A 48,539-nucleotide genomic window follows, 5' to 3' on the forward strand; every position below is an offset into this window, starting at 1 on the left:
TCGGCGGCGCGTCCAGGATCGCCATCCGGTTGCCGTGCTGCTCGCAGTGCGAGATGAGCGCGGTCTGCACCGAGCGCCACAGGTTCATGTCGGTGCTGCCGTCGGGCTTGGTGGCGGCGGTGATCAGGTCGGGCACGATCACCATGGTCACGTCGTCGGCGACGGCCAGTCCGTTGATGCCGTTGCGGGCGGACTCGGAGCCGGCGAACTGCCGGCCGGTCACCGGCACCGGCTTCGGGGCGTCCTGCTTGAGCGGGTAGTGGCCAGGCTTGAGGATGTCGAGCTGGCCGGTCAGGTCCGCCTTGGCGTCCAGGTTGACGGTGACCTTGATCTTGGTCGAGGTCTTGTTCACCACGGTGGCGACGTTGCTGTCGCCGGCGCCGAAGGTCAGGTTCGGGAAGCTCTCCACCACCTTGCCGCCCTCCAGCACGGACAGCGTGAACGGCGACGGGTCGTCCGGCTTCGCGCCATCGGCCGGCTCCTCGCTGTCGATCTGGACGCTGAGCAGCGCGTCCGGGGTGACGCTCTCGATGCTGAGCGGCTGGCCGAGGGTGCGGTCGGCGGCGTCCAGCGCCAGCTTGGACGGCTGGCCGGCCGGCGCGGCGTTCGGCACCCGGCAGATGTAGGCGATGCTGCCGCCGTTGGCGAAGTACCCGTAGACCGACAGCGGCAGCATGCAGCCCTCGCTGAAGCTGCCGTAGAGCTTCTCGAACTGCGACCAGCTGGTCACCAGCCGGGGCGCGGCGCCGGTCGGGTCGTTGGGGTCGTCGTCGGGAGCACGCTGGGTGAAGCCGACGAAGGCCGCGATGGCGGTCGGCGCGGCGGACAACACCTTCTGGGACGAGGGGACTTCTTCGACGTAGACGCCGGGGGCGGTGTACGTAGGCACGGGAGGCAGCTCCAAGAGAAGTGATGCGGGTGTCGGCCCCCGTGACCAGGCGAATCCACGGCAGGTTAGGTCACGGTGTACAGCCTCTGTGAGTATTAGCGCGGAAGAAACGCCATTGGTGTAGTTACGGAATGGTTAAGCACTGTCGGTCCGGGCGTGTCGCCCGAGCCGGGTCAGCCGGCGGTGGTGCGCAGCGCTCCCGGCAGGCTGATCGTGACGACCCCGCCGAACGAGCAGACGCAGGTGGAACCGGACACCAGCGCGGGCTTGCCGCCGATCGTGGTGCGCGGGGCGGTCGGAATCCAGGTGCCGGCGATGGCCGGTACGCACGGCATCGGGGTGAGCACGCCGAGCGCGGCCGCGGTGGCCGCCGCGACTGTCGGGTTGGCGATGGAGGAGCACATCCCGAACGGCGGGATGTTGACCATCGGCACCATGTCGGCGATCGCCGCGGCCGGCCGGCCCTCGATGGTCACCCGGCTCATCGGCAGGATGTTGAGGGTGGTCGGCGCCATGCCGAACGAGCACTGCAACATGGCGCCCGTGGTCACCGAGAGGCTGCCCATCCGCCGGCCCTCCTAGCGCTTGGAGTTCTTGACCGACGCGGTGAGCTGCTGCCCGGTGGTGGTCACGAAGCACAGCACGTTGCGGTCCTTCTGCTGCTCCCAACCGCGCGCCGAGGGCAGCAGGTAGGTGAAGAAGTAGGACGAGTCCAGGTAGTCCCTGCCGACGTAGCCGGTGTACTGCTGCGCGCAGGCCCCGTCGGCGAACACCTTCAGCGCGGCGTCGCCGGGATAGGCCGAGACCTCGCTGCCGTCCTTGCTGGTGTACCGGACGCTGGCGTAGGACTCCTGGGTGTGCGGCTGGTCGCAGGGCACCGACTTCAGCTTGCTCAGCTCGGACTTCACCGTGCCCGGCGGGTCGAAGCACTGGCCGGGCTTGACGTCGAAGACCGACACCGAGGTGGCACCGGACTTCGAACCGCCGAACATCCCGCATCCCGCGAGCAGTAGCGCGACCCCGGCCAGCGCCGCCGCGCGGGAAACCTGTCGGGCGCGACCGGACGGCACCGGGCCGGCCGGCGGTGGCGCTGGGGTTACGGGCACTGCGGTGTCACCGCCCAAACTTTTCGTCCTGACCATCCGGTCGCAGCGGGAGGTTACACGCGGGCGCCTCCCGGGTGGCTCATCACACACCGCTCACCGGCGATCCGTCCCGGACCCGGTCGTACTGTGAAAGGACCCCGGTGTCGCGTCGGGAAGGCGCCGGAGCCGGTCGAAGATCTTCCATTCCAGGTCAGGAGCGACACCATGGTGCAGACCACGCCGGCGCTGGGCAGCCGCCCGCAGCGCGGACCGTTCGCGTGGGTCGGGGCGTTCACCGGCTTCTACCCCGCCGAGGCGTCGGAGTTCAGCGACCTGGACCCGGTGACCCGCTTCCTCTACGCCTCCCGCAGCGTGATCCTGGTGATCTCGGCGCAGTCGGCGGTGATCGCCGGGCTGCTGGCGCTGACCGACCGCAGGCTGCACGCCATGCCGTTCATCCTGGTGCTGCTGGGCTACGTGGTGCTGCACGCGGTCAGCAACCTGTCCAACGACTACTTCGGCTACCGGCGTGGCCACGACACCGCCGACTCGCCGCGGCGGCGCTACACCCTGCACCCGATCGCCAGCGGTGCGGTCACACCCCGGCTGCTGGCCGGAGGGCTGGCGGTGCTCGGCGTGCTGGCGCTGGCGATCGCCGGCTACTTCATCGCCCTGCGCGGCTGGCCGGCGCTGCTGCTGACGGTGGCCGGCGCAGTCCTGCTCTACGCCTACGACGCGGCACCGCGGGCGCTGAAGGAGTTGGGCCTCGGCGAGGTGGCCGCCTTCGCGGTCTGGGGACCGTTGATGATCGGCGGCGGTTACTACGTGATCACCGGGCGGGCCTCCGCCGACGCCGTCCTCGCCTCCGTCCCGGTCGGGCTCGGGGTGGCCTCCATCCTGGTCGGCAAGCACATCGACCAGCGGATGTTCGACACCTCCCAGCAGCAGCGGACCCTGCCGGTGCTGCTGGGCGAGCGAGCCGCCCGTGCCCTCAACCGGGCGGTGCTCGGCGCGATGTACCTCGTCACCGCGGCAGCCGTCCTGGCCGGTGCCGTGAGCCCGTTCGCGCTGGTCGTGGTGCTCGCGCTGCCTCGGGCGCTGCGCGCGGTGCGGGTGATGGCGCGGCCGGCGCCCGCCGCGCCGCCGGCCGGCTATGTCGGCTGGCCGCTGTGGTACCACCGGGTCTGCCTGGTGCACAACCGGCTGTTCGGCTGGCTGTTCATCGCCGGCCTGGCCGTCGGGGCCGCCGTTCCGGACTGGCGACTGGGCTGAGCCACCGGTGCGACGGGCGCTGAGGTTGTGCAGCGTTGGTGGCCCTGGCGACCCTGCCGTAGCGTGGACGACAGGTTGAGCAGCAGCCATACGACAGAAGGATTCCTCGGATGGCTGACTACCTCGCCGACGCCGATATCGCGGCACCCGCTGACGAACTCTTCGACTACCTGTCCGAGGTGGGCAACCTGCCGGACTACTTCGACCGGATGACCTCGGCGACCGACAACGGCGACGGCACCATCGCGGTCGCGGCCGACCTCGGCGACCAGGTGGTCGAAGGTGAGGCCTGGCTGAAGATCGACCGGGACTCAAAGACCCTGACCTGGGGCTCGGAAGGGCCGAACAACTACTCCGGTCAGCTGCAGGTCAGCGGCGACGGGGACCGTTCGCGAGTCGAGATCACCCTGCGCACCGAGCGCGCTGCCGGCGAGGAGATCCAGCAGGGCTTGGAACGGACGGTGTCCACTATCAAGGCGATCGTGGAAGGCCGCTGATGCCGGTTCGGCCTACCGGCACTGCCTCGTCGGCTTCCGACCCGTCCGAGGAGACATCCGCCGATGCCCGCTAGCGCCACCGCCGCCAAGCAGCTCACGGTCGCCGAGATCAACGAGTTGCACGCCGACGCCGAGAAGTGCGCCGAGGTGGCCGGGCTGGTGTACGTGGCGGCGGACCAGCCGGGCATGCGCCGGATCCGGCGCGGCAAGGGGTTCAGCTACCTCGACTCCCGGCAGCAGCCGCTGACCGACGCCGAGGTGAAGGCCCGGATCACCCAGCTGGCCATTCCGCCGGCCTGGACCAAGGTGTGGATCTGCCCCAACGGCGACGGCCACATCCTGGCCACCGGGCAGGACGACAAGGGCCGCAAGCAGTACATCTACCACCCGCGCTGGCGCGCGATCCGGGACATGCTCAACTTCTACCGGCTGATCCTGTTCTCCGCGCACCTGGCCGAGATCCGCGAGCACACCGCCCGCCAGCTGCGCCGGCGCACCTTCGACCGGGACCGGATGCTGGCGGCGATGATCCGCATCATCGACCTGACCAACATCCGGATCGGCAACGAGGTCTACGCCGAGGAGAACGACAGCTACGGGCTGACCACGCTCACCCGCAAGCACGTCCGGGTGCACAGCGACCAGGTCAGCTTCGCCTTCCCGGCCAAGTCCGGCAAGCCGTGGGACGTCACCGTCACCGACTCCGGGGTGGCCCGGGTGGTGGACAAGCTGCTGGCCCAGCGCAGCCGACGGCTGTTCAGCCTGGACGGCAAGGCGGTGAGCTCCGACGAGCTGAACCAGCTGCTGTTCTCCCTGACCGGCGAGCACATCACCGCGAAGAACTTCCGCACCTGGGGCGGCACGCTGGCGGCGTTCACCTACCTGAAGAACCGGCTGGACAGCGAGCGGGCCGCCGAGAAGGTGGTGATCGAGGCGGTGGACGAGGCCGCCGAGGCGCTGGGCAACACCCGCACCGTGGCGCGGGCCCACTACGTGCACCCGCACGTGCTGGAGACCTACACCGAGAACACCTTCGGCAGCTACCTCGAGCAGGCCAAGCCCCGCGCGATACCCGGCCTGCATCCGGACGAGCGGTTGCTGGCCGCGTTCCTGGCCGAGCTGTTCGACGCGGAGTTCTCGCTGCTGTCGACCGGTAGCTGACCGGCCGGGCAGCCCTGGACTGGGCCCGCTGCCGACAGGACCCGGTCGGAGCCGCGTGGTAGAACTCGCCGGTGACGAACTCCGGGTCCGGGTGGGCCGAGGCCGGCCCGCAGGACCTGGGCGGTGGCGTGCACCGCATCGCGCTGCCGCTGCCGAACGACGGGCTGCGCGCGGTGAACGTCTACGCGCTGGAAACCGGTGCCGGCCTGGTGCTCATCGACGGCGGTTGGGCGCTGGCCGAGAGCGAGCAGCGGCTGGTCGGCTCGTTGGACGAGATCGGGTACGGGCTGGGCGACATCACCGCCTTCCTGGTCACCCACCTGCACCGCGACCACTACACCCAGGCGGTGGCGGTGCGCCGCAAGGTCGGCTCCCGGGTCAGCCTGGGCATCGGCGAGCAGGCCAGCCTGCAGGTCACCAGGCAGCTGGCGCAGCGGGGCGGTCGGGCGCACCGGTTGCCGCACCTGCAGCGCACCGGGGCCACCGAGCTGCTGGCGACGCTGGCGGCGGCCGGTGGGGTGGTGCGGACCGGGCCGCCCGAGGACTGGGAGCTGCCCGACAGCTGGCTGCACGACGGCACCGAGGTGCCGGCGGGTGACCGGAGCCTGCGGGTGATCGCCACCCCGGGGCACACCCAGGGCCATGTGGTGTTCTCCGACCCGGACGCGGGGCTGCTGTTCGCCGGCGACCACGTGCTGCCGCAGATCACCCCGTCGGTCGGGCTGGAAGCCGCGCCCGCGCCGTTCCCGCTGCGCGACTACCTGGACTCGCTGCGGCTGATGTTCGCGCTGCCCGACGCGATGCTGCTGCCCGCGCACGGGCCGGTGGCGGGCAGCGTGCACCAGCGGGTGACCGAGCTGCTGGCCCACCACGACCACCGGTTGGCTGCCTCGGCCGGGGCGGTGGCCGCCGGGGCCGCCACCGCGTACCAGGTCGCGCTGGCGCTGCCGTGGACCCGGCGCAACAAGGCGTTCGGCGAGCTCGACCCGCCGAACCAGCTGCTGGCGGTGACCGAGACCGCGGCCCACCTGGACGTCTTGGTGTTGCAGGGCAGGCTGGCCGGCGGCGTCGAGGAGGACGGGATCGAGTACTACCGGCCGGTCTGAGCTCGGTCTCCGGAGCCTCGTGCTCAGACCAGTTCGATGACGTCCTGGATCGAGTCGAGCACCCGGCTGGGCCGGTACGGGTAGCGGTCGATGTGCTCCGGACGGGTGGAGCCGGTGAGCACCAGGATGGTCTCCAGCCCGGCCTCGATGCCGGCGACCACGTCGGTGTCCATCCGGTCGCCGACCATGGCGGTGTTCTCCGAGTGCGCCTCGATCCGGTTCAGCGCGCTGCGGAACATCATCGGGTTGGGCTTGCCGACGTAGTACGGCTGCTTGCCGGTGGCCCGGCTGATCAGCGCCGCCACCGAGCCGGTGGCCGGCAGCGGTCCCTCGGCGGACGGGCCGGTGACGTCGGGGTTGGTGGCGATGAACCGGGCGCCGCCGTCGATCAGCCGGATCGCCCGGGTGATCGCCTCGAAGGAGTAGGTGCGGGTCTCGCCGAGCACCACGAAGTCCGGGTCGGTATCGGTCAGGGTGTAGCCGACCTCGTACAGCGCGGTGGTCAGCCCGGCCTCGCCGATGACGTAGGCCGAGCCGTGCGGCAACTGGTCGCCCAGGAACGCCGCGGTGGCCAGCGCCGAGGTCCAGATCGACTCTTCCGGAACCTTGAGGCCGGCGCGGACCAGCCGGGCGGCCAGGTCGCGCGGGGTGTAGATCGAGTTGTTGGTCAGCACCAGGAACCGGCGCTGCCGCTCGATCAGGCGCTGCAGGAACTCCGCCGCACCGGGCAGCGCCTCGTTCTCGTGGACGAGGACGCCGTCCATGTCGGTCAGCCAGCATTCCACGGGGTGCCGGGTGCTCATGCCCGATCAGCCTACGGGGAGGTGGTGCGGGCCGGCGGCCTGACCGGGCTAGACGTCGACGACGCCCACCACGCCGCCGGCGGTGTGCACCCGCTCGGCGTCCGGGTCGTCGAACCACCGGCCGCCGGAACCGAGGTAGCGGAACTGCAGCCGCTGGCCGGCCGCCACCGGCACGGTGACGCTGCGGGTGCCGTTGGCGCGACGCACCAGCTTGTGCCGGCCCGGGGTCCAGTCGTTGAAGCTGCCCACCACCGACACCGGCCCGTCGTGGACGTCGTCGGGCAGCACCAGGCGGAGCTTGGGCTGGCGGGTCTTGGGGTCGGTGAGGATGGAGATTGCCACTTCGAGGTGCTCCTGAACGCTGTTGTGCTGGTGGGTCGGGTTGGGCTTGATGGTTCGGTCGGGCTGGTGCACCGGCTTCCCGGTGCTCCTGGACCGTATGCGAGGTCCGGCCGTGCGCCGCCCGCGACGCGCTGGGCCGGAGCGGGTGGGCCCAACGTCACATCTCGTCTCCGGCCGGTGCCGGGACAGTTGGGTGCGCAGCAGAGGTGTAGTAAGGAAGGACGGCTAGCGTGCGGGAGGTTCGACGATGCAGTACCGATTGCTCGGCCGGAGCGGAACGGTGGTGTCCAACCTGGCGTTGGGCACCATGACCTTCGGGACCGAGACCGACGCCGACGGCGCGCACGCGCAGCTGGGCCGGTTCCTCGATGCCGGCGGCAACCTGGTCGACACCGCCAACGTCTACAGCGGCGGGACGAGTGAGGAGATCATCGGGCGGTGGCTGGCGGCCAATCCGGGCTATCGCAGCCGGGTGGTGCTGGCCACCAAGGGCCGGTTCCCGATGGCGGACGGGGTCAACGACCTGGGCCTGTCCCGCCGGCACCTTCGGCTGGCGCTGGAGGCGTCGCTGCGGCGGCTGCAGACCGACTGGATCGACCTGTACCAGGTGCACGCCCATGACCCGCTGACGCCGATCGAGGAGACGCTGCGCTTCCTGGACGAGGCGGTCCGGGCCGGCAAGATCAACTACGTCGGGCTGTCGAACTTCACCGGCTGGCAGTTGCAGCAGGCGGTGGGTGTTGCCGAGCGGCTGGGCTTGAGCGTCCCGGTCACCTTGCAGCCGCAGTACAACCTGCTGGTGCGCGAGATCGAGTGGGAGATCGTGCCGGCCTGCCTGGCCAATGGCCTGGGCATGCTGCCCTGGTCGCCGCTGGGTGGCGGGTGGCTGACCGGCAAGTACACGCGAGAGGACCGGCCGACCGGCGCGACCCGGCTCGGCGAGAATCCCGACCGCGGGGTGGAGGCCTACGACCGCCGCTCCGGCCAGCAGCGCACCTGGGACGTGGTGGACGCGGTGCGGTCGGTGGCCGACGAGCTCGGGGTGTCGATGGCGCAGGTGGCGCTGGCCTGGCTGGCGGACCGGCCGGCGGTGACCTCGGTGATTCTGGGCGCCCGGACCATCGCCCAGCTCGAGGACAACCTGCAGGCGGCGGACCTGCACCTGAGCGCCGAGGACGTCAAGCGGCTGGACGTGGCCAGTGACCCGGAGCCGGCCGACTACCCGTACGGGGAGCCGGGCGTGGACCAGCGGGCCCGCAAGATCAGCGGCGGCCGCTGAGCCTGGGTCTTTCTGCGGCCGGCCACTGCCGCAGCGGTCAGCCTCGGCTGCGGCCAGCCGCTGCCGCAGTGGTCAGCCTCGGCTGCGGCCGGGCGCGCCCTTCGCTGCGCGGTTGGCCGTTGCCGCCGGGTCCATTGCGGCACAGTCAGCCGCTGCTCCTGTCGCCTTGCAGCGCGGCGAGCAGTGCGGCGCCGTCTGGTACGCCCAGGCCGGTGCACGGATCCCAGCCGGGTCCAGCGGAGTAGGCGCCGTTGCTGCCGTCTGTGACGTCCCGGAAGCCGGGCGGTACCTGGCCGGCTGGAATCGCTCCGTACAACGCTGGCTGGATCAAGCCGAGCTTGCGGCCGGTGGCCTGCACGATCCGGGCGACCAGCGCCGCCCACAGTGGTGACACCGCGCTGGTGCCGCCGATGACCATGCTGCGGCCGTCCACCAGCACCCGGTAGCCGGTCTGTGGGTCGGCCACGCCGGCGACGTCCGGTACGCCACGCCCGGGTCGACCGGCTGGCTGGGGCACGCCCGCGTCGGCCTGCCAGCTGGGCAGGCCGAAGGTCCTGCTGACGCCGCCGCCGGTGGCGCCGGCGCCCGTCCCGTTGTTCCAGACCGTCTCGGAGCTCACCGAGCCAGTGCGCGGGTCGGCCTGCAGCCGAGTGCCGCCGCAGGCCAGGGCGTGCGGGCTGGCGGCCGGGAAGTCGACGTGTGCCCGGCCGTCGGAGCCCCGGTCGGTGCTGCCGTCGTCGCCGGCGGCCACGGTGACCGTGACGCCCAGCGCGGCGGCGTCGACCAGCGCCTCGTCGAAGGCGGCCTTGGCCTGCTCGGTCCACTCGTCCTCGTTCAGGCCCCAGCTAATGCTGATCGCGGCCGGTGTCGGGTCTGCGTGCGCGGCCTGGCTGAGCGCGTCCACGAAGCCGGCGTCGGTGTTGGGCGCGAAGTAGACGACGATGTCCGCCCCCGGTGCCAGCGCTCCGGCCACCTCGATGTCGAGCAGCACCTCGCCGTCGGCGCCGTTGGGATCCTGGCCGGGGGCGTTGACGGCGCCGTCCACCCCGACGGCGGTGACCTTCGGTCCGGTGATGCCCAGGCCGGTGAAGTAGGTGTCGAGTTCGGCCTGGTCGAAGCCACCGCCGAGCTCCAGGATGGCGATGGCCTGGCCGCCCCCGTCGGTCCCTTCCGGGAAGTTGTAGATCCTGCCCAGCTCGATAGGGGTGTAGGCGACCGACACGGCGTTCGGGACTGCCCAGCGGTATTGCACGCGGGCCTGTGGGCGGTCGTCCAGGCCGAGCACGGCGGTGACCACGCCGGACAGGGCGGCGGGCACGCTCAAGCCGCCGCTGCGGTGCCGGTGCTCGATCCGGCCGCCGACCGGGGCGGTGCTGGACGCCTGCTCCAGGGAGGTGCCGAAGATCTGCCCGAGCAGTCTCGCGGTACCGGCGACCCGAATGCGCCGGCTGGCCGGGTCGGTGTCGACCACTTGGGCGCCGAGGGCGGTCAGGGTGGCGGTGACCAGGTCCAGGTCGGCCGGATCGGCGCCATAACGGGCCGCGAACTCCGCCGGTGGCAGCGGGGAGCTGAGCACCTCGTCCGGGACCTCGGCCCGGCGCCGTACCACCAGGGTGACGGTGAGCGGGCTGTTCGGGTCGAGCGCCGCGACAGGTGCCACGTCGGGTGCCGGTGGCCGCTCGCTGCCGGGCAGTGGGCGCAGGTCCAGATTGTGCGGGTCCGGGGTGGAATCGGTCATGCTTCAGGTCTACCCCAACGGGCTGACAGTTCGCCTGGTCAGGAGTGCCGGACCGCCGGAGCCGGCCACTGCTCAGCTCTGCCAGAATGGGCGGCGAGCGCCGGCCCTACCCGGCCTGCGCGCTCGGGAGGGTTCGCATAGCGGCCGAGTGCAAGCGCCTTGAAAGCGCTCGACAGGAAACTGTCCGTGGGTTCAAATCCCACACCCTCCGCAGAGTTCGACCTGTGTATCGGCTCGATATTCCGATTGCTGAGGTTCTATGCTGGCGAGCGAAGCCCCCGATCACCTGCTTTCAGCACAAAGCCATAACTGATTATGCGTGTGCAGACGAGACGTTCGATTCAACGACCGCACTTCTGAAACCTTGACCATCGCCGCGGTCGACTTGAAAGTCAACGGACCATGAACTCATCCCAGGACGGAGTTCTAAGACATTGAAGGATAGTGGGCTCCCACCAGCGCCGAGGCTGCTGCCACAACCAACGGTTGTGATATCGCGGTATCGTGCAGGCACATTCCCATCGGAGACAGAAGCATGCACGAGTCTCGGAATATGTTTGTGCCCGTGCAGAATCAGTCCAATATTACGGCCAGCGCACCATGATAAGAAGCGATCAGCATCGCGTAATGCAATAAATTTTTCTCGGCCAACCCAGCTGCGCACGTCAAAGATCGACGTCTCGCGATATTTCTTGAAGGGATAAGGATGATGGTGAATAAGTGCAACTCGTGTATAATCGTCAAATTGTCCTCGATCATTACGCACTTCCCAGGCTGTGCCGACTCGAAGTAGTTGGTCCGCTCCTACCTCTCCTCTTGCAAGATCTCCTGTGCGGGACGAATCAAAGCAGAAGTAGGCGATTCTCGCCCGCTCGTCTACTACAACCTCTTCCCATCGAAGATCTGCAACTTGTCGTAGGGAAACGCCCACCCCTTGCACCGCATTGCCAAAGATGCGCTGATCATGATTTCCAGGAACAATTATGGGGCGCTGGCCGTTGGAAATAAGCGTTAATTGCTGCTGAAAATTCCTAAACTGTTGTGCATGACGCTCTTGCGGTTGATCGAAAAGATCGCCAGTTATAACGATACCGTCAATATTCTCCCTTCGCCGCCGGATGGCAAGTTCTAAGAGCATCTGCGTCTCAGCAGCGCGGCCTGTCCCAAAGTGCAGATCACTTAGATGCAGTATCCTGCTCAAGGGCAAGTCGTGCGCAGACCTGGAAGGCAGCGCAAGCACATCGGCCGCTCGCTCAAAATCTCGGTTTTCAATTGCAGACGCGAGAATGCTGAGACGTTCGTACGCCTCGTCAAGCGGAAGAAATCGAGATTCACCAGTGCGCAGCAAGTAGATTGCGCCCGGCCATGTGTCACGCTGCTTTAGCGCATCGATCGTTGCTTGGTTAGGATCTAATACTTTGGTGTTCGCTGACGGTTCGTAATAGTCTGGTATGAGTACTAGGATGCCATAGCCCGGCATTCGGGCTGCTTCATTTGCGAAGCGGTCGAGCGTTCCTTCGTGCTCCCATGTACCAATCGGCATAATGTATAGATCGTAATTGCCCAGCACATCGCGGAGCGGAGCGAGAACGTCACGTAAAACCTCGTCTTCCAAAACTTCATCATCAGAGGATTCCCAGGCGACAGCATTGAGCCTTTTTAACGACGATCGCGCGATTCGTTGAATGTCAGCAGCCCACTGATAGCTAGTCGAGATGAATCGCGGCCGCATCGGGTCGTTATCATAGGCGATTCTTTCCAAGAAGGCTTGGACCGTCGACCGCGTCAATCGCGCTGCACTGTGCGCTGAATGCGATGTCAAGTAAGCAACGACGTTAGTAGTACCCAAGTCGAATCTGACGCCCATGAACGCCTCCTTGCTCAGTATGCTTTTCGACTCACCGGTAGCATAAATCCCTGTACCTTTAACGCCAAGCCCGGCAGCTACTATCAAGCACCCTCGGTTGAAGACACGAGTTACACCACCAGGAACCCGTCATACCGTGCTTAGCTTGCTCGTAGACGGCCTTCGGTTGCAGCCCGTTCAGCGGAAGATCGAGACGTGTCCCGGGTATCGCCAAGTTCGGGCATCAGGTAGAGGTAGGCTCGCGCAGGATGCAGCGACTTGCCGAGCGCTAGCTTCTAATGCAGAGAGTGAAGTTCGAATACTCGGCTTGCACAAGCTTGAGCGTGATGGTGTGCGGCGTCCTCGGGAGTCGACCCACCTGGGGATCGATTCCAAAGCCATTCATCCGCGCCTGCTGATAGGCCGCCCGGTAGAGATTTATGGGAGCTCGCCGCACGGAATCGTTTCCGACTCCACTGCTACTACATCGTGCATGTCCGAAGTGGTCATACGACAATGGCAGGTTCCATGCGACGGAACGAACGAGGACAGCATCGGCGGGAACGAGGAGGCTTAGGCACAGTCACGGGTAGCTTAGAGCACGATGAACATCGATCCGGTAGGTGCACTCATGTCCACGTTCTTTCCAAGAACGATCTGAGCCGTGATCACAACTAGTGCATCGTCAGGGCTAGTCGACTCGGTGTACCACTGACGACTATCGATCGTGAGTCGACTAACCAAATTGTCATCATCCATAAGGCAGTATGTTGGTCCCCCGCTCGGTGGCCCCTGAAACCCTTGCAGTTGTTGCTGGTTAGCTGGACGAGTTAGGCCGTCCAAGAGGGTCTTCAGCCGGTTGTCAGTGTCGCCAACTCGACGGGAACCTGCGGCTGAAAGCAACAAAACGTCGAGTTCGACAGCCGTTCGGAACCGTTCATGTGCTGGAGAAATGAAGGCTAGACCTGAGAGATGTGTCGTGACGTGCGGAGCGCTGGCACCTTCAAGCATGTGGCCGATCTGTGCTCTGATCTGGGGATGAAAGGTCCGGCGTAGCTCAGCTTTGGCTGGGCTAACGCCACGTTGGGTGGCAGGTAGTGATCCTTGGTAGGTCAAAGTGAGCTTCACCAACCTGTCATATCACCTCGCATGTTGACTCGGTTGCACGTCGCAGGATGACACTCCTCACCGGGGCCTTCACGCAGATTACTTAGCGTCCGAAAGGACAAATCCCGTTGATCTTTCACCAGAACGACTCAGCATCGGTGATGTGCCGCCCGTAGCATGAGCACTAACCCGTGCCTCAGCGAAGAACTGGCAACGCCTTGCGCTGGTAAGTCCACCGACAACCAAAATCTCAGCAGGACATCATTCGCGAAGCGACCGTCAAGGAGGTCGGATGGCAGCTGAGTCGACTCCCATGGAGCGTGCCGTCAGAGACGGCACCGTCGAGGCGCCGGAACCCTTCCGTGACGTCGAGCCGACCCTGACCTTGCCCCGCGGCACGCATACAGCGGACTTACTTGATCGCGAGGATCGCGGACCAACTTCTACGTAGACACAGTGCTGCTCAAACGTATCTTATCGAAGATCTTATCGAAGAGGAGTCCCCCAGGTCCGTGCGATCTTGCATATGAAGCCATTCCATAACTGCGCGAACTCATCCGCTAGCGCCGGCGATGAGGCGACGCCAACTCACCTGCAGCCACTCCCGGTATTGCTCCCCGGTCCAGCCCAACGTCTCGCGGGCCAGCAGGTACGTCTGCGCGTGGGCCAGCACGCCGGCGGTGTCGCAGAGCCAGTCCAGGTCCACGGTCTCGGGCAGCAGCCCGTCGTCGTGGAGCGCGGTGAAGAACTGGCGCAGCAGGTCACGGGTGGCCGCCCGCCCGGCCCGGGCCGCCTCGGCAAGCAAAGGTTCGACGTGCTCGGCCTGGAACGCGACCGCCAGGATGTCGCCGGCGCGAGAGAGTAGGGCCGCGTTGCCGGCCGCCATCAACACGATCCGTTCGCCCACAGTAGGGGCGGTCAAAGCAGCCTGGAACCAGTCCCGGTGCGGCACGTCGATGTCTTCGGTATCCCCGGCGATCGCTACGTCCACGACCCGCTTGAGCAACTCGGCCTTGGTGCCGAACCGCACGTACAGGGTGCGGTGCCCGACCCGGGCGGCGTCGGCGACGGCGACCAGCGTGGTGGCCGCGTAGCCGTCGCGGATGAACAGCTCCCGCGCCGCAGCAAGGATGCGCTCCTCGGTCTCGGCGACCCGGGCTGCACGCAAGCCGGCGGAAGAGGGCTTGACAGTGTCGGACATGAGATGCAGTCTAACTGCATCAATGCAGTACCACTGCATCAACATTCGAAAACGTGCGCATGAGGAGGACCCCATGACCACGACCGACGCCCCGCTGCTCGACGGTGTGCACCACCTCAAGCTGCCGGTCCGTGACCTCGCCCGTTCCCGGGCCTGGTACGAGTCGCGGCTCGGCTACCAGGTGACGACCGAGTTCGTCGAGCACGGCACGCTAACCGGCCTGGTCATGACCCATCCGAACGGCGGCCCGATGTTCGCCCTCCGCCGGGACCCCGAGCGCGCCGCCGCGGCGGCCGGGTTCGACTACTTCTCCATCGGCGTTCCCACCAAAGAAGCACTCGAAACCCTCGCCGCCCGGCTCACCTCCTTCGGCGAGACCCATGCCGGAGTGCACTTCGCGACCATCGGCTGGATCCTGCCGGCGACGCACGACCCGGACGGGCACGAGGTCCGCTTCTACACCACCGAGCACCACACCGACACGACCGATCCGGAGATCGCGCAGGTCGCCGATCCGGTGGCAACCGCGGCGCGCCGCGAGCAGGCCTACCAGCCGGCCGCTACCGGCACGCCCACCTGAACAACCGCGATCAGCCGGCCAGCCCGACCACCAGCATGTTGGCGTACGGCGGGTACGGCGGGGCGTAGAAGTTCGCCACGTTCGAACCGCGCAGGAACGCGTTGCGGGCATACAGCAGCGGCACCACCGGTGCGTCGGCCATGATCATCCGGTCGGCCTGCCCCCACAGCTCCTGGGCGGCGGCCTGGTCGGTCTCGGCGCTGGCCTGCGCGATCAGCCGGTCCACCGCCGGGTTGCTGTAGTGGCTGGAGTTGTAGTTGCCGTTGCCGATCTGGCTGGAGTCGAACAGCGGCTGGATGTTGCCGGTCGCGCTGGGGTAGTCCGGTAGCCAGCCGAGCATCACCAGGTCGTAGTCGCCCTTCTTGTCGCCGGCGTCGGCGTAGAAGGAGTCGCTGTCCTCGGGCTTGAGCCGGACGTTGATGCCGGCCGCGGTCAGCCCGGACTGCACCGCCTGCGCCTCGGCCAGGTGGATGCTGTCGTTCTGGGTCAGCAGGGTCAGCGAGATGCCGCTGGCGTGGCCGGCCTGGCTCAGCAACGCCTTTGCCTTGGCGATGTCACCGGTCGGGGCAGCTGGGTACTTGTCGTAGGACTGGTAGCCGGGGATGCCGGGAGTGATCAGGGTGCTGGCCAGCTCGCCGCCGATCTCGGCGCCACCGGCGGCCACCTGGACCGCCTTCTTGTTCACCGCGTACTCCAGCGCCTGGCGCACCTGCAGGTCGTTCAGCGGCGGACGGGTGACGTTGATCGCCAGGTAGCTGAGCGCGCCGCTGGGCGAGGTGGCCAGCCGCTGGGACACGCCCGGATTGCCCAGCACCTTCGGCAACAACGCCGCCGGCACGTTCGCCGAGGACACCGCGTTGCGGTCCTTGCCCTGGTCGGCGATCAGCCGCTGGTTGATCACCGTCGGGTCCAGGCCCATGGTGTAGACGATGGTGTCCGGCTGGGCGGTCCGGACCGGGTCGGTGGCCCGGTCCCAGTTCGGGTTGCGCTTGAGCACCAGCGTCGAGCCCTGCTTGAGCTCCGAGACCTGGTACGGACCGCTGGCCATCGGGTTGTCCCCGTAGTGCTGGATGTTCTCGGCCCGCTTCGGCACCGGCGCGAACGCCGGCATGCTGGCGATCCAAGGCCAGTCCCCGGAGGACGTGGTGAGCTGGAAGACGATGGTGCGGTCGTCGGGCGTGGAGATGGAGTCGAGCTCCTTGCCGTCGAACGGGCCCTGGTAGGAGTCCCCGCCCACCAGCAGTGTCTTGTGGTAGGCCAGCCCACCGGACAGCTGGGCCGCGAAGGAACGCTCCACCCCGTACTTGATGTCGGCGGCCACGATCGGCGAGCCGTCGGCATACTTCAGGCCGGGCTTGAGGGTGTAGGTCCAGCGCTTGCCGCCGTCGGAGACCCGGCCGGTGTCGGTGGCCAGGTCCGGCACCACCGTCGGCGCCTCGGTGGCCGACTCCTGCCAGGTGGTCAGGCTGCGCAGCACCAGGTGGATCGTGCTGGTGGCCAGGTTCTGGCTCTTGGCCGGATCCAGGTTGATCGTCGGAGCCGGGCTGAGCACATCCAGCTCACCACCGGCCTTGGCCTTGGTCGGGACCGGCCCGGCGGACTTGTTGTTGGCATGGCAGCCGGACGCGCCGACCGCGAGCAGCGCGGCCACCGCGCCGACGAGCACCGTACGTCGCATGAGTGTCAGATCCCTTCTCACAAGTGGTGCCACCGGCCTCAGCTGGTGACTCTCGGGTCGAGGTAGCCGTAGAGCAGGTCGACGACCAGGTTGGCCAGCACGATCAGCAGCCCGGCGAACACCGTGCAACCCACCACCACCGGCAGGTCGGAGCTGGCCACGGCGTCGATCAGCAGCGCGCCGAGGCCCTGCATGCCGAACACCTTCTCGGTGATCACCGCGCCGCCGAGCAGGCCGCCCAGGTCCAGCGCGAACAGCGTCAGCACCGGGGTGAGCCCCGGCCGCAGGGCGTGGTGGACGAACACCCGGCGCCGGCTGAGCCCCTTGGCCCGGGCCATCGCGATGTAGTCCTCGCCGAGCACTTCCAGCACCTGGGTACGGGTCAGCCGGGCATAGATCGCGGCGAAGACGAACGCCAGCGTGCACCACGGCAGGACCAGGTGGAACGCCCACTGCACCGGGTCGTCGGTGAGCGCGACGTAGCCGTTGACCGGCAGCACGTTGAACCGGAACCCGAAGACCAGGATGCCGACCAAGCCGACCAGGAAGGTCGGTGCCGACACGCCGCCCAGCGCGCCGACGGTCACCAGCCGGTCCAGCCAGCTGTCGTGGTAGAGCGCGCAGACCAGGCCGGCCAGCACACCGGCGACCAGCCACAGCAGCGCGGCACCCACCGCGATCGACAGGGTCACCGGGAACCGGTCCGCGATCAGCGCGGTGACCGGGCGGCCCTGCGGGAAGGAGTAGCCGAAGCAGGGCGCTGGGCAGTGCAGGCTGGCGGCTCCGCTGCCGTAGCTGCGGCCCAGCACGATCCCGTGCAGGTACTGCAGGTACTGCACCGGCACCGAGTGGTCGTACCCGAGCAGCGCGCGCACCTGGGCCAGCCGGTCCGGGGTGCACGGCTTGCCGCAGGACAGCCTCGCCGGGTCGGACGGCAGCAGGAAGAACACCAGGTAGGCGATGGCGGTCACCAGCAGCATCACCACCAGGACGCCGCCGATCCGGCGCAGCAGGTACCGGGTCATCGGGGCCTGCCCTGCCGTCCGGTCCAGGCCGTCCGGTGGGTACGCGGGTCCAGCGCGTCGCGCAGGCCGTCGCCGAGCAGGTTGAACCCCAGCACCGCGGCGAACAGCAGGCCGGCCGGGAACAGCAGGAACATCGGATCGCCCTGCACCCAGGCGATGGAGTCGCTTATCGAGCGGCCGAGATCGGGCTCCGGTGGCGGGATGCCGACCCCGAGGAAGGACAGTGCCGCCTCGGTGCCGACCGCGGCCGGTACCGAGAGGCTGGCGAACACGATCACGGTCGAGGCCAGGTTCGGCAGCAGCTCGCGAACCAGGATCCACCGCCAGCCGGCGCCGAGCGAGCGGGCGGCCAGCACGAACTCCCGGTTCATCAGCGACAGCGTCTGGCTGCGCACCACCCGGGCGATCGCGGTCCAGCCGAACACCGCGATCACCGCCACCACCACCAGCACCCGGGGCAGCGAGTCCGGCACCAGCGCGGTCAGCGCGATCATGAACACCAGGCTGGGAAAGGCGAACATCACGTCCATGAACCGGCTCAGCACCGAATCGGTGAACCCGCCGGCATAGCCGGCCAGCAGCCCGACCAGCAGGCCGATCAGCACCGCCGCGGCAGTGGCCACGACGCCGACCAGCAGCGAGGTGCGCAGCCCGTACAGCGCGATGGCGAACAGGTCGCGGCCGGTCAGCGGCTCCACCCCGAACCAGTGCGCCGCGCTGACCCCGCCGAACCGGCCGCGTGGGGCGTTGCCGCGGGCGTCGTCGAGCAGGTCCAGGTGGTAGGTGTAGGGATCCTGGCCTTCGAGCCGTACCAGCAGCGGTGCGCAGCTGCCGGCTCCGATGAGCCCGAGCACGGCCAGCCCGCCGACGAGGCCCCACCGCTGCGCGCGCAGCCGGGCCCAGCCGCGGGACCACTGACCACCGGACGCGCCGGCGGGCAGCGGCCGGCTGTCCCGCTCGGTCTCAGCGGCGCGTGCCGTGCCCAGCTCGACCATCGGCACCAGCCTTTCGCCGGGTCGACCGCGTCGAGACGGGCGATGCAGGTCGGCACTTCGGAAGTTGCGCTTTAAGACTTTTAGGGCATTCGCTAGATTAGCGAGCCTGATGTGCAATGGCTGTGATACGCCGGTCACAAGCAGGGCACGTTCCTGGTGGGCCGCGCACGCGCCCGGTTGCCGAATCTGCAGGTGCCGGCGGAGGTGCCGTTGCCAGTGATCTAGTTGCCGATCAGCTCGGGGTCGCCGAGCGGGTAGTGGCATTCGACGTCGAGGTACCAGGTCTGCCCGGCCGGCCGGTTCGTGCAGGTCATCGACTCCTGGTTCGGGGCGGTCTTGTCGAGGTTGCAGTCGAGGGGTATCTGGCCGCCGGCAGTGACCAGCCAGCCCATTAGGAGCCTGTCGCCTGCTGAATCTGACTAAAGTTACCTATCCATGCAGATGCTGGTTCGGTTGACCAGTACTCGTATCCGAACAGGTATTATTCAACACCCTACAGTCGTGTCGGGCGCAGAGTCGAAATGTCTCACCGATGGGATCAGCTCTTGAGTCCACGAAGAACCGTCGCCCTTATCTATGGCGGATCCTTGCTGGTTCTTGGACTCTTCGCCATCTATTATGTCGTCAATAGCAAGGACAAAGCCGCAGCTGCAACCGTCGAGGGCGGACTAGCGGCAGTCCTCCTCGGTATCGCTACAGGTGCGCCGCTGGTCGTCCGATTAATTAGAGATCAGCACAAACAGCCGGATGAAAGACAGCTTGTACTGGCAATGAAACAGTTAACTGTCCAACTTATTGATGAGTGGACGAAAGAAGCAGCCATCCGAAAGATTACCACCCCGGCCACTGTCAAGGTCTCATGGCAGTGGAATAGAGACAGAGACCATGCTGTACCGCCAAAGGCGTTGCATGATTTACCACATGGTGCTGGCCCTCGATCAATTGCTCCCAACACATCGCCGCTGCTTACCTCTGGCACAATCCTTCAACTACACGACCTATACGAGAACATCAAAACTGGTAAGTTGGTGATCGTGGGACCAGGGGGTACCGGAAAGACTGCCGCACTTATCTTATTGCTTCTTAAAGAGTTGACACAACCTATCGTTGAGGGCGACAAAGCTTTGCGCCCTATTCCATTCTTAATCTCGGTCTCTGACTGGAATCCCTTCAGGCTTTCGCTCGATGAATGGGCTGCATATGTTCTTTCCAGAGACCATAACTACCTCCGATCCGAAACGTTTGGGCGAGACGCCCCAACGGCGCTCATAAAGACTCGACGAGTTGCCTTATTTCTCGATGGTCTCGATGAGATGCCTGCTGAATATACAGCGGAAGCCATTGCGCAGATTGCGCAACAAACGACGCTTCGGGTAGTTTTGACATCGCGTCCAGAAGAGTATGACCAAGCTGTTGAGGAGCAAGCTTTCGTTCATGCAGCAGTCATTAGGCTGAGCCCTGTCGACGCCCCCACAGCTGCAGAGTACCTCTTACGCGGTCAGACGGTTAACAGAGATCAATGGAGAGAGGTCTCCTCAAAGTTAATGTCGGGCTATCGGCCAGATATCAATAAAGTGTTGTGTACGCCGCTCTACCTGAGCTTAATGCGGGAGCAGTACCGTAATCGTACACATGGTAACCCCAATGAAATCTTTGATAAGTCGCGGTTCCCTACATCGGCCGCTATCAGAGGTCATCTCCTCGGGGGAATTGTGGAACGTGCGGAGTCTAAGCCGGACCTGACGAACGTGCGCAGTTATATGGCTTGGCTTGCCAAGGAGATGAATATACGTGAGACGCGAAACCTGCCGTGGTGGCGTGTTCGGCAATGGCTGCCACCTGTACCGGTCGTACTCGCATGCCTGCTGTTTGCCTCTGCTGGCGGTATAACCAATTGGGTTCTGGCTGATCCCTATACAGGGATGATCTGGTATGTGGGCGTGCTTATGACATCTCTTCCTGTGACGCTTGTATTGATCAGGCCGATTCCGATTTCGCGAACGTATGCGCGCAACCTGGCACGACGTAGTCTGTTCGCCTTCTCTCTTGGATTGTCGGCATTCGGGATAGGCATTCTGCTACATGTTGCTGAGGGAGAATTCAGAGGGGCGGCAGCAGCACCGGTCGCTGTAATTTTTGGCATTATTGGGGGGCTTGGCATTAGGATGATGTGGTATAGGGATCGCCCGCTGCGGGTCTCTGCGGGATTTCCCCGCTTGACTGACTTCTGTTTAGGACTGGTGGCAGGCGGAGTTGGCGCAGTAATAACCGCACTGCTAGGCACTGCTGCAGTCGGATCGCGTCGTGCTATTGAATCTGCGATCGCAGTTCTTGCCATCGGAACAGTGGGATTGGCTCTAATTGCAAGGATCACGCGCCCCGACGACATGCCCCGTGATCGTCCTACCCCGATAGAGTCGTTTCGTAGTGACAGAATGGGCGGCGTGCTGTTTGCAACTATCGGCGGAACCTCTATTGCTCTAGCGGTGGCAGTTCCAATTGTACTGACTAGAGGATTTGTGGCGGGCGTCGAAACTGGGGCATCCGCAGGAATTCTTGTTGCCACAGCAGCAATGCTTATAGTATGTCAGTCCGTATCACTCTCGGCTAGTGCGTTCTTGGATCCACGAAAACGCTGTCCGAGGTCGCTGGTCCCGTACCTTGATAAATGTCGAGATGCACAGATACTTCGGCAGGTTGGTACCACGTACCAGTTCCGGCATGCAGACCTACAAGACTACTTGGCTGGCAATTGAGTGGTTGCTCGTGCTGACATATTATCTTGGCGGAATGGTAGGGCAAGACCCTTAATACCCTACTGGCCGTACGCGGCTGTGGTCATGACGACAGAGGGGCGTGGCTTCTCAACGCCACGGCCAGAACCGCGGTTGGCTGGTTGCGCTACAACCCTTAGCAGGAGGAGCTTCAAGGAAGCGCAGGCCTGACCGGGGACTAAAGCCGAGGCTCGCGGGACCGGCGCGACCCATCCCAACCGTCGCTGGAGGCGCTACCGTTCGGAAACACACCATCGTCGGGAGGGCGGATGCCGCAGGTCGTCGACTTCGAGACGGTGTCCACCGCGGGGCTGGAGTCGTCCCCGTTCCCTGAGGCGCTCGCCGGGCTGAGGGCCAACGAGGCGCGCTACTACAAGAACAAGTACGGCCATGACTTCGCGGTCGTCCCGGCGAGCGAGGCGACGGACACGATCGACTGGGTGAACCGCATCCTCGCGGACGAGCGCGACATCGTGATCTCGGGCCGCCCGATCGAGGCGACGTCCTTCGAAGTCGACGGGACGCGGATGGCCTACGTGTTCTACGAGTCCGGCCTGTCGATCAACGTGATGTACGGCCTGGCGGAGGGCACCAAGCGTGCGGTCGGGTTCAAGCTGTCGGAGGGCATGGAGGTTCCCGAGGAGCTCGCGTCCCGCTTCAAGTTCGCGCGGCAGAAGTCGAAGCTGGCCGGCACGATCCGGGGCTCCTTCTTCGTGATCAAGGGCGAGTACTGACAGCGCCCGGCCCGCTATGACCACACTGCTGCGGCCAGGGAAACTTCTGACCATCGCCGACTACGCAGCCCTACCCGAAGATGACCGGCGTCGATGGGAGTTCCAAGAGGGCAGCCTGCTCATGTCGCCGGGCCAACCGCCCCGCCACATGGTCGCCGTCGCCCAGCTGTACGGCGTCATCGAGGGTCAACTGCCTGTGGGTCTACGGGCAGTGCCGAATGTGGACCTCGATCTCCAACTCGCGCCGCCCGACCAGCCGGGGACCTCTCGCCGTCCGGATCTCATCGTCGTCAGCGAGGCTGAGTTCCACCGGGTCGAGAACGAAGGAGGCCTGCTCCGGGCGTCCGCCGCCCTGCTCGTGACGGAGATCCTCTCGCCAGGCTCGCGCCGGACCGACAACCTGGTCAAGCGAGGCGAGTACGCCGACGCCGGCATCCCGTACTACTGGATCATCGACGCCGAGGCCCCAGTCTCGCTGGTCGCGTGCCACTTTGCCGGCACCTTCGGTTACCAGGACTCCGGCGAAATCACCGGCGTCTTCGAGTCGGCCGAGCCCTTCGGAGTCCGCATCGACCTGGACGCACTCTGCTGACCCTGGTGGGCATACTGGGCGCGTGCGGCGTCTGATAGTCACCGAGAACATGTCCTTCGACGGGGTCGTGGCACCCATGGACGGCTGGTTCGACCCGGCCGCCCAGGACGCCGAGGTGGTCGCGGCCATCAACGAGCAGTGCCGCACCGTCGACGCCGTGGTCCTCGGCCGCACCACCTTCAAGGAGTTCGCCGGCTTCTGGCCACATCAGACCGACGACCCGACCGGCTTCACCGACTACCTGAACGCGGTGCAGAAGTACGTCGTGTCGACCTCGCTGGAAGGCACCGACTGGCAGAACACCACGATCCTGCGCGGCCCGGCGGCCGACGAGCTCGCCGCGCTGAAGGACGCGCCCGGCGGCGATATCGACATCACCGGCAGCGTCTCGTTGGTCCACTCCCTGTGGCCCACCGGCCTGATCGACCTGGTCCGGGCCTGGGTGTTCCCGGCAGTCCAGGGTTACGGGCGCCGGCTGCTGCCCGACGGCAGGTCGCAGCGGCTCGAGCTCGTCGGCAGCCGCGTCTTCGACTGCGGCGTGGTACTCATCGAGTACCGCCCGGTGTGACCGCAGGCCGCCAGCTGGAGAACGCCTTCAGAAGTCGTAGCGAACCACCGCGCGCCGCAGCGACGGCTCGTGCACGACCCGGAATCCGGCGGCAAGGGAAGTGCTGAGCTTGCCGACGTGCATCTCGCCCCAGGGCACCTCCTTGCCCGGAGCCGGCTTCATCGGACTCGCAGATCCGCGGCGACCATGCCACGGCGGCCGCCCACCGCGGCTAACCTCGTGCCATGCCCAGTGACCTCGTGTTCAAGACGATGAACGCCGCCCACCGCGTGCTGTTGAAGTTGACCGGCAACCGGGTGGGCGCCAGCTTCGGCGGGATGCCGTCGCTGGAGCTGACCACCATCGGGCGCAAGAGCGGCACGCCGCGTACGGTCATGCTCACCTCGCCGCTGCAGGAGGGCGAAGCCTACGTGATCGTCGCCTCCCGCGGCGGCGACGACACCCATCCCGCCTGGTATCTGAACCTGCTGGCGGATCCGGCGGTGCGGGTGCGGATCGTCGGCCAGCCCGAGCGGGCGATGCACGCCCGGGTGGCCACCGCCGAGGAGCGCGCCAGGATGTGGCCGCTGATCACCACCAGGTACCGCAACTACGCCGGCTACCAGAAGCGCACCACCCGGGAGATCCCGCTGGTGCTGCTGGAACCGCCCGCCCCGGCCTGACCGCGGCCAGTCACGGGTAGGCGACCACCGTGACCGGGACGTCCGGGTTGGCGATGGTCGACGGGCCGCCGGTGTCGTTGACGACGTTGAGGATGCCGCCCTTGCCGTTGGCCGGGTCCAGGAAGATCGTCAGCAGGTCGTGCAGCTCGACGCCCGAGGTGGGCACCTCGTAGGCGTGCGAGGCGAAGATGTCCACGCCCTGGTTGAAGAAGCTGTAGGTGCCCATGCCGTACCCGGTGAAGTGCTCGGCCGAGTCCGTCACCTTGAAGGCTGCGTAACCCAGCGTCGAGGGTGACGACATCCACGCGGCCTGGCTCGGCACGTCGTAGGGCAGCTCGCTCTGGAAGAAGACGTCCGTGCCGTACGCGCCGTTCCAGATCACCTGGAACTTCTGGTAGTGCTCGACGAACAGCCCGGTCGCCGTCACGTGGTCGCCGTTGACGATCACCCCGGTGTCGGCGGTGTTCTGGGTCCAGCCGACACCGCTGCCGTGGTCGGCCCGCCAGGCCCAGATGTCGTCGAGCACGACGTGGTCGCTGTTCACCTCGAGGCTGACGCTCGCCTTGCCGGGGTGTGGGCCGCCGATCCGGAAGAACACGTCCTGCAGGCCGGTCGGGTTCGCCGGGTCGCTCCACCCGTTGTGCTCCCTGGCGGCACCGCCCGCCGCGTGCCGGGTGCCGATCCGCAGCAGCGCCGGTGAGTTCACCGGGCCCGCGTCGATGAGCAGGCCCGCGATGTCGACGCCGGGCACGTCGGCCACGCTCATCGCCACCGCGCCGCCGGTCGCGGTCAGGGTGGCAAAGCCCAGGCCCAGCACGACAGTGCCGGCCCGCTTCACCGTGATCGTCCGGTCGATGTCGTACCCGCCGGGCGTCAGCAGCAGGTTCTTCCCGCGCGCCAGCTGGCTGTTGATCTCCTGCACCGAGTCCGAGGGCCGGGCCACGAAGAAGTCCGACAGTGGGATCGACCGTCCCGCCGGGGTACCGCCCGACCAGCTGGTGCCGGCCGAGTCGCGCCGGGCCGCCGGGACGAACACCTGGTACTGCCCGCTGCCGTCGACGTACAGGTACGGCTTCTCGCGGCTGACCGGGGTGGTGGCCAGCGTGGTGTACGGGCCGCCGCAGCTCGGCTGCGCCGGGAAGCACTGGGCCGGGGCGCCCGCCACCCCGGAGAAGACCTGGTTCCACACCCCGTTGGTCCAGCTGCCCACCGAGCTGTTGCGGACGTAGAACTGCTGTTGCGAGCCGTTGACCACGGTGCCGTCCAACCGCGAGTCGGCGATGAAGCCACCGCTGGCGAAGGACGGCCCGGTGCAGTAGTCCATCAGCGTGGTGAGCCCGTTGACGTGCACCCGGCGCATCGGCGCGGCCTGCGAGACCGCCCAGAACTCACCGGTGTAGCAACCGAAATCCGGATTGGTGACGTTGATGGTGAGGTTGGACAGCGACCGCCAGAAGTTGTTCAGGGCGATGCACCCGCTGTCGCCGCACTGGTTGCGGACGTAGACCGAGCCGTTGATCACCACGTCGTCCGGGGAGGCCCCGAGGCCGGCGACCTCGGTGTAGTAGCCCACCGCGAAGTTCAGCGGATGGTCGGCCGTTCCGTAGCTGCCCGGCTTGAACAGCAGGGCATAGCGCTGGCTGCCGAACTGGTTGGCGATCTGCTCCGCCGCGACCGCGTCGACCGCCTGCTGGATCTCGGCCAACGGCATCGACGGGTCGAACACGTACGCGTTCGGGCCGAGGTCCGGCTGGCCGGCCGCCGCTCCCGGAGGGGCGGACCCGGCCGGGCTGGCGGCACCCGCCTCGGCAGGTGCCACCAGGACCGAACAGGCGGTGATCAGTGCCAGGACGACGGCGGCCCGAGCGGCGCGGACGCGGCTGGCAAACGGCCGGGTTGGTAGATGCATCATGGCGGAAGCCCCCTCTATCGCAGATTAGGGCACGTTTCCGGCCACCGCCTCCCCGGGCTACAGCGCCGAGTTGTCGCTGACCAGGAAGCCCGCCGCGCTCGGCGCCCCGGCGTTGGTGAAGCAGTTGACGTCCCGCACCACCGTGTCGGCCCCGACGTGCGTCCAGGCGAAGTTCAGGCCGCAGAAGTCCGAGCCCGGCCCGGACCCGGTCACCTGGATGTCGTCGGGCAGCACCGCCAGCTTCGGGAACGTCACCAGCGACAGGGTGCCCGCGCTGAGGGTGTTCGCGCCGGCGCCGAGGACGCTGTTGTAGTTGGTGGCGACCGGGCCGCCGACCGGCTTGTTCCACAGGTAGCCGAAGTACTTGGGCGGTATCGCCCCGCCGTACAGCGAGCGCTGGTACTGGTAGGTCAGCGTGAACTGGGTGTCGGCCGGCGCGCCGCCGGCGTTGTAGCAGGTCACCTGGGCGAGCTGGCCGCTGGTGCCCGAGGACCAGCCCAGCACCTTGCAGCGGGCCGGCACCGTCGCCGGGCTGACCGCGGTGGCCTGCAGGCTGCCGTCCATCGGGCCGGGCGTGCCCAGGCCGGGGAACTTGACGGTCCACTGCCCGAGCCCGGTGTGCGACACCGCGTTGCCCAAGCCGGCCGAGTTGTACTGGCTGACCAGCGCCCCGCCGGCCGTGGAGTTCACGTACCCGAACGCGCCACCCGGCGAGGCCGGCCCGGAGCTGCTGCTGTAGATCGCGCTGAAGTCGGTGAAGTCCGGCGCGCCGCCGGGCCGGTAGCAGCTGATCGAGGCCACCTGGTTGGTGCCGGATGCCGCGAAGCCGTTCACCTGGCACCAGTGCGGCGCCGAGTTGATCGCCGTCACGTGCACCACGCCGCCCAGCGCCTCCGCGCCGGCGAAAGTGATCTTGTACTGGCCGGTGCCGACCACGGCAACCGTGGTGCCGGCCGGTGTGGTGCCCGAACCGACGACGGCACCGCCGCTGTAGAGCACGAAGGCGAACCGGTCCGGCACCGCCGCTCCGGCCGGGCCGGCCGTGCTGACCAGCGGAGCCGCCAGCGCGGCCAGCGACAGCCCGACGGCCAGCGGCCGCATACCGATTCTGGGTAGGTAAGGCATCCGGGCCTCCCGCAGATGTGTCCGAGGTGGGCGGGACACTATCCAGGACGAGAGCCTAAAAGCAAGCAAATCGTACAAATGGGTAAGCAACCGTGACCGCCGTTGAACCAAGCCGGCGCCGGCTGCGTCTGTTCAGGCAGGGCGGGTTCGACAAGGCCGCTACCCGGCCGGGCGAACGGCCGGACCTGCCGTCAGCGGAAGAGGTGGTTGGAATGACGAACCGCAGCCGAGGGACCATCATCGCCCTGACCGTCCTGGTGGTGGTGGGGTTGGCGGTGGACGCCTACGTGCACTTCGACCTGGCATCGGCCTTCAAGAACAACAAGACCTCCACGCTGAGCGAGGCCGACATGTTCCGGGCCGAAGCGACGGTGGCGATCATCGCGGCGCTGGCCCTGCTGCTGCGGCCGCGCCGGTACACGGCGGCCTTCGCGTTCCTGGTGGCCGCGGCTGGGCTGGTCGCGGTGCTGGTCACCCGCTACGTCGAGTTCGGCGCCATCGGGCCCATCCCGAAGCTGTACGACCCGTACTGGGAACCGACCGGGAAATGGCTGAGCGCGATCGCCGAGGGCGTGGCCGCGGTGGCGGCACTGGCGCTGACGGCCCTGCTGCCGGCCCGGGCGGCCCGGACCGACCTCGCGCGCCGGCCGGTGCTGGGCAGCCGCGGCTGAAGTCAGCCGGCGACCGGGCCGTCCGGCCGGTTGGTGACGACCCGCTCGACGCGACGGTCGGGCACCAGCCAGATCAGGGCCACCAGGACGTAGACCGCGACCCCCAGCCAGCGGTTGACGAAGGACAGCCCGATGCCCAGGCAGTACAGCACCGGCGACAGCTTGCCCTTGGCGTCCCGGCCGACGGCGGTGGCCAGCAGCGAGTCCGGGCCGCAGGCCCGCAGCAGGGTGGCCTGCAGCAGGTAGTAGGCCAGCGCCGCCGCGAGCAGCACGATGCCGTAGGCCGCGGTGGGCACCGGCGGAAAGTCGTTCTCGCTCATCCAGCCGGTCAGGAACGGCACCAGGGACAACCAGAACAGCAGGTGCAGGTTGGCCCACAGCACCCCGCCGGACACCCGGTCCACCACCGCCAGCATGTGGTGGTGGTTGTTCCAGTAGATGCCCAGGTAGACGAAGCTGAGGACGTAGGCCAGCAGCACCGGTAGCTCACCCCGCAGCGCCGCCCACGTCGTCTCCTCGGGCACGTGCAGTTCCAGCACCATGATGGTGATCAGGATGGCGATGACGCCGTCGCTGAAGGCTTCCAGGCGGTCGGTGGGCATGGCGCGAGGCTAGTGGCCGGGGCGCCGGAGTTACCGACGTTCCCGCAATATCTGCACGCCGGGACCGGTCAGGTCCTCCAGCACCGCCTTGCGGCCGGCGGTCGCCATCAGCAACGAGATGGCCGGGCCTTCGACCACCGGGCCGGAACCGAGCGAGTAGTCGGTGTCGCTCGCCTTCAGCGTGACCCCGGCGATCCGCCGCCGGGCGCCGAGCAGCGCGTTGAGCTTGGCGTAGTAGCTGATCACCCGGGTCACCTGCGGCAGCGGGTAGCTGTGCGCAATGCCGAGCGGCCGGCGGATGTCCTCGCCGTGCACGAACGCCTCGCCCAGCCAGGTGGTGGCCGGCGCCGGCGGCGAGGAGGTCCGCAGCCGGACCTCGCGGAAGGTGGCCAGCGTCGCCTCCGGGCCGTCGGCCCGCTCCCGGGCCACCAGCTTGTCCATGAACCGGTGGAAATCGAAGCCGGCGCCGGCCAGCCCGGGGAAGAACCGCAGCGGGGTCATCTTGGCGGCTGCCACCAGGTGGGCCAGCACGTCGTGCACGGTCCAGCGCTGGGACAGCGACGGGGTCTGCCACTGGCCGGGGCTGAGGCCGGTCAGGTCGTCGATCAGCGCCTGGCGCTCGGCATGGATGGTCGGCCAGATGGTCTCGGCCACGGATGGGACCCCCTCGATCAGAACCGCAGGCCGATGCCATCCCCCGCGACTGGTCAACGCACCTGTCGCATGTGGCAGCACCTTAGCAAGCCGGTTCTTGCCCGAGTTCGTCCTGTGCCGGCCGGGCGGCTACGCCCCGCCGACCTCCTGCAGGCAGCGCTGCCGGGACGCGATCGTGTCCGGATCCTCGGGGTCCAGCTCGATCGCCCGGTTCAGGTCGGCCAGCGCCTCCGGCCACCGGCCGGCGGCCATGAACGCCGCTGCCCGGTTGAACCGCAGCACCGCCGAGTCGCCGATCTCCAGGGCCCGTTGCAGATCTGACAGCGCGGCGTCCAGGTCACCCTGCTCGAAGGCCACCGAGGCCCGCCCGGCCCAGCCGGCCTGCAGCCCCGGGTCGGCGGCGACGGCGGCGCCGAACGCCTCGGCGGCGGCCGGCGCGTTCCCGGCCGCCGCTTCCAGCTGGCCCAGGATGCTGAGCAGGTACGGGTTCGCCGGCTCCAGCGCCAGCCCGGCCAGCACGTCCCGGCGGGCTGCCTCGTCCTCGCCCAGGTCGGCCAGGATGCCCGCCCGGTTGATGTAGGCGTTGAGGAAGGCCGGGTTCAACTCCAGCGCATAGCCGAAGTCCGCCAGCGCCCCGTCGAGGTCGCCCTGCTCGGCCCGGATGTCGCCCCGGTTGTAGTAAGCCTCCGGCAGCGGCGGAGACAGCCGCATCGCCTCCTCGAATTCCGCGATCGCCTCGGCGTCCCGGCCGAGGCGGTGCAGCACGCTGCCCCGGTCGAAGTGGTACGGCGCGTAGTTCGGGTCCTGCGCGATGGCCTGGGAGTAGTCGGCCACCGCCTCTTCCAGCTGGCCGGCCGCCGCCCGCACCTGCCCGCCGTTGTGGATCAGGACCGACCGGTGCAGCAGGTGCTCGTCCGGCGCCAGTTCGGCCGCCAACCGGGCCGAGCCCTCCTCCACCAGCCGCAGCGCCTCGGCGTAGTTGCCCAGGTGCGCCTCGACGAGGGCGAGGCCGTTCTGCATGAACACCGTGTGGAAGGCCCGCTCGGCCGGGTCGGCGAAGGTGGTCGCGAAGGCGATCGCCTGGTTGATCCACGCCTTGGCCGCAAGGTGGTCGATCCGGTCCGGCCGGTGGTGGCGGGTGTAGAGCATCGCGGTGCTGTACGCCGCCGTCATGTGCATCTCGGGCTCGGTGGTGTAGAGCCGGGCCTCGTGGTAGAGCGACTCGACGTCGTCCGGCTGCCCGACCATGATCAGGGCCAGCGCCAGCCGCGCGGTCGCCAGGTGGGCCAGCTTGCTGCGGCTCCAGTCGACCAGCGGACGCAGCCGCCGGGTCAGGTCGACGGTGGCGGCGTAGAAGCCCATCAGGCTGCAGTGGTCGATCGCGAACTTCAGCGCGTCGACTCCGGCGCCGTGCGGGTCGCTGCCCCGTTCCAGGTGGTAGGGAATCGCACCCAGGCGCAGCGACAGCTCCTGCCGTTCCAGTAGCTCGGCCGCCCGCCGGTCGTGCAGCCGGGCCCGCTCGGCCGGGTCCAGCGCCAGGTAGGCCGCCCGGCCGGCCGGGTCGTCGGCGAGGCACTCGGTACCGACGTAGCCGGTGGCCAGCCGCTCCCGGTCCGGGCCCGCCACCGGGGCCGTCACCGGATCCGGGGCCGGCCGCTCCGATTCGACGGTGGCCGGCACGTCGTGGCGCACCGCGTACCTGCCCAGCGCCGTGGCCAGCGGCTCGGCGACCTGCTCGGCACCGGTGCAGACCACCAGAGTCAGCAGGCCGGGGTCGATGCGGCGCAGCAGCACGGCGAGCAGCTCGGCATCGGTGGCGTCGGCGTGCTCGACGTTGTCCACGGTGATCGAGCACGGCCGGCCGTAGGAGGTGAGGTAGTTCCGCAGGAACTCGGTGATGCCGTGGGCGAGCTGGGTGATCCGGTCCGCCGGGTAGAAGCGGGTGCGTTCGCGCACCGTCGCCGCCGAGGTCAGGGTCTCGCGGCGCATCGGCATCCGGTCACTGAGCTCGGGCGCCATGGCCAGGATCTCGATGTCGTACCGGCCGGGCAGGTCGGGAGCCGCCGCCAGTGCGGCCGGCACCACCGCACGCAGCAACTCCCCTGCCGCGGTGTACGGCCCGCGCAGCCGGCGATGTGCGTCCAGGGGCTCGGTCAGTGCGGGCAGCGGCGTCAGCGTGGCGGCCAGCGCCGCCCGGCCCTCGCGCGAACCTGCCACGACCCAGTGGTGCTGCGGTCCAGTCATGTGTCTCTCCTAGTCGGGGAACTTCTCAGTCGAGAACGTGTGCGGTGCTCCGGGCGCGGCGTTCCCGGCGCTCGCGCAGCCCGAGGACGGCCACCAGCGCCAGCTGTGCCACGGTCAGGAGCAGGAAGGCCGCCGAGTCGGCGAGGGCGTCGGCACCCACCCCCGGGCCACCGGTCAGCCGGTCGCGCACGTCGCCGAACAGCCGGCCGAGCACCGGCAGCACCGCCAGGACGAAGGAGCCGATCGAGACCAGGTAGCCGCCGGCCAGCACCCAGCAGTACCAGCGGGCGGCGGCCCGGTCGCGCGGGTGCCACAGCGTCTCGTCGGACACCCGGTGCCGGCGGCCGAGCGCCCGGTGCAGCCGGTTGACGATCCACCGGGCGGTGGTCCGGTGCAGGTCCACGCAGCCGAGCACGGTGACCACCAGCTGGTAGAGGTCGGTCTGGAGGAAGAAGTAGAACTGCCAGACGATCCTGAGCACCGTCAGGAATGCCAGGGCCAGGCAGATCCGGCCGGCCAGCGGCATTCCACCGTCCGAGTGTCGTAGGGCCGCTGCGACCAGCGACAGGCCGGCCACCGCGACCAGGTCGGCGAGCATGCCAGCCAGGATCGGCAGGAAGCGGCGACGGCGCGGCACCACCACCAACCCGTCCAGCGTGGTCTCGGCGACCAGCAGGTACAACCTGCGGCCGAGCCGCAGCCGCGAGTGCAGCCCCAGCCGCCGGCCGGCCAGGGCGTGGAACGCCTCGTGCAGGAGCACCAGCGGCAGCTGCCCGAACACCGCCAGCGCCAGGACGCCGGTGGCGTAGCCGGTGAACAGCAGGTGCTCGGGCCGGGGCGCCAGGTCCGGGTGCCTGGCCATCGCCACGGCGGCCGCCAGGACCACCGCGAGGTAGACCAGCCAGGCGGGCCGGCTGAACGCCAGCATGCCCAGCCGCTGCCAGGGCACCGCTGTCACCGGCGGGGCGACCGGCCCGGAGCCGACGAGGAAGCCCAGCTCGTCCATCGCGGCGAGGAACTCGGCCATGTCCACCGGCTCCCCGTACGCTTGGCGGTACCAATCCCCGGCATCGCGCGGGGTCGCTCCCTGCTGCAGCCGGCGCAGCAGCGCCGCGCCGTCCGGCGGCAGGACGCAGTAGGAGTCGACGTCCAGGCGGCCGACGGTGACCTCGGCCTCCTCGTCGAGGAAGACCAGGGCATGCACCGCGACCGGACGGTCCGGATCTCTCCCGAGGTGGTCCTCGGTGTCAGCAGGCAGAGCAGTCACCACTCACTCCGATGTGTTTCGACCGCGCCAGGGCTGAGCGCGGGGCGGCCCGTCGTGGCCGGGCCGCCCCGCTCAGCTCTTCCTAGAGGCACGGCGGCCAGTAGGCGGGCGAGGTGGTGAGGCGGACGGATCCCGCCTTGCGAACCGTGATCTTCTTCATGGCAGACACCTCCTTTCGGGGGTCGGCTCCGTACAGGACGGGGGCAGCGTGCGAGGGCGAAAGGAGAAAAACCTGTCTGCGCACATGTCAGCGCATATGCCTAAGTAGTCCTAATAGCTAATTAGGCAGGATTGCTCCGTGATGACTGCAGATGTAACACTCGGTGCAGTCAGCAGCCCCGTCGCTCCATGACCCGCGGAGTCGAAGTGTCGATCCACATCCTTGGCCCCGTGCGAATACGGTCCGGAACCGAACTGTCGACGCCCTCTCCCAAGCTGGCCCGCACCCTGCTAGGAATTCTTGCCCTGCGCGCCAATACCACGGTGAGCGCCGGCTGGGTCCAGGACGCCTTGTGGGGTGATCGGGCGCCGAAGTCGGCCGCGTCGAACCTGCGCAGCTACCTGGCCGAGCTCCGGCGTGCCCTCGGCCGGGCGGAGGTGGCCGTCGACATCGACAGCGGGCCCGCCGGCTACCGCCTGCACGCCACCCCCGAGACCCTGGATTCGCTGCTCTTCGAGTCGCTGACCGCCCAGGGCAGGTCGATGCTGGCCGTGGGCCGGCCGGCGGCCGCGGCAGACCTCTTCGCCCGGGCCGGGCGACTGTGGCGGGGGCCGGTCCTGGACGCGACGATCGCCCCGCAGGCCGTGCGACCGGAGATCGAGGCGCTGCACGTCAAGCGCCTGAACGCGATCGAGGACGGCATCGAAGCGGGGCTGGCGCTGGGCCGGCACCGGGCGCTGGTGGGCGAGTTGACCGATCTGGTCACCAGGTGGCCGTTGCGGGAACGGCTGTGCGGGCAGTTGATGCTCGCGCTGTACCGCAGTGGCCAGCAGGTCGAGGCGCTGCGGGCCTACCAGGCGCTGCGCCACCGGATGGACGAGGAATTGGGCGTCGCACCGTTCGCCGAGATCCAGGCGTTGCACCGCCGGATACTGCAGGCCGACACCACGCTGGCTTTCCCGCTGGCCGTTACCGGCATCGGCCGGGCGGTCTGAGGACCCGCGCCATCACGCGCGGGTCGGGCGCTCGCCCGAAATGTACGGGGCCGGGTTAGGAAAGCAATCGACTAACCCGGCCCCCGGGGGGCCTTGTTACCCAACTCGAATACTCAGAGTTTAGTCAGCAAGGCACAGTGCCGGCGCGCTTCAGACCCATTCGTAGTTCCGCATCTTTGTCACCCCCTTTTAGGCGTGTGGCACATTCGCAAAGCGAACCGACCTAAAGTCCTATAGCCAGGTGCTAAGGCCGAGGCTAGCTGTAGTGCGGACTGCCCGCCTCTCAGGACTACCCTGCGAACCGTCTATATATTGCTTTATATCGCGGAGTTTCATAGGCGGTGTGGTAGAGAAGTCCGGACATTCCAGCGGTGGTCGGTACGAGTTGCCTGAACACAGCTCGCGCCATACCAATCGGCAGAAGTTGCCCCGCCGAGAGGCTTGAACCGCAATACTTCGTCCAGAGAAGCCCGCTTCTCGTAACGACTCGGGGCTACGAAATGCACCAACCGTTGCCACGTGACAGCATGAAGCGGGTTATGTACTGTCTGGCACCACGGCGCATCACGGATAGACCTTCATGGTCGGTCACCCCGGTGGTCGCACGGTAGCGGACGGTTCGGGCACTGGGGAGTTCTCATGAAGAGCGCGATATCCGCATGGTCGCTGTGGCGTGCACCGCGATGTGCGATCGTCGTCATCCTGATGGTCGATCTCGCGGCCGCCGGCACCGCCTTCTCCTTCCCCACCTCCATCCAAGTGTCTGATCTCGGAACGGCCGCCCTGCTCGGCTCGCTGAGCATCGTCTATTCCCGGTTTACCGTCGGTTGGGAACGAGCCAGGCGCGCGTTGCGCCAGGAGAAGCTGCCGACCCTCTATCCCAATCTGCTCGCCACCTGGGCTTTCGCGGCCGCCGCACTGCTGCCTTTGACACTCGCCGCCGCGGTGATCACGGTTGCGGCAATAGCGGAATGGCCCGCCCGCAATATCGCCGGCCAGGCTACGCCCTACCGCTACGTCTACAGCACCGCGGGTGCAATTCTTGCCGCCACCGCGGCCAACAGCTGCATGTCGCTTTCGCTGCCCTATCAATTGCCACTGGCGCTGGCCGCGCTCGGTTACATGCTGGTCGGCGTGGCAGCGGTGGCACTGGCAATGGTCTCGGCCGGTCAATACCAGGGTTTGAGCTTATTGCTCAAAGCCGAAACCCATAAGCTCGAAGTGCTCACCATTGCGCTGGCCGCCGCCCAGGTCCAGCTGATCACCCTGCACATTCCGCTGGCCTGGCTGTCGCTGCCGGCCGCGATCGTGATCCAGCGCTGGGCGGTGCAGTCGGACCTGCACGTCACCGACGCCGCGATCCGGCCGATGACCGAGGGGGCCTGGCTGACGGTGGCCCGCGAGGTGGTCGCCGCTTGCCCGGTCTCGGCGATCATGCGCATCCAGACCGCCGACCCCAACGCGGTCAGCCTGGTTGCCCGGATGCAGGTCGGCTGCGACGCCATCGGCGCGATCGGCAAGTCGGGCCTGGCCATCCTGCTGGCCGACTGCCCCGGCACCAACGCCGAGTCGCTGGCGATCCGGATGCGTGCCGCCCTCGCCCAGCAGAGCATCCCGGCGCTGGTGGCGGTGGCCGCCAAGCCGCGGGACGGCCAGTCCTCGGCCGACCTGCTGGCGGTCTCGGAGGCCGAGCTGATCGCCCGGGGGGCGGCGCAGCGGCCGTCGAAGACCCTCCGGCCGGAGGCCTGAACCAGGCTCAGGACGCGCCGCTGGTCCCGCCGCCGCGTCCGGTCCGGGCCTGCAGCCGGTCGATATGCTCGGAGGCCTGCGCCTTGGTCAGGTCCGCGGGCAGCTGCTCGCCCGCCTCGCGGGCCAGCGTGTCGAGGTAGCTGCGCTGGGCCCCGGTCATCGGCTCGTCACCGGTGACCCAGTCGCTCGGATCCTTCTCGGTGGTGCCGGCCGCGCCCGGGCTGCTGGCCCCGATGGTCTCCTCGGGGCTCCGGTCGCCGGCCGCGCTGGTGGTCTCGGGCTGCTCGCTCATGCCTTTACCCTAGCGATCCCGCGCGGCGAGCCTTGAGCATGACTTGAGGTTATCGGTGGCCAACATTGAGGCGGCAGCCATCTAACAGAGATCAAACATGCCGAAGGTGCTACTAACAACACCCGTCCGGTCTGACCCCCGACCGGCTCTACCAGGAGATTGCCATGTCGCTTTCGGCCACCACGGTCCGCAGCAAGGTTCTCGCTTCGGCCGCGCTGCTCGGCGCCGCGGCCGGCGCGGCCGGTCTGGGCACCTTCGGCTCGTTCACCTCCGCCACCTCCGCCTCGGCCTCGGTCAGCTCCGGCTCCGTATCGATCGCGCTGGGCACCCCCAACACCGCGGCCAACCGGTTCAGCGTCGCCGCCACCGGGCTGGTTCCCGGCGACACCGTGCAGCGCGCGGTCACCCTGAGCAACGCCGCCGGCAACCAGGCGCTGGCCAGCATCGCGCTGACCACCGCCGCCACCACCAGCTCCAAGCTGGACACCGACCCCACCCTCGGCCTGCAGCTCAAGATCGACTCCTGCTCCGTCGCGTGGACGGAGACCGGCACGGCGCCGGCCTACGCCTACAGCTGCTCGGGCACCACCAAGTCGGTGCTGGCCACCCGGGCCGTGATCGGCAGCAACCTGACGCTGAACAACCTGGCGGCGCTGGCCGCCAACAGCACCGACAACCTGGTGGTGACCATGACCTTCCCGGCCGCCGCGGACAACACCTTCCAGAACCAGTCGTCCGTCGTCAACTTCACCTTCACCGCCACCCAGCGGGCTGCCACCAACCAGTAGTCCGATGACCAGCACCCTGCGTCCGGCCCGCCTGCTGGTGGTCGATGACGACGACGACATCCGTGCGTTGTTCGGCGCCGTCCTGCACCGGGCCGGCTACCAGCCACGGCTGGCCAGTTCCGGCCGGCAGGCGCTCGACGAGGCCGACGAGCTGGTGCCGGACCTGGTGATCTCGGACGTGTCGATGCCGGGACTGTCCGGCCTGGAAGTGTGCCGGGCGCTCAAGGCCGGGCCGCGGACCGCGCAGGCCACCGTGCTGCTGGTCAGCGCGCTGTCCGGCGAGCAGGACCGGGAAGCGGGCCTGCTCGCCGGCGCCGCGGACTACCTGGTCAAGCCGGTCCGGCCGGCGGTGCTGGTAGAGCGGGTCCGCGCGCTGCTCGAGGCCCGGGCATGAGGATGCTGCGCCGGGCAACCCGGCTGCTCAGCACCCTGCTGCTCGGGCTCGCCGTGCTCTGCCTGCTGGCGGTCACCGTGGGCCCGCGGCTGCTGGACTACCGCACCGCGACCATGCTGACCGCCAGCATGGCGCCCGGCATCCGCCCCGGGGACGTCATCGTCGACACGCCGCTGGCGCTGTCCGATGTCCGGGTCGGCCAGGTCCTCACCTACCACATCCCGGTCGGCGACCACCAGGTCGTCAGCCACCGGGTGATCGAGGTCCAGCGGCCGGCGCCCGGCGTGGTCAACATCCGCACCCAGGGCGACGCCAACCCCGCCCCGGATCCCTGGACGGCCACCCTGACCGGCGGCACCGTCTGGCAGGTCCGGGCGGTGGTGCCGAAGGCCGGCGTGGTGATCCGGGCGCTGCGCACCCCCTGGGTGCACACCGCGCTCACCGGGGCGGTTCCGATCCTGGTGCTGGTCTGGCTGCTGATGGGCATCTGGTGGCCGGCCAAGCCGGCTGAGTCGGCTGAATCGGCTGAGACCACTGCACCAGCCGAATCCGTCGAGCCGGCGCCGGCCGATATCGAGCCGGCCGGGACCGGCCGCTAGCCCGTCGCCGCCGACGGCAACCGGACGCAGACCGTCGTGCCGCCACCGGCGGTGTCGGTGATCGAGACGGTGCCGCCGTGCGCGGCCACGATCCGCTCGCAGGTGGCCAGTCCCATCCCCACCCCGTCGGTCTCCGGGTCCAGCCGCACCAGGGGCCGCAGCACCGCCGGCCGCTGCTCGGCCGGGATTCCCGGGCCGTTGTCGGCCACCCGCAGCTCATGCCCCCAGCGGGTCGGGGCCACGGTCACCGCCACCTCGCAGCGGGTGTCCGGGCTGCGGTAGCGGATCGCGTTGTCGATCAGGTTGAACAGCAGCACCCGCAGCTGCACCGGATCGGCGATCACGCTGGCCTGCGCGCAGCGCACCTCGGCGCCGTCGGCCTCCGGGCCGAGTTCGGCCAGCACCTGCTCGACCAGGTGCGCCACCGGCACCAGTTCCCGGCGCGGCGTGCTGCCCATGCTGACGTAGCTGAGCAGCTGGTCGATGGCCGACATCATCCGCTGGTTGGCCGACACCGCACGGTTGGCGTAGTCCAGCGCCGTCGGGTCCTGGAACACCGCCGGATGGTCCTGCAACAGTTCCCCGAAGCCCAGCGACGCGGTCAACGGGGTCTTGAGGTTGTGGCTGAGCTGGGCGGAGAACGAGGCCAGCTGCCGGTGCGAGCGGGCCAGCTCCGTCACCGTCTGGCGGAGCTGGTCGGTGCGGCGGCGCAGTTCCAGCACGTCGATGACGCCGACCGCCAGGGTGTCCAGGGCGCTGCGCTGGCTGGCGTCCAGGCTCCGGGGTTCGGTGTCGAACACGCAGATGGTTCCCAGCAGGTGGCCACCGGGCGCCCGCAACGGGCTGGCGGCGTAGAACCGGACCCGGCCCAGCTCGCCGGTCACCCACGGGTTGGTGGCGAACCGCGGGTCCTGCCGGGTGTCTTCCACCACCACCTGCTCGCCGAGGTGTAGCGCCACCTCGCACATCGAGTCGGCCCGGTCGGTGATCCTCGGCCGGCAGCCGAACGCCGCGAGCGGGTACTGGCGCACCTCATCGATCATGTTCAGCACCGCGGTCGGCACGCCGCAGATGCCGGCCGCCAGTTCGGTGAAGCCGGCCAGCGTCGCCTCGTCGACGATCCCCAGCTGTTGCACCGGCAGCCCGTCGACGATGCCGTACTCGCGCAGTGCCGCGATCCGGTCCCGCTCACGGTCGGCGTCGGTGACGGGGGTCGGCCAGTTCATCCGGCTCCCAGCCGGTAGCCGACGCCGCGCACCGTCCGGATGTAGCGGCCGCTGCGCGGGTCGTCGCCCAGCTTGCGGCGCAGGTTGGCCATGTGTACCTCGACCAGGTGGCCGTCTGAGACCCAGTCGGTGCCCCACACCGTGCGCAGCAGCGTCTCGCGCGGCCAGACCCGGCGCGGGCCGGACAGCAGCGTGGCCAGCAGGTCGAACTCGGTACGGGTCAGGTCCAGCTCCTTGCCGTCCAGGATCGCCAGCCGGCCCTCGACGTCGACCTCCAGGCCACCGTGCCGCAGCGTCTCGGCGGGTGCTAAGAGGACGGAGACCGAGCCACCGGCGGTCCGGGGCCGGCGGAGCATCGCCGCGATCCGGGCCCGCAGCTCGCGCGGGCTGAACGGCTTGGTCAGGTAGTCGTCGGCGCCGATCTCCAGGCCCATCAGCCGGTCGATCTCGTCCGGGCGGGCGGTCAGCATCACCACGTAGGCGTCGGTGATCTCCCGGATCCGCCGGCACACCTCGATGCCGTCCAGGTCGGGCAGGTTCAGGTCCAGGGTCACCACGTCGGGTTGCCGGTCGCGTACCGCGGCGATCCCGTCCGCGCCGGTTGCTGCCTCGACGACCTCGAAACCCGACTGGCGCAGCAACTCAGCGATCAGCGCCCGGATGTCCTCGTCGTCGTCGACGATGACGGCAGACAACGTTCGCTCGTCCAGCACAGCGATCACGTTATGTGACTGGCTACCCGCAGCCCAGCAAAATGCCGAAACTTGGCACGCGGCGTCCGGCGCCAGGGTGGTCAGCAACTGCCGGCCACGGCCGGGGAGGCCGCGCTTGTCCAGTTCAGGTAGACCGTGACCATTGTCAGGGAATAGCTGGAGTTCTTGGACAGGGTGAGCTTCTGGCTGGTGGCGGTCTTGGGCGTGACCGACAGCAGCACGGTGCCGCCGTTGAGGATGGTGTACCCGCTGGCCTGGCCGTCCACGGTCGGGGTCCAGGACAGCGTGACCGAGCAGTTGCTGTTGCGAACGGCGCTGAGGTTCGTCGGCGGATGCAGCATGCCGCTGCTGGCGGATTGGGCCGAGGCAGCCTGCTTGTTGAAGCTGGCCTCGGCCACCGCCGGCACAGCCCATAGGGTTGTCGCGACCAGCACTGCGGCCACAAGTGCCCGCATCACGCCCTCCGCCCCTTCCCGTCCGGAATCCGCTCATACCGCCGGGCCAGGACGTGTCCGGGCCGGTTTCTACTATGCTGACTTCACATCAACCTCACCCGGCGTACACCCTCAAGGTTGGCTCAAGAACCGCTGTGCCCCCGCTTGGCCATACTGGAACGGTGATCTCGGTCGAAACCGCTCGCCTGCTCCGCGACGCCGGGCTCCGCTGGACTCCCGCGGCCGGGGACCGCTTCGTGGTCGTGGACCGAGGCATGGACGACGAGGTCTTCGTGCTCAGCGACATGACCGTGGAGGTGCACCAGCTCGAGCACGGCCAGGTCATCGGGTTCAACGGCACCACCGAGTGGGCGCTGGACTCGGTGGAGGACCGGGACGCGCTCTGGCTGCCCCGCGAGGGACAGCTGCGCGAGCTGCTCGCCGGGACGTTCCGCAGCCTGGACCGGGTCGAGAGCGACTGGCGGGTACGGCTGGAGATCAATTCGGCGCCGGTCCAGGTGCGGCACCGCGATCCCGAGCAGGCCTACGCGCTGGCGCTGCTGCAGCTGATCACCAGCTCGGCCTGAGTTTCCTTCCCGGTCAGTCCTTTCCCGGTCAGTCGCTTCCCGGTCAGTCGCTTCCCGGTCAGTCGCTTTCCGGTTGGTCCGGCATCGGTTGATCCGGCGGCACCAGCGTGCCGGGGATCTCCCGGCACCGGCCGCGCATCTCGGCCACCACCGTTCCGTCGGCGCGTCGCACCGTGACGTCGTACAGCCCGGCCCGGCCGCGCCGGAAGCGCTCCACCGCGACCGCCCGCAGCTCGTCGCCGGCCCGGACCGCCGCCACGAAGTCGATGTCGCCCCCGGTGGCCACAGTGTTGCGGTTGTAGCTGTTGCAGGCCACCGCGAAGGCGGTGTCGGCCAGCGTGAACACCACGCCGCCGTGGCCGATCTGGTGGCCGTTGAGCATTGCGGGGGTGACCGTCATCGCCAGCTCGGCCCGGCCGGGGCCGGCTCGCAGCGCCCGGATGCCCAGCGCCGCCGAGGCCGCGTCGGCGCCGAGCATGGCGCGCATGCAGCGCTCGGCCAGCTCGCCGGCGTCCGGCGCCGGTTCCTCGGTCATGCGGTGCTCCTGCCTGGTGGCGTCCGGTCGGCCTGCGGGTGGCGAGCAGGAGGCATGGTCCCACACCGGCGGGCGAGGTCCCCCGTGCCGTTGCGCTCCTACTGTCCTTTCCCGTTGCCTCTTTCTGTCGTCCCTTTCCCGTTGTCTTCTTCTGTCGTCCTTTCCGTTGTCCTTATCCGTTGCCCTCCGGGCGCGGGTGGCGGCGGCCCGTCGTAGGGTGGAGGCCTGCCAGCGGGCGGCGAGCCCTGTCGAGGAGGATGCGGCGGTGTCACACGAGGCCGAAAGACCGATCCTGCAGCAGATCCACGACCTGGTCGCCGAGGAGCACACGCTGCGCTCGGCGCACACCGGCATCGGGCTGAACTCCGACGAGCGCACCCGGCTGGAGGCCATCGAGCGCGAACTCGACCGGTGCTGGGACCTGCTGCGGCACCGGCGGGCCGAGGAGGAGTTCGGACAGGCCTGACCCGGCCACCGCTCACCGGTCGGGCAGGGTGCGCGGTGCTCCGAGCAGGTAGGTCAGCAGCACCACGGTGATGGTCTCGGCGCACAGCAGCCCGACCAGCACCACGATCTGGAACCGGGCCGCCTGGACGGCGCTGGCGCCGCCGAGCAACGCTCCGATGAACGCCCCGGGCAGGGTCACCAGCCCGACCGTGCGGGTCTGGTCCAGGGCCGGTACCAGCGCCTCCGAGGCCGCCCAGCGGGCCACCTCGCGTACCGCCTGGCGGGGCGTCGCCCCGATCGAGAGCCACGCTTCGACCTCGTCCCGGCGGCGGCGCAGCCCCTCGGCCAGGTGCCGGCCGGCCAGCGTCGCCGCGGTCATGGTGCCGCCCAGCACGATGCCGGACGCCGCCACGAAGGTGCGCACGTCCCGGTCCAGGGTGGGCAGCGCGACAACGATCGCGATCACCACCGCGGCGCCCGCACCACAGGAGAGCAGCACCGCGGGCAGCGCGCCCTCGACGCCCCGCAGCCGGCGGGCTGCCGTCCAGGTGGCGACCGCGAACATCACCGCCACCACCGCCACCGAGGTCCACGGTGCGGCGAACACCCCGCGCAGCGCGGCGGCCACGAACGCCAGTTGCAGCACCGCGCGCAGCGAGGCGGTCAGCAGGTCGCGCTGCCGGTCCAGCCGGCCGGCCCGGGAGACCGCGGCCGCGATCGCCAGCAACGCCACCAGGCCGACGACCAGGCGGACCCATTCGGTCACCCGAGGGACCGTACCGCCTGCGCCTGCCGGACCGGCCGCAAGGTGAAGAACGGGTCGGTACCGGCTACCGTCAAGTGGTTACCGGCGGGTAGTGCGCTTGCCTTGCCCGTCCTGTTCGTTCGTCCTGCTGTCTGCCTGTCCTGCCGAGGAGCACGCCGTGGACTTCGCCGAGACCCCCGAGCACCGGGCGCTGCGCTCGTCGGTCGCCGAACTGGGAACCGAGTTCGGCATCGACTACTGGCTGGCCAAGGCACGCAAGCACGAGGTGACCACCGAACTGTGGGAGAAGGCCGCCCGGCTCGGCTTCATCGGCGTCAACATCCCCGAGCAGTACGGCGGCGGTGGCGGTGGCATCAGCGAGCTCGCGATCGTGTGCGAGGAGCTGGCCGCGGCCGGGGCGCCGTTGCTGTTGCTGGTGGTCTCGCCGGCCATCTGCGCCACCATCATCGCCCAGAGCGGCACCGAGGAGCAGAAGCGGCGCTGGCTGCCGGGAATGGCCGATGGCTCGATCAAGATGGCGTTCGCGATCACCGAGCCGGACGCCGGGCTGAACTCGCACAACATCTCCACCAGCGCGGTGCAGCAGCCGGACGGCGACTACCTCGTCAACGGCCGCAAGTACTACATCTCCGCGGTCGACCAGGCCGACTACATCCTGGTGGTGGGGCAGTCGCCGGCCTCGCGCGAGGGTGGCCAGATCCGTCCGGCGCTGTTCGTGGTGCCGACCGACGCGCCGGGGCTGGAGTACCGGCCGATCGAGATGGAGCTGGTCTCGCCGGAACGGCAGTTCTTCTGCTACTTCGACGACGTGCGGGTGCCGGTGGACGACGTCATCGGCGGCTCGCTGGACGCCGCGCTGCCGGCGCTGTTCGCCGGCCTCAACCCGGAGCGGATCACCATCGCCGCGTTCTCGATCGGCACCGCCCGGTTCGCGCTGGCCAAGGCGGCGCGTTACGCCAACGAGCGGACCGTCTGGAAGCAGCCGATCGGGGCGCACCAGGCGATCGCGCATCCGCTGGCCAAGGCCTACATCGAGACCGAGCTGGCCAAGCTGATGGTCTACAAGGCCGCGGCCGCGCACGACTCGGGAGATGCGATGGCCGCTGGCGAGGCGTCCAACATGGCCAAGTACGCCGCCGGCGAGGCAGCCTGGAACGCTCTCGATGCGGCGATCCAGACCCACGGCGGCAACGGGCTGACCGCCGAGTACGGCCTCGGTGCGCTGCTCGGCGTGGTCCGCGCGATGCGGATTGCCCCGGTGAGCAAGGAGATGCTGCTCAACTTCGTGGCCCAGTACTCGCTGGGACTGCCCAAGTCCTACTGAGGTCTGGCGAGGGCTGGAAGCGCTCGGCGTTCTGAGCGCTGCCGGCCGGGTGCGCTTATTTCTCTATCCTCATTCTCTCTCCTCATTGATGTTCGGCATGGTTTTCCACAGCTCACCTACCCTGATCGTGCTTTATCCACAAGGCTCTCGTGGATCTGAAAACAGTCAGGAGGCTGGGCTAGCGTCGAAGCATGATCACAGCCGGGGTCGAGGCCAGCGAGTGGGATCTCCTGCCACCGCTGGACGAGGCATCGTCACCACCATCGATTCTCTTTGCCGATCCGGCTGATTCCTCGATGAATCCTGCCGATGCGTTGCGGCAGGGGTTGGCGTGGCGGCAGCCGGGGCTCACCGAGTCCGCCAGGCTCGCCGCGCTGGACTTCTCCGCCTTGACCGCTGCCGAGCGCATCGCTGCCCTGGCCGACCAGCAACGTCAGCTGGCCTGGTGGTCGGCGCGGCAGCTGTCGTTGCTGAGCCTGATCGCGGCTGAGGATTCCTCGTCGAAGCACTGGTGTGTCGAAGAGATCGGTTGCGCGCTCGGGCTGCCCGGCCCGGCCGCCCAGAACCTGCTCAAGAATGCCGAACGGATCTGCGGCCAGCTGCCTGCCACCTTGGTGGCGCTGTCCGAGGGCCGGATCGGCCTGCCCCAGGCCACCGCGATCGCCGAGGCCTCCTACTCGCTGCCGGATGACGTGCTGCCCGGCTATGAGGCGCGAGTGCTGGCGTCTGCGCACCAGCAGTCCATCGTGCAGCTCAAGCGGGCTGCCAAGCGCGCCGCGTTGCAGCTCGACCCGGCCTCGGCCGAACAGCGGCACCAGCGTGCGGTGGCCGACCGGCATCTCCGGGTCACCCCGGCCGACCACGGAACGTCCTGGCTGATGGCGCTGCTGCCGTCGGCCCAGGCGCAACTGCTCTACGACCGGGTCGACGCCGCCGCCCGAATGGCGCCGGCTGACGATGCCCGGACGATGGATCAGTTACGCGCGGATGCCCTGGTGAACGCGGTGCTGAACGGCATCGACGGCGATCTGCCTTCCGCGCAAGGGCTTCGGCCGGCTATCCAGGTCGTGGTGCCGCTGTCGACCCTGGCCGGCGCGAGCGAGGAGCCGGGCTGGTTGGCAGGCTACGGCCCGATCACTGCCGACTACGCCCGCGAACTCGCGCACGATCCCACCGGCACCTGGCGCCGGCTGGTCACCGACCCGGTCAGCGGCCAGCTGCTGGACTACGGAACCACCAGGTACCGGCCGCCCCGGCACCTGGCTGACCACGTGATCGGACGAGACGGCGAATGCACCTTTCCGTTCTGCACCCAGCAAGCCCGGCGCTGCGACCTCGACCACATCGTGGCCTACCCGGACGGCAACACCAGCGCGTACAACCTGCATCCGCTGCACCGCCGGCACCACAACGCCAAGACCGAGGCCGGGTGGCGGGTCAGCCGGCATCCGCACACCGGCAGCAGTCACTGGACCAGCCCGATGGGGCGGCGCTATCGCACCGATCCGCCCGAACGCTGGCCGATGCTTGCAACCCGGTCTGAGTATCGAGAAGCACCCGCCGGACCGGAACCGCCACCCGAACCGCCGCCCTTCTAAGGACTGTCGAGAGCGGAGTTGGATGCGGTCGCCCTAATGTGACCGCCTTCCGGGAGCGTGCCCCTACCGGCGCGTGGAACGCGCCCGCCTGGCTTGCGCGCGTTCTCGACCCGGCTGCTGCTCAAGCAGACGAAGCCTCCTGCTGCTCAGCCGGGCGTGCAGGATGGGTTCGCGGTCGGCGACGGCGAGCTGCTCGGGCTGGTGCTCGGGCTCGTCGACGGCGTGCCCGATCCCGAGCCGCTGGGCGAGGCCGGCGGCGACGACGAAGCCGGCGGCGAGCTTGGACAGGTCGGCTTCACCGCCACGGTCAGCGTGATCGTGGTCGAGGGGTCGTAGAAGATCCCCGGCGTCGGATCCACCGACATCACCTGGCCGACCTGGAAGCCCGGCCGTACCGGCTCGTTGTCCGACCGCGCGATGGTGGTGAAGCCGAGCTGGTTGAGCTTGGCCCGGGCCTGCTGCTCGGTCAGCTTGGTGACGTCCGGCAGCTTGACCTTGCCGTTGGCGACCTGCAACTTGACCGTGGTGCCCGGCGGCACCGAGGCATTGGCCGGCGGGTCCTGCCCGATCACCTGCCCGGACGGCTTCGGGCTGTCGACATCGGACCGGCTGGCCGCCAGGCCCTGCGAAGCCAGCGCCTTCTGCGCCTCGCTGTAGGACAGCCCCACCACCTGCTGCACCAACACGTCGGCCGGCCCGGCGTAGACGGTGAAGCTGACGGTGGTCCCGTCGGCCACCTCCTTGCCGGCCGCCGGGTTCTGGGTGCAGACCTGGCCCTTGGTCGGGTTCTTCAGCACCGCCGAGTCCGCCCCCGCGCTGCACGGCCCGTTGCTGCCGTCCGGCTTGCCGGTCGCCGGGATCAGGTGATTGGCCCGCAACGTGTCGATCGCGGCCGCCGGCGACAACCCGACCAGCGCCGGAACCTGGTAGAGCGCCGGGGTGTTCGGCTCGTTGTCCTTCTTCAACAGGTACAGCGCGGTACCGCCGATCACCAGCAGCAGCGCCAGCACCACCGCCGTCCAGATCAGCGCCCCGCGATGGTGGGCGGTGTCGTCCTCATCGTCGTAGTTCGGCGTCAGCACCCCCGGCCGCGCCGGCGGCCGGGCGGCGATGAACTGGGTGCGCTGGGCATCGGTCATCACCGACTCCGCCTCGACCGGCTGGCCGGCCAGCGCGCGCTGCAGGTCGATGCGCATCTCGGCAGCCGTCTGATAGCGATTCAGCGGGTTCTTCGCCAGCGCCTTCATCACGATGGAGTCCAGCGCCGGCGGCACCACGGCATTCACCGAGGAAGGCACCTGCGGGTTCTCCCGGACGTGCTGGTACGCGATCGCCACCGGCGAGTCCCCGGTGAACGGCGGGTGCCCGGTGAGCAGCTCATAGAGCAGGCACCCGGTGGAGTACACGTCCGAGCGGGCATCGACCGACTCGCCGCGCGCCTGCTCCGGCGACAGGTACTGCGCGGTGCCGATCACGGCAGCGGTGGCGGTCACGGTCGCCGCGTTGTCGGCCAGCGCCCGGGCGATGCCGAAGTCCATCACCTTGACCGCGCCGGCACTGGTGATCATCACGTTGCCCGGCTTGATGTCGCGGTGCACGATGCCCGAGCGGTGCGAGAAGTCCAGCGCCGCGCACACCTCGGCGACGATCTCCATGGCCTGCTGCGGCGCCAGCCGGCCCTGGGTCTTGAGCACCTCGCGCAGCGTGTGCCCCTCGACGTACTCCATCACGATGTAGGGGGTGTGACCCTCCGGCCCATCGTCCTCGCCGGTGTCGTACACCGCCACGATTGACGGGTGGTTGAGCCCCGCGGCGGCCTGCGCCTCGCGCCGGAACCGGTTCTGGAACGTGGGATCGCGTGCCAGGTCGGACCGCAGCACCTTCACCGCGACATCCCGGCCGAGCCGGACGTCGCGGCCCTTGCGGACCTCGGCCATCCCGCCGTAGCCGAGCAGGTCCCCGATCTCGTAGCGGCCGCCTACCAGCCGTGCTGCCGTCATCGGACGTCCTTACTGTCTGCCTGCCGTGCACTGCCGCTCAGCCGCGCACCGCCACACCGTCGTGCGCTGCCGCTCAGCCGCGCACCGCCACACCGTCGTGCACTGCCTGCCCACCGTGCGAGGCGTCGCTGCCGGGCACCCTGTAGCTGACCTGCGAAGCCCATCATTTAACCCCTATCGCGGCCAGATAGGCCTTCATCACGGCCTGCGCCACCGGCGCGGCGGCCAGGCCGCCGGTGGTCTCGCTGCCGCGCACCCCGCCGTTCTCGATGATCACCGCCACCGCGATCTTGGGGTTGTCCGCCGGCGCGAACCCGGAGAACCAGGCGTGCGGCTGGTTGACGTAGCTGCCGTCGGCCTTCTGCGGACCGTTGTCGGCGGTGCCGGTCTTGCCGGCGACCTGGATGCCCGGGATCTGGGCCGCCGTTCCGGTGCCCTTGGCGACCACGTTCACCATCATCGCGGTCAGCTGGTGGGCCTGGTCGGAATCCATCACCTGGTTGAGCACCTCGGGGTCGGGATGGCTCAGCACCGCCAGGTTCGGCGCCTGCTCCTCCGACACCAGGTACGGCTTCATCAACTTGCCACCGTTGGCCACCGCGGCCGAGATCATCGCCGCCTGCAGCGGGGTCACCCGCACGTCGCGCTGGCCGATGCTGGACTGGGCCAGCGCCGCCTGGTCGATGATTGGCCCGACCGACGAGGCCGCCACCGGCACCGGCACCGAGAGGTCGCTGTCGTCGATGCCGAACAGCGCGGCCTGCTGCTTGATGGTCTCGGTGCCCAGATCCATCCCCAGCTGGGCGAAGGCGGTGTTGCAGGAGATGGTGAGCGCGTGGTTCAGGGTGTCGGTCTTGCCGTCCGCGCACTGCTCGCCGCCGAAGTTGCGCAACTGGGTACGGGTCTGCGGCAACGTCAGCGCGTTCGGCGCCGGGATCCTGGTCTGCGGCGTCCGGCCGTTCTTCAGCGCGGCGCTGGCCACCACCACCTTGAACACCGACCCCGGCGGGTAGGTGACGTTGAACGCCCGGTTGAGCAGCGGGTTGTCGGGGTCGGCGTTGTAGCGCTTGTAGGCGGCCTGGATGCCGTCCGGCGAGTGCGAGCTCAACGCGTTCGGGTCGAACGACGGGGTGCTCACCGCAGCCAGGATCGCCCCGGTCGCCGGGTCCAGCGCCACCACCGCACCGCGCCGGGACCCCAGCGCCTGGTAGGCCGCCGCCTGCGCCTGCTTGTTGACGGTCAGCAGCACGTTGCCGCCCCGGGTGTCCCGGCCGGTCAGCAGGTTGGTCAGCCGCTGCACGAACAGCCGGTCATCCGCACCTGACAGCACCCCGTCCTCAGCCGCTTCGACCGAGGTGTTGCCGTAGTAGAGGGAGTTGAACCCGGTGACCGGGGCGTACACGGCGCCGTTGGAGTACTTGCGCAGGTACATCAGCGCGTCCTTGGTAGCGACCGACTCCGCCACCGGCGTTCCCGAGCCCTGCAGGACGATGGAGCCGCGCTGGCGCTTGTACTCGTTCAGC

General features: G+C 68.5%; 47 protein-coding genes, 1 tRNA gene and 1 pseudogene. 22 read left to right on the forward strand and 27 right to left on the reverse strand.

Annotation, left to right across the window (positions count from 1 at the left end):
* The 3 genes and pseudogenes from VLJ82_RS20625 to VLJ82_RS20635 form a co-directional block, all read right to left on the reverse strand.
* Window positions 1-889 (reverse strand): annotated as a pseudogene (locus VLJ82_RS20625) (phage tail sheath family protein); the annotation flags it as partial.
* Between the two features lie 173 nt (window positions 890-1,062).
* Window positions 1,063-1,455, reverse strand: coding sequence for a DUF4280 domain-containing protein (locus VLJ82_RS20630; protein ID WP_408665251.1), 393 nt, complete (start codon window positions 1,453-1,455; stop codon window positions 1,063-1,065).
* A gap of 12 nt (window positions 1,456-1,467) precedes the next feature.
* The gene (locus VLJ82_RS20635; protein WP_408665252.1) at window positions 1,468-1,995 is read right to left on the reverse strand and encodes a septum formation family protein; all 528 of its coding nucleotides are present in this window, start codon (window positions 1,993-1,995) and stop codon (window positions 1,468-1,470) included.
* Window positions 1,996-2,199: 204 nt separating this feature from the next.
* Here VLJ82_RS20635 and VLJ82_RS20640 point away from each other — a divergent pair, with 204 nt between their 5' ends.
* The 4 genes from VLJ82_RS20640 to VLJ82_RS20655 all read left to right on the forward strand — a co-directional run bounded on the left by VLJ82_RS20640 (window position 2,200) and on the right by VLJ82_RS20655 (window position 6,010).
* Window positions 2,200-3,246 (forward strand): prenyltransferase, encoded by a 1,047-nt coding sequence (locus VLJ82_RS20640; protein ID WP_408665253.1) that lies wholly within the window; start codon window positions 2,200-2,202, stop codon window positions 3,244-3,246.
* A 110-nt stretch (window positions 3,247-3,356) separates the two neighbouring features.
* Entirely contained in the window at window positions 3,357-3,743 is a 387-nt protein-coding gene (locus VLJ82_RS20645) for an SRPBCC family protein (RefSeq protein WP_408665254.1), read from the forward strand.
* A 63-nt stretch (window positions 3,744-3,806) separates the two neighbouring features.
* Window positions 3,807-4,904, forward strand: a complete 1,098-nt coding sequence (locus tag VLJ82_RS20650) for a DNA topoisomerase IB (RefSeq protein WP_408665255.1) — start codon at window positions 3,807-3,809, stop codon at window positions 4,902-4,904.
* Window positions 4,905-4,975: 71 nt separating this feature from the next.
* Window positions 4,976-6,010 carry an MBL fold metallo-hydrolase gene (locus VLJ82_RS20655; RefSeq protein WP_408665256.1) on the forward strand — a complete coding sequence of 345 codons (1,035 nt, stop codon included), beginning with the start codon at window positions 4,976-4,978 and terminating at the stop codon, window positions 6,008-6,010.
* 23 nt (window positions 6,011-6,033) lie between these two features.
* Here the strand turns inward: VLJ82_RS20655 and VLJ82_RS20660 are convergent, their stop codons facing one another.
* Window positions 6,034-6,813, reverse strand: a complete 780-nt coding sequence (locus tag VLJ82_RS20660) for an HAD-IIA family hydrolase (protein WP_408665257.1) — start codon at window positions 6,811-6,813, stop codon at window positions 6,034-6,036.
* A gap of 48 nt (window positions 6,814-6,861) precedes the next feature.
* Complete coding sequence (locus VLJ82_RS20665; RefSeq protein ID WP_408665258.1) at window positions 6,862-7,227, reverse strand: isoamylase early set domain-containing protein; 366 nt, start codon at window positions 7,225-7,227, stop codon at window positions 6,862-6,864.
* Window positions 7,228-7,402: 175 nt separating this feature from the next.
* Between VLJ82_RS20665 and VLJ82_RS20670 the strand changes: the two genes are divergently transcribed.
* Window positions 7,403-8,434, forward strand: coding sequence for an aldo/keto reductase (locus tag VLJ82_RS20670; protein ID WP_408665259.1), 1,032 nt, complete (start codon window positions 7,403-7,405; stop codon window positions 8,432-8,434).
* A gap of 145 nt (window positions 8,435-8,579) precedes the next feature.
* On the opposite strand, the gene VLJ82_RS20675 is transcribed toward VLJ82_RS20670, so the two are convergent.
* A complete protein-coding gene (locus VLJ82_RS20675; RefSeq protein ID WP_408665260.1) occupies window positions 8,580-10,172 on the reverse strand; it encodes a S53 family peptidase in 1,593 nt (530 codons plus the stop codon).
* Window positions 10,173-10,298: 126 nt separating this feature from the next.
* On the opposite strand from VLJ82_RS20675, the gene VLJ82_RS20680 reads away from it, so the two are divergent.
* Window positions 10,299-10,383 (forward strand) — tRNA-Ser (locus tag VLJ82_RS20680).
* A gap of 102 nt (window positions 10,384-10,485) precedes the next feature.
* On the opposite strand, the gene VLJ82_RS20685 is transcribed toward VLJ82_RS20680, so the two are convergent.
* Both VLJ82_RS20685 and VLJ82_RS20690 read right to left on the reverse strand, forming a co-directional pair.
* Entirely contained in the window at window positions 10,486-12,039 is a 1,554-nt protein-coding gene (locus VLJ82_RS20685) for a metallophosphoesterase family protein (RefSeq protein ID WP_408665261.1), read from the reverse strand.
* Window positions 12,040-13,678: 1,639 nt separating this feature from the next.
* Window positions 13,679-14,326: a TetR/AcrR family transcriptional regulator gene (locus tag VLJ82_RS20690; RefSeq protein WP_408665262.1), complete on the reverse strand. Its 648-nt coding sequence runs from the start codon at window positions 14,324-14,326 to the stop codon at window positions 13,679-13,681.
* Between the two features lie 73 nt (window positions 14,327-14,399).
* On the opposite strand from VLJ82_RS20690, the gene VLJ82_RS20695 reads away from it, so the two are divergent.
* Window positions 14,400-14,906, forward strand: a complete 507-nt coding sequence (locus VLJ82_RS20695; RefSeq protein ID WP_408665263.1) for a VOC family protein — start codon at window positions 14,400-14,402, stop codon at window positions 14,904-14,906.
* A gap of 10 nt (window positions 14,907-14,916) precedes the next feature.
* Here the strand turns inward: VLJ82_RS20695 and VLJ82_RS20700 are convergent, their stop codons facing one another.
* From VLJ82_RS20700 to VLJ82_RS20715, 4 genes are all read right to left on the reverse strand, one after another.
* On the reverse strand, window positions 14,917-16,584 hold the full coding sequence (locus VLJ82_RS20700; protein WP_408665264.1) for an ABC transporter substrate-binding protein: 1,668 nt from the start codon (window positions 16,582-16,584) through the stop codon (window positions 14,917-14,919).
* 38 nt (window positions 16,585-16,622) lie between these two features.
* Window positions 16,623-17,609: an ABC transporter permease gene (locus VLJ82_RS20705; RefSeq protein ID WP_408665265.1), complete on the reverse strand. Its 987-nt coding sequence runs from the start codon at window positions 17,607-17,609 to the stop codon at window positions 16,623-16,625.
* Window positions 17,606-18,604 (reverse strand): ABC transporter permease, encoded by a 999-nt coding sequence (locus VLJ82_RS20710; RefSeq protein ID WP_408665266.1) that lies wholly within the window; start codon window positions 18,602-18,604, stop codon window positions 17,606-17,608. The genes VLJ82_RS20705 and VLJ82_RS20710 overlap by 4 nt, the downstream gene beginning before the upstream one ends.
* A gap of 221 nt (window positions 18,605-18,825) precedes the next feature.
* Complete coding sequence (locus VLJ82_RS20715) at window positions 18,826-18,996, reverse strand: hypothetical protein (protein ID WP_408665267.1); 171 nt, start codon at window positions 18,994-18,996, stop codon at window positions 18,826-18,828.
* A 195-nt stretch (window positions 18,997-19,191) separates the two neighbouring features.
* On the opposite strand from VLJ82_RS20715, the gene VLJ82_RS20720 reads away from it, so the two are divergent.
* From VLJ82_RS20720 to VLJ82_RS20735, 4 genes are all read left to right on the forward strand, one after another.
* The gene (locus VLJ82_RS20720; RefSeq protein WP_408665268.1) at window positions 19,192-21,360 is read left to right on the forward strand and encodes an NACHT domain-containing protein; all 2,169 of its coding nucleotides are present in this window, start codon (window positions 19,192-19,194) and stop codon (window positions 21,358-21,360) included.
* A 287-nt stretch (window positions 21,361-21,647) separates the two neighbouring features.
* Window positions 21,648-22,112: a phage tail protein gene (locus tag VLJ82_RS20725; protein WP_408665269.1), complete on the forward strand. Its 465-nt coding sequence runs from the start codon at window positions 21,648-21,650 to the stop codon at window positions 22,110-22,112.
* Between the two features lie 16 nt (window positions 22,113-22,128).
* Window positions 22,129-22,704 carry a Uma2 family endonuclease gene (locus VLJ82_RS20730; RefSeq protein WP_408665270.1) on the forward strand — a complete coding sequence of 192 codons (576 nt, stop codon included), beginning with the start codon at window positions 22,129-22,131 and terminating at the stop codon, window positions 22,702-22,704.
* Between the two features lie 22 nt (window positions 22,705-22,726).
* Entirely contained in the window at window positions 22,727-23,272 is a 546-nt protein-coding gene (locus VLJ82_RS20735) for a dihydrofolate reductase family protein (RefSeq protein WP_408665271.1), read from the forward strand.
* Window positions 23,273-23,299: 27 nt separating this feature from the next.
* On the opposite strand, the gene VLJ82_RS20740 is transcribed toward VLJ82_RS20735, so the two are convergent.
* Window positions 23,300-23,434: a hypothetical protein gene (locus VLJ82_RS20740; RefSeq protein WP_408665272.1), complete on the reverse strand. Its 135-nt coding sequence runs from the start codon at window positions 23,432-23,434 to the stop codon at window positions 23,300-23,302.
* Window positions 23,435-23,496: 62 nt separating this feature from the next.
* Here VLJ82_RS20740 and VLJ82_RS20745 point away from each other — a divergent pair, with 62 nt between their 5' ends.
* Window positions 23,497-23,934 carry a nitroreductase family deazaflavin-dependent oxidoreductase gene (locus VLJ82_RS20745; protein ID WP_408665273.1) on the forward strand — a complete coding sequence of 146 codons (438 nt, stop codon included), beginning with the start codon at window positions 23,497-23,499 and terminating at the stop codon, window positions 23,932-23,934.
* A gap of 10 nt (window positions 23,935-23,944) precedes the next feature.
* On the opposite strand, the gene VLJ82_RS20750 is transcribed toward VLJ82_RS20745, so the two are convergent.
* Window positions 23,945-25,843 (reverse strand): adenylyl cyclase, encoded by a 1,899-nt coding sequence (locus VLJ82_RS20750; RefSeq protein WP_408665297.1) that lies wholly within the window; start codon window positions 25,841-25,843, stop codon window positions 23,945-23,947.
* 60 nt (window positions 25,844-25,903) lie between these two features.
* Window positions 25,904-26,947, reverse strand: a complete 1,044-nt coding sequence (locus tag VLJ82_RS20755) for a hypothetical protein (RefSeq protein ID WP_408665274.1) — start codon at window positions 26,945-26,947, stop codon at window positions 25,904-25,906.
* A gap of 236 nt (window positions 26,948-27,183) precedes the next feature.
* Here VLJ82_RS20755 and VLJ82_RS20760 point away from each other — a divergent pair, with 236 nt between their 5' ends.
* Complete coding sequence (locus tag VLJ82_RS20760) at window positions 27,184-27,642, forward strand: hypothetical protein (protein ID WP_408665275.1); 459 nt, start codon at window positions 27,184-27,186, stop codon at window positions 27,640-27,642.
* Window positions 27,643-27,644: 2 nt separating this feature from the next.
* On the opposite strand, the gene VLJ82_RS20765 is transcribed toward VLJ82_RS20760, so the two are convergent.
* The 4 genes from VLJ82_RS20765 to VLJ82_RS20780 form a co-directional block, all read right to left on the reverse strand.
* On the reverse strand, window positions 27,645-28,244 hold the full coding sequence (locus VLJ82_RS20765; RefSeq protein WP_408665276.1) for a TMEM175 family protein: 600 nt from the start codon (window positions 28,242-28,244) through the stop codon (window positions 27,645-27,647).
* 30 nt (window positions 28,245-28,274) lie between these two features.
* Entirely contained in the window at window positions 28,275-28,898 is a 624-nt protein-coding gene (locus VLJ82_RS20770) for a maleylpyruvate isomerase family mycothiol-dependent enzyme (protein ID WP_408665277.1), read from the reverse strand.
* 129 nt (window positions 28,899-29,027) lie between these two features.
* Window positions 29,028-31,142 carry a tetratricopeptide repeat protein gene (locus tag VLJ82_RS20775; protein WP_408665278.1) on the reverse strand — a complete coding sequence of 705 codons (2,115 nt, stop codon included), beginning with the start codon at window positions 31,140-31,142 and terminating at the stop codon, window positions 29,028-29,030.
* Between the two features lie 25 nt (window positions 31,143-31,167).
* The gene (locus tag VLJ82_RS20780) at window positions 31,168-32,409 is read right to left on the reverse strand and encodes a hypothetical protein (RefSeq protein ID WP_408665279.1); all 1,242 of its coding nucleotides are present in this window, start codon (window positions 32,407-32,409) and stop codon (window positions 31,168-31,170) included.
* Window positions 32,410-32,799: 390 nt separating this feature from the next.
* Between VLJ82_RS20780 and VLJ82_RS20785 the strand changes: the two genes are divergently transcribed.
* Window positions 32,800-33,564 (forward strand): AfsR/SARP family transcriptional regulator, encoded by a 765-nt coding sequence (locus VLJ82_RS20785; protein WP_408665280.1) that lies wholly within the window; start codon window positions 32,800-32,802, stop codon window positions 33,562-33,564.
* A gap of 639 nt (window positions 33,565-34,203) precedes the next feature.
* Complete coding sequence (locus VLJ82_RS20790) at window positions 34,204-35,313, forward strand: hypothetical protein (RefSeq protein WP_408665281.1); 1,110 nt, start codon at window positions 34,204-34,206, stop codon at window positions 35,311-35,313.
* 7 nt (window positions 35,314-35,320) lie between these two features.
* On the opposite strand, the gene VLJ82_RS20795 is transcribed toward VLJ82_RS20790, so the two are convergent.
* Complete coding sequence (locus VLJ82_RS20795) at window positions 35,321-35,605, reverse strand: DUF3072 domain-containing protein (protein ID WP_408665282.1); 285 nt, start codon at window positions 35,603-35,605, stop codon at window positions 35,321-35,323.
* Between the two features lie 164 nt (window positions 35,606-35,769).
* Here VLJ82_RS20795 and VLJ82_RS20800 point away from each other — a divergent pair, with 164 nt between their 5' ends.
* Genes VLJ82_RS20800 through VLJ82_RS20810 form a run of 3 tightly spaced genes read left to right on the forward strand, consistent with a single transcriptional unit; the run spans window position 35,770 to window position 37,386 of the window.
* Window positions 35,770-36,393 carry a TasA family protein gene (locus VLJ82_RS20800; RefSeq protein ID WP_408665283.1) on the forward strand — a complete coding sequence of 208 codons (624 nt, stop codon included), beginning with the start codon at window positions 35,770-35,772 and terminating at the stop codon, window positions 36,391-36,393.
* Between the two features lie 4 nt (window positions 36,394-36,397).
* Window positions 36,398-36,787, forward strand: coding sequence for a response regulator (locus VLJ82_RS20805; RefSeq protein ID WP_408665284.1), 390 nt, complete (start codon window positions 36,398-36,400; stop codon window positions 36,785-36,787).
* Window positions 36,784-37,386, forward strand: coding sequence for a signal peptidase I (locus tag VLJ82_RS20810; protein ID WP_408665285.1), 603 nt, complete (start codon window positions 36,784-36,786; stop codon window positions 37,384-37,386). Before VLJ82_RS20805 ends, VLJ82_RS20810 begins: the two co-directional genes overlap by 4 nt.
* Here VLJ82_RS20810 and VLJ82_RS20815 read toward each other — a convergent pair.
* The 3 genes from VLJ82_RS20815 to VLJ82_RS20825 all read right to left on the reverse strand — a co-directional run bounded on the left by VLJ82_RS20815 (window position 37,383) and on the right by VLJ82_RS20825 (window position 39,732).
* On the reverse strand, window positions 37,383-38,612 hold the full coding sequence (locus tag VLJ82_RS20815) for a sensor histidine kinase (RefSeq protein ID WP_408665286.1): 1,230 nt from the start codon (window positions 38,610-38,612) through the stop codon (window positions 37,383-37,385). The two genes, VLJ82_RS20810 and VLJ82_RS20815, sit on opposite strands and share 4 nt — an antisense overlap.
* Entirely contained in the window at window positions 38,609-39,334 is a 726-nt protein-coding gene (locus VLJ82_RS20820) for a response regulator (RefSeq protein ID WP_408665287.1), read from the reverse strand. Before VLJ82_RS20820 ends, VLJ82_RS20815 begins: the two co-directional genes overlap by 4 nt.
* A gap of 71 nt (window positions 39,335-39,405) precedes the next feature.
* Window positions 39,406-39,732 (reverse strand): hypothetical protein, encoded by a 327-nt coding sequence (locus VLJ82_RS20825; RefSeq protein ID WP_408665288.1) that lies wholly within the window; start codon window positions 39,730-39,732, stop codon window positions 39,406-39,408.
* Between the two features lie 209 nt (window positions 39,733-39,941).
* On the opposite strand from VLJ82_RS20825, the gene VLJ82_RS20830 reads away from it, so the two are divergent.
* A complete protein-coding gene (locus VLJ82_RS20830; RefSeq protein WP_408665289.1) occupies window positions 39,942-40,346 on the forward strand; it encodes a pilus assembly protein CpaE in 405 nt (134 codons plus the stop codon).
* A 58-nt stretch (window positions 40,347-40,404) separates the two neighbouring features.
* On the opposite strand, the gene paaI is transcribed toward VLJ82_RS20830, so the two are convergent.
* The gene (gene paaI / locus VLJ82_RS20835) at window positions 40,405-40,881 is read right to left on the reverse strand and encodes a hydroxyphenylacetyl-CoA thioesterase PaaI (protein WP_408665290.1); all 477 of its coding nucleotides are present in this window, start codon (window positions 40,879-40,881) and stop codon (window positions 40,405-40,407) included.
* Between the two features lie 265 nt (window positions 40,882-41,146).
* Between paaI and VLJ82_RS20840 the strand changes: the two genes are divergently transcribed.
* Window positions 41,147-41,347, forward strand: a complete 201-nt coding sequence (locus VLJ82_RS20840; RefSeq protein ID WP_408665291.1) for a DUF2630 family protein — start codon at window positions 41,147-41,149, stop codon at window positions 41,345-41,347.
* 12 nt (window positions 41,348-41,359) lie between these two features.
* Here the strand turns inward: VLJ82_RS20840 and VLJ82_RS20845 are convergent, their stop codons facing one another.
* A complete protein-coding gene (locus VLJ82_RS20845; protein ID WP_408665292.1) occupies window positions 41,360-42,094 on the reverse strand; it encodes an ABC transporter permease in 735 nt (244 codons plus the stop codon).
* 157 nt (window positions 42,095-42,251) lie between these two features.
* On the opposite strand from VLJ82_RS20845, the gene VLJ82_RS20850 reads away from it, so the two are divergent.
* Window positions 42,252-43,418 (forward strand): acyl-CoA dehydrogenase family protein, encoded by a 1,167-nt coding sequence (locus VLJ82_RS20850; RefSeq protein WP_408665293.1) that lies wholly within the window; start codon window positions 42,252-42,254, stop codon window positions 43,416-43,418.
* Window positions 43,419-43,609: 191 nt separating this feature from the next.
* Window positions 43,610-45,016, forward strand: coding sequence for a DUF222 domain-containing protein (locus tag VLJ82_RS20855; protein ID WP_408665294.1), 1,407 nt, complete (start codon window positions 43,610-43,612; stop codon window positions 45,014-45,016).
* A 146-nt stretch (window positions 45,017-45,162) separates the two neighbouring features.
* On the opposite strand, the gene pknB is transcribed toward VLJ82_RS20855, so the two are convergent.
* Both pknB and VLJ82_RS20865 read right to left on the reverse strand, forming a co-directional pair.
* Complete coding sequence (gene pknB, locus VLJ82_RS20860) at window positions 45,163-47,016, reverse strand: Stk1 family PASTA domain-containing Ser/Thr kinase (RefSeq protein ID WP_408665295.1); 1,854 nt, start codon at window positions 47,014-47,016, stop codon at window positions 45,163-45,165.
* A 163-nt stretch (window positions 47,017-47,179) separates the two neighbouring features.
* Window positions 47,180-48,539, reverse strand: a 1,360-nt coding sequence (locus tag VLJ82_RS20865) for a peptidoglycan D,D-transpeptidase FtsI family protein (RefSeq protein ID WP_408665296.1), incomplete at its 5' end; no start/stop codon positions are given.

The sequence above is a fragment of the Jatrophihabitans sp. genome (assembly GCF_035474675.1).
Taxonomy (GTDB): Bacteria; Actinomycetota; Actinomycetes; order Mycobacteriales; family Jatrophihabitantaceae; genus Jatrophihabitans_A.

Coding starts and splice junctions, on each gene's coding strand:
- VLJ82_RS20630 (WP_408665251.1), bottom strand. CDS start 1,455: ATGGGCAGCCTCTCGGTGACCACGGGCGCCATGTTGCAGTGCTCGTTC.
- VLJ82_RS20640 (WP_408665253.1), top strand. CDS start 2,200: ATGGTGCAGACCACGCCGGCGCTGGGCAGCCGCCCGCAGCGCGGACCG.
- VLJ82_RS20645 (WP_408665254.1), top strand. CDS start 3,357: ATGGCTGACTACCTCGCCGACGCCGATATCGCGGCACCCGCTGACGAA.
- VLJ82_RS20650 (WP_408665255.1), top strand. CDS start 3,807: ATGCCCGCTAGCGCCACCGCCGCCAAGCAGCTCACGGTCGCCGAGATC.
- VLJ82_RS20660 (WP_408665257.1), bottom strand. CDS start 6,813: ATGAGCACCCGGCACCCCGTGGAATGCTGGCTGACCGACATGGACGGC.
- VLJ82_RS20670 (WP_408665259.1), top strand. CDS start 7,403: ATGCAGTACCGATTGCTCGGCCGGAGCGGAACGGTGGTGTCCAACCTG.
- VLJ82_RS20675 (WP_408665260.1), bottom strand. CDS start 10,172: ATGACCGATTCCACCCCGGACCCGCACAATCTGGACCTGCGCCCACTG.
- VLJ82_RS20685 (WP_408665261.1), bottom strand. CDS start 12,039: ATGGGCGTCAGATTCGACTTGGGTACTACTAACGTCGTTGCTTACTTG.
- VLJ82_RS20690 (WP_408665262.1), bottom strand. CDS start 14,326: ATGTCCGACACTGTCAAGCCCTCTTCCGCCGGCTTGCGTGCAGCCCGG.
- VLJ82_RS20695 (WP_408665263.1), top strand. CDS start 14,400: ATGACCACGACCGACGCCCCGCTGCTCGACGGTGTGCACCACCTCAAG.
- VLJ82_RS20700 (WP_408665264.1), bottom strand. CDS start 16,584: ATGCGACGTACGGTGCTCGTCGGCGCGGTGGCCGCGCTGCTCGCGGTC.
- VLJ82_RS20705 (WP_408665265.1), bottom strand. CDS start 17,609: ATGACCCGGTACCTGCTGCGCCGGATCGGCGGCGTCCTGGTGGTGATG.
- VLJ82_RS20710 (WP_408665266.1), bottom strand. CDS start 18,604: ATGGTCGAGCTGGGCACGGCACGCGCCGCTGAGACCGAGCGGGACAGC.
- VLJ82_RS20715 (WP_408665267.1), bottom strand. CDS start 18,996: ATGGGCTGGCTGGTCACTGCCGGCGGCCAGATACCCCTCGACTGCAAC.
- VLJ82_RS20725 (WP_408665269.1), top strand. CDS start 21,648: ATGCCGCAGGTCGTCGACTTCGAGACGGTGTCCACCGCGGGGCTGGAG.
- VLJ82_RS20730 (WP_408665270.1), top strand. CDS start 22,129: ATGACCACACTGCTGCGGCCAGGGAAACTTCTGACCATCGCCGACTAC.
- VLJ82_RS20740 (WP_408665272.1), bottom strand. CDS start 23,434: ATGAAGCCGGCTCCGGGCAAGGAGGTGCCCTGGGGCGAGATGCACGTC.
- VLJ82_RS20745 (WP_408665273.1), top strand. CDS start 23,497: ATGCCCAGTGACCTCGTGTTCAAGACGATGAACGCCGCCCACCGCGTG.
- VLJ82_RS20750 (WP_408665297.1), bottom strand. CDS start 25,843: ATGCATCTACCAACCCGGCCGTTTGCCAGCCGCGTCCGCGCCGCTCGG.
- VLJ82_RS20755 (WP_408665274.1), bottom strand. CDS start 26,947: ATGCGGCCGCTGGCCGTCGGGCTGTCGCTGGCCGCGCTGGCGGCTCCG.
- VLJ82_RS20760 (WP_408665275.1), top strand. CDS start 27,184: ATGACGAACCGCAGCCGAGGGACCATCATCGCCCTGACCGTCCTGGTG.
- VLJ82_RS20765 (WP_408665276.1), bottom strand. CDS start 28,244: ATGCCCACCGACCGCCTGGAAGCCTTCAGCGACGGCGTCATCGCCATC.
- VLJ82_RS20775 (WP_408665278.1), bottom strand. CDS start 31,142: ATGACTGGACCGCAGCACCACTGGGTCGTGGCAGGTTCGCGCGAGGGC.
- VLJ82_RS20790 (WP_408665281.1), top strand. CDS start 34,204: ATGAAGAGCGCGATATCCGCATGGTCGCTGTGGCGTGCACCGCGATGT.
- VLJ82_RS20795 (WP_408665282.1), bottom strand. CDS start 35,605: ATGAGCGAGCAGCCCGAGACCACCAGCGCGGCCGGCGACCGGAGCCCC.
- VLJ82_RS20800 (WP_408665283.1), top strand. CDS start 35,770: ATGTCGCTTTCGGCCACCACGGTCCGCAGCAAGGTTCTCGCTTCGGCC.
- VLJ82_RS20805 (WP_408665284.1), top strand. CDS start 36,398: ATGACCAGCACCCTGCGTCCGGCCCGCCTGCTGGTGGTCGATGACGAC.
- VLJ82_RS20810 (WP_408665285.1), top strand. CDS start 36,784: ATGAGGATGCTGCGCCGGGCAACCCGGCTGCTCAGCACCCTGCTGCTC.
- VLJ82_RS20815 (WP_408665286.1), bottom strand. CDS start 38,612: ATGAACTGGCCGACCCCCGTCACCGACGCCGACCGTGAGCGGGACCGG.
- paaI (WP_408665290.1), bottom strand. CDS start 40,881: ATGACCGAGGAACCGGCGCCGGACGCCGGCGAGCTGGCCGAGCGCTGC.
- VLJ82_RS20855 (WP_408665294.1), top strand. CDS start 43,610: ATGATCACAGCCGGGGTCGAGGCCAGCGAGTGGGATCTCCTGCCACCG.
- pknB (WP_408665295.1), bottom strand. CDS start 47,016: ATGACGGCAGCACGGCTGGTAGGCGGCCGCTACGAGATCGGGGACCTG.